At 34.7% G+C, this 57,671-nt stretch carries 39 protein-coding genes and 1 tRNA gene (2 of these 40 cut by a window edge); 32 read left to right on the top strand and 8 right to left on the bottom strand.

Annotation, left to right across the window (positions count from 1 at the left end; all coding sequences use genetic code 11):
• Nucleotides 1–807: the 5' portion of a metallophosphoesterase gene (locus IEV50_RS04255; RefSeq protein WP_188412006.1), read on the bottom strand. 420 nt of this gene lie to the left of the window's left edge; only the first 807 of its 1,227 coding nucleotides appear in the window; its start codon is at nt 805–807; its stop codon lies off the left edge, out of view.
• 293 nt (nt 808–1,100) lie between these two features.
• Here IEV50_RS04255 and IEV50_RS04250 point away from each other — a divergent pair, with 293 nt between their 5' ends.
• The 12 genes from IEV50_RS04250 to IEV50_RS04195 all read left to right on the top strand — a co-directional run bounded on the left by IEV50_RS04250 (nt 1,101) and on the right by IEV50_RS04195 (nt 17,139).
• Nucleotides 1,101–1,547, top strand: coding sequence for an RrF2 family transcriptional regulator (locus tag IEV50_RS04250; protein WP_188412005.1), 447 nt, complete (start codon nt 1,101–1,103; stop codon nt 1,545–1,547).
• A gap of 244 nt (nt 1,548–1,791) precedes the next feature.
• Entirely contained in the window at nt 1,792–3,882 is a 2,091-nt protein-coding gene (locus IEV50_RS04245; protein ID WP_188412004.1) for a ferredoxin-like domain-containing protein, read from the top strand.
• Nucleotides 3,883–4,150: 268 nt separating this feature from the next.
• Complete coding sequence (cobA, locus tag IEV50_RS04240; protein WP_188412003.1) at nt 4,151–4,921, top strand: uroporphyrinogen-III C-methyltransferase; 771 nt, start codon at nt 4,151–4,153, stop codon at nt 4,919–4,921.
• Nucleotides 4,905–6,416 carry a TSUP family transporter gene (locus IEV50_RS04235; protein ID WP_188412002.1) on the top strand — a complete coding sequence of 504 codons (1,512 nt, stop codon included), beginning with the start codon at nt 4,905–4,907 and terminating at the stop codon, nt 6,414–6,416. Before cobA (IEV50_RS04240) ends, IEV50_RS04235 begins: the two co-directional genes overlap by 17 nt.
• Nucleotides 6,417–7,145, top strand: a complete 729-nt coding sequence (locus IEV50_RS04230; RefSeq protein WP_188412001.1) for a phosphoadenylyl-sulfate reductase — start codon at nt 6,417–6,419, stop codon at nt 7,143–7,145.
• Between the two features lie 348 nt (nt 7,146–7,493).
• On the top strand, nt 7,494–8,399 hold the full coding sequence (gene cysD / locus IEV50_RS04225; protein ID WP_188412000.1) for a sulfate adenylyltransferase subunit CysD: 906 nt from the start codon (nt 7,494–7,496) through the stop codon (nt 8,397–8,399).
• A gap of 173 nt (nt 8,400–8,572) precedes the next feature.
• Nucleotides 8,573–9,823, top strand: coding sequence for a sulfate adenylyltransferase subunit 1 (locus tag IEV50_RS04220; RefSeq protein WP_188411999.1), 1,251 nt, complete (start codon nt 8,573–8,575; stop codon nt 9,821–9,823).
• A 298-nt stretch (nt 9,824–10,121) separates the two neighbouring features.
• Nucleotides 10,122–10,586 carry a hypothetical protein gene (locus IEV50_RS04215; protein ID WP_188411998.1) on the top strand — a complete coding sequence of 155 codons (465 nt, stop codon included), beginning with the start codon at nt 10,122–10,124 and terminating at the stop codon, nt 10,584–10,586.
• 317 nt (nt 10,587–10,903) lie between these two features.
• Nucleotides 10,904–11,698 carry a uroporphyrinogen-III C-methyltransferase gene (gene cobA / locus IEV50_RS04210; protein ID WP_188411997.1) on the top strand — a complete coding sequence of 265 codons (795 nt, stop codon included), beginning with the start codon at nt 10,904–10,906 and terminating at the stop codon, nt 11,696–11,698.
• Between the two features lie 501 nt (nt 11,699–12,199).
• Nucleotides 12,200–13,612, top strand: coding sequence for a glycogen synthase (locus tag IEV50_RS04205; protein ID WP_188411996.1), 1,413 nt, complete (start codon nt 12,200–12,202; stop codon nt 13,610–13,612).
• 7 nt (nt 13,613–13,619) lie between these two features.
• Complete coding sequence (locus IEV50_RS04200) at nt 13,620–14,888, top strand: glucose-1-phosphate adenylyltransferase (RefSeq protein ID WP_188411995.1); 1,269 nt, start codon at nt 13,620–13,622, stop codon at nt 14,886–14,888.
• 466 nt (nt 14,889–15,354) lie between these two features.
• A complete protein-coding gene (locus IEV50_RS04195; protein WP_188411994.1) occupies nt 15,355–17,139 on the top strand; it encodes a glycoside hydrolase family 15 protein in 1,785 nt (594 codons plus the stop codon).
• Between the two features lie 276 nt (nt 17,140–17,415).
• Here the strand turns inward: IEV50_RS04195 and IEV50_RS04190 are convergent, their stop codons facing one another.
• The 3 genes from IEV50_RS04190 to IEV50_RS04180 all read right to left on the bottom strand — a co-directional run bounded on the left by IEV50_RS04190 (nt 17,416) and on the right by IEV50_RS04180 (nt 22,540).
• Nucleotides 17,416–19,596, bottom strand: a complete 2,181-nt coding sequence (locus IEV50_RS04190) for a bifunctional alpha,alpha-trehalose-phosphate synthase (UDP-forming)/trehalose-phosphatase (protein ID WP_188411993.1) — start codon at nt 19,594–19,596, stop codon at nt 17,416–17,418.
• Nucleotides 19,597–19,744: 148 nt separating this feature from the next.
• On the bottom strand, nt 19,745–21,103 hold the full coding sequence (locus tag IEV50_RS04185; RefSeq protein WP_188411992.1) for a sensor histidine kinase: 1,359 nt from the start codon (nt 21,101–21,103) through the stop codon (nt 19,745–19,747).
• A gap of 66 nt (nt 21,104–21,169) precedes the next feature.
• Nucleotides 21,170–22,540, bottom strand: a complete 1,371-nt coding sequence (locus tag IEV50_RS04180) for a sigma-54-dependent transcriptional regulator (protein ID WP_188411991.1) — start codon at nt 22,538–22,540, stop codon at nt 21,170–21,172.
• Nucleotides 22,541–22,944: 404 nt separating this feature from the next.
• Here IEV50_RS04180 and IEV50_RS04175 point away from each other — a divergent pair, with 404 nt between their 5' ends.
• The 18 genes from IEV50_RS04175 to IEV50_RS04090 all read left to right on the top strand — a co-directional run bounded on the left by IEV50_RS04175 (nt 22,945) and on the right by IEV50_RS04090 (nt 52,088).
• Nucleotides 22,945–24,189 (top strand): efflux RND transporter periplasmic adaptor subunit, encoded by a 1,245-nt coding sequence (locus IEV50_RS04175; RefSeq protein ID WP_188411990.1) that lies wholly within the window; start codon nt 22,945–22,947, stop codon nt 24,187–24,189.
• Between the two features lie 199 nt (nt 24,190–24,388).
• Nucleotides 24,389–25,087, top strand: coding sequence for an ABC transporter ATP-binding protein (locus IEV50_RS04170; protein ID WP_188411989.1), 699 nt, complete (start codon nt 24,389–24,391; stop codon nt 25,085–25,087).
• 206 nt (nt 25,088–25,293) lie between these two features.
• Nucleotides 25,294–27,645: an ABC transporter permease gene (locus tag IEV50_RS04165; protein ID WP_188411988.1), complete on the top strand. Its 2,352-nt coding sequence runs from the start codon at nt 25,294–25,296 to the stop codon at nt 27,643–27,645.
• 133 nt (nt 27,646–27,778) lie between these two features.
• Nucleotides 27,779–30,148, top strand: a complete 2,370-nt coding sequence (locus tag IEV50_RS04160) for an ABC transporter permease (RefSeq protein ID WP_188411987.1) — start codon at nt 27,779–27,781, stop codon at nt 30,146–30,148.
• 102 nt (nt 30,149–30,250) lie between these two features.
• Nucleotides 30,251–32,626 (top strand): ABC transporter permease, encoded by a 2,376-nt coding sequence (locus IEV50_RS04155; RefSeq protein WP_188411986.1) that lies wholly within the window; start codon nt 30,251–30,253, stop codon nt 32,624–32,626.
• Nucleotides 32,627–32,696: 70 nt separating this feature from the next.
• Complete coding sequence (locus IEV50_RS04150; protein WP_188411985.1) at nt 32,697–35,078, top strand: ABC transporter permease; 2,382 nt, start codon at nt 32,697–32,699, stop codon at nt 35,076–35,078.
• A 56-nt stretch (nt 35,079–35,134) separates the two neighbouring features.
• Entirely contained in the window at nt 35,135–37,507 is a 2,373-nt protein-coding gene (locus IEV50_RS04145) for an ABC transporter permease (protein WP_188411984.1), read from the top strand.
• Between the two features lie 73 nt (nt 37,508–37,580).
• Nucleotides 37,581–39,971 (top strand): ABC transporter permease, encoded by a 2,391-nt coding sequence (locus IEV50_RS04140; protein WP_188411983.1) that lies wholly within the window; start codon nt 37,581–37,583, stop codon nt 39,969–39,971.
• Nucleotides 39,972–40,110: 139 nt separating this feature from the next.
• On the top strand, nt 40,111–42,537 hold the full coding sequence (locus IEV50_RS04135) for an ABC transporter permease (protein WP_188411982.1): 2,427 nt from the start codon (nt 40,111–40,113) through the stop codon (nt 42,535–42,537).
• 157 nt (nt 42,538–42,694) lie between these two features.
• Complete coding sequence (locus tag IEV50_RS04130) at nt 42,695–43,399, top strand: ABC transporter ATP-binding protein (RefSeq protein ID WP_188411981.1); 705 nt, start codon at nt 42,695–42,697, stop codon at nt 43,397–43,399.
• Between the two features lie 95 nt (nt 43,400–43,494).
• A complete protein-coding gene (locus IEV50_RS04125) occupies nt 43,495–45,906 on the top strand; it encodes an ABC transporter permease (protein WP_188411980.1) in 2,412 nt (803 codons plus the stop codon).
• Between the two features lie 97 nt (nt 45,907–46,003).
• The gene (locus IEV50_RS04120; protein ID WP_188411979.1) at nt 46,004–46,801 is read left to right on the top strand and encodes a helical backbone metal receptor; all 798 of its coding nucleotides are present in this window, start codon (nt 46,004–46,006) and stop codon (nt 46,799–46,801) included.
• 114 nt (nt 46,802–46,915) lie between these two features.
• A complete protein-coding gene (locus IEV50_RS04115) occupies nt 46,916–47,167 on the top strand; it encodes a hypothetical protein (RefSeq protein ID WP_188411978.1) in 252 nt (83 codons plus the stop codon).
• Between the two features lie 139 nt (nt 47,168–47,306).
• Nucleotides 47,307–47,388, top strand: a tRNA-Leu gene (locus IEV50_RS04110).
• Between the two features lie 126 nt (nt 47,389–47,514).
• A complete protein-coding gene (gene tig, locus IEV50_RS04105; RefSeq protein WP_188411977.1) occupies nt 47,515–48,864 on the top strand; it encodes a trigger factor in 1,350 nt (449 codons plus the stop codon).
• Between the two features lie 349 nt (nt 48,865–49,213).
• Entirely contained in the window at nt 49,214–49,921 is a 708-nt protein-coding gene (gene clpP / locus IEV50_RS04100; protein ID WP_123204354.1) for an ATP-dependent Clp endopeptidase proteolytic subunit ClpP, read from the top strand.
• The gene (gene clpX, locus IEV50_RS04095; RefSeq protein ID WP_188411976.1) at nt 49,905–51,143 is read left to right on the top strand and encodes an ATP-dependent Clp protease ATP-binding subunit ClpX; all 1,239 of its coding nucleotides are present in this window, start codon (nt 49,905–49,907) and stop codon (nt 51,141–51,143) included. The genes clpP and clpX overlap by 17 nt, the downstream gene beginning before the upstream one ends.
• A gap of 81 nt (nt 51,144–51,224) precedes the next feature.
• Nucleotides 51,225–52,088, top strand: a complete 864-nt coding sequence (locus IEV50_RS04090; protein WP_188411975.1) for an AMP nucleosidase — start codon at nt 51,225–51,227, stop codon at nt 52,086–52,088.
• A gap of 97 nt (nt 52,089–52,185) precedes the next feature.
• On the opposite strand, the gene IEV50_RS04085 is transcribed toward IEV50_RS04090, so the two are convergent.
• Together IEV50_RS04085 and IEV50_RS04080 are read right to left on the bottom strand one after the other, a co-directional pair.
• Nucleotides 52,186–52,854 (bottom strand): ATP-binding cassette domain-containing protein, encoded by a 669-nt coding sequence (locus IEV50_RS04085; protein WP_188411974.1) that lies wholly within the window; start codon nt 52,852–52,854, stop codon nt 52,186–52,188.
• Nucleotides 52,855–53,250: 396 nt separating this feature from the next.
• Nucleotides 53,251–54,111 carry a sigma-70 family RNA polymerase sigma factor gene (locus tag IEV50_RS04080; RefSeq protein ID WP_116251301.1) on the bottom strand — a complete coding sequence of 287 codons (861 nt, stop codon included), beginning with the start codon at nt 54,109–54,111 and terminating at the stop codon, nt 53,251–53,253.
• 276 nt (nt 54,112–54,387) lie between these two features.
• On the opposite strand from IEV50_RS04080, the gene IEV50_RS04075 reads away from it, so the two are divergent.
• Both IEV50_RS04075 and IEV50_RS04070 read left to right on the top strand, forming a co-directional pair.
• Nucleotides 54,388–54,900, top strand: coding sequence for a hypothetical protein (locus tag IEV50_RS04075; RefSeq protein ID WP_188411973.1), 513 nt, complete (start codon nt 54,388–54,390; stop codon nt 54,898–54,900).
• 261 nt (nt 54,901–55,161) lie between these two features.
• Nucleotides 55,162–55,368, top strand: a complete 207-nt coding sequence (locus tag IEV50_RS04070; RefSeq protein WP_188411972.1) for a helix-turn-helix domain-containing protein — start codon at nt 55,162–55,164, stop codon at nt 55,366–55,368.
• A 398-nt stretch (nt 55,369–55,766) separates the two neighbouring features.
• Here IEV50_RS04070 and sucC read toward each other — a convergent pair whose 3' ends face one another.
• Nucleotides 55,767–56,966, bottom strand: a complete 1,200-nt coding sequence (gene sucC / locus IEV50_RS04065; RefSeq protein ID WP_188411971.1) for an ADP-forming succinate--CoA ligase subunit beta — start codon at nt 56,964–56,966, stop codon at nt 55,767–55,769.
• 257 nt (nt 56,967–57,223) lie between these two features.
• Nucleotides 57,224–57,671, bottom strand: partial view of a hypothetical protein gene (locus IEV50_RS04060; protein WP_188411970.1) — the 3' portion only. 254 nt of this gene lie beyond the right edge of the window; the window shows 448 of its 702 coding nt (coding positions 255–702); its start codon lies beyond the right edge, outside the window; the stop codon is at nt 57,224–57,226.

Genomic DNA, 57,671 nt, shown 5'->3' with positions numbered 1-57,671 from the left:
TAATAATTTAAATCCTAAATCAGCATGATAATTTTTTAATTGTTGTAAGTTTCTAATTTTTTCAACTTCTGTAGGCCACTTAACGTAGTCACCATAATCATGGTTGCCTAAAACTGAAAACTGTCCAAATGGTGATTTAATTTGAGAGAAATGCCCGATATAAGGTACAATTTCGGAAGAAGCATTGTTAACTAAATCTCCTGTGAAAACAAATAAATCACTTTTTTGAGCATTAATTAAATCAATACCTTTTTGTACCGCCTTTGGATTAGTAAAACTTCCTGCGTGTACATCTGATATCTGAGTAAGGGTAAAACCATCAAAACTCTCAGGTAAATCATCAAAATATATTGTATGTTTTATTACCCTGTATGCGTATTTTCCATGAGTAATTCCATAAATAAATAAAATAACCGTTAAACAAAACATAATTAGTGCAAAGTCTACCCAATAAGTACTTCTTACTAACCAATTAAATCCTTCGGGCTGAAAATTAGATATTATTCCTAAAATTAAACGATAGATATCGCCAATTAAAAGAAATATGGCAAAAATTAGTTCTGCAACAAATACAATTAAAAATAAATGACTGGCAATTTGAAAATATTTATCCATACCACCGCTTCCTTGAACCCTTTGTATGGCTAAAATTAGCAAAGCGATTATAATCGTTATAAATGTCCAGAATACTGGCGGTAAAATTTTTGAGCTAATTATTGTTGTTAATCCTGATAAAATATATGCATTAAGAAACATAAATAATGCAGCAACGATTATGATTGGTAAAAGGTTGAATCTTCTTTTCATTAATTAAATTATAATACTTTTTGTAAAAGTATGTTTAATAGAGAGATAAAAAACATGGAAGTTTTATGAAGGGTTTTTTTGACTATTTTCTGATTATTGATTTATTTTCTTTTTTGAGAACTTAATCATAAATTTTCTTAAATGATCAAATACAAATGGATCGGCTAGAAAACCTTTCATGTAGGCATTAAAAAATTTGCATTAAAATTTTCCAACTATATTGCTGTAAGGTTTAGTTAACCTGTTAAAGCCTTATTTTATATATTACATTCTTTTATTAGCTTTGTATGAATATGCTATCAAAAAAGACTAAGTACGCCATTAAAGCACTCGTTGCGCTTGGCAAAAATGTAGAAAAACCGCCTATGCAGATCTCAAAAATTGCAGAGGAGGAGCATATTCCTAAAAAATTTCTCGAACAAATTCTTTTAGATTTAAGAAATGCTGGCTTTTTATATAGTAAAAAAGGTGCCGGTGGAGGTTATAGTCTAAATAAAAAGCCTGAAGAAATTCTATTGGTTCAGGTAATGCGTGTTACTGATGGGCCGATTGCAATGGTTCCATGTGCAAGTTTAAATTTTTATCATAAATGTGATGAATGTGTGGACGAAAAAACCTGTGGTATAAGAAGTGCATTTATCGATGTTAGAGATGCTACTCTTAAAGTTTTAAGCGAAACTAGCATTGCCGATGTTATTGGTCGTGAAGATACTTTGAAGCTGGGTATCGAAAGAATTTAATAGATTTCCTTTTAAATTCTTTAATTGAATATAATAATTTTTAATAAAAATTACTACTATTCCTATATACTTTATATATTTGGCAGATGAACTTCATTTTTATATTTATCCAAATTTGTAGCCGAATGATTTACTATTGTTGCAAAACAACTTAGAAGAGGATATTGAATAATTTATAAGTATAAAATATTTAATGCTTTTCGGTAATAGAAGGGCATTTTTAGAATAAAGCTAACAACACAATATGCAAAGTTTCAGAACAGAACTCGAAAACAATATTGTCGAGCAGGACATTATCGATTTAGAGCATAAAATTAAAGCTTTTCGCGATGGAACCATTCACGACGAGAAATTTAGAAGTTTACGCTTAGCCCGTGGTGTTTACGGACAAAGACAACCAGGTGTGCAAATGATTCGCATTAAACTGCCATTTGGAAAGGTAACTTTTAAACAATTATTGCGCATTGCTGATATCGCAGATGAGTATGGAAGTGGAAATTTGCACTTGACCACCCGTCAGGATATTCAGTTGCATTATGTAAGTTTAGACAGAACTCCAGAGCTTTGGGCAAAACTAGAGCAAGATGATATTACGCTTCGTGAGGCTTGCGGAAATACAGTTCGTAACGTAACGGCATCGCCAAATTCTGGTATTGATAAAGATGAACCTTTTGATGTTTCGCCTTATGCACATGCCGTTTTCAAATACTTTTTGCGTAACCCAATTTGCCAGGAAATGGGCAGAAAGATTAAAATTTCTTTTTCATCAAGCGATAAGGATACGGCTTTTAGTTACATACACGATTTAGGTTTTATTCCAAAAATTAACGAGAATGGCGAACGTGGCTTTAAGGTTTTATTTGCTGGTGGTTTAGGTGCTCAGCCATTTTTAGCGAGTCCTATTCATGATTTTTTACCTGAAAATCAATTAATTCCTTTTACCGAATCTGTTTTGCGTGTTTTCGACCGTTATGGCGAACGTACCAATAGAAACAAAGCCCGACTAAAATATTTGGTTCAGAAATTAGGTTTAGAAGAGGTTTTACGTTTGGTGGCTGAAGAGCGCATTGCGAACAAAGTAAAAACTTTTGTAATCGACAGAGATACCGTTCCTCAACCGACGTTACCTTTGGAGCAAGAATATGCAGAGGTTGAAATACTGAACGAAATGCATTATAAACACTGGTTTGCAACAAACGTTGTCGAACAGAAGCAGGATGATTTTTATTCCGTTTACGTAAAGGTTCAGGTTGGTGATATTAAAACCGATAAAGCTCGTGCTTTTGTCGATGCCATTAAACCTTACGTTGCCGATGAAATCAGAATTACACAAAACCAAGGTTTGCTTTTGAAGTTTGTTCGTAAGGAAGCTCTGCCGTCATTATATGTTTCATTAAATAAAATAGGCTTTACAACAGCTGGTTTTGATAGTTTAGCAGATATAACAACTTGCCCTGGAACAGATACTTGTAATTTAGGAATCTCAAATTCAATGACTTTAGCCGAAGTTTTGGAAGATGTGATTTACACTGATTTTCCTGAGTTTATTTACGAGAAAAACATCAAGATAAAAATCAGTGGTTGTATGAATTCTTGCGGACAACATGGTTTAGCTGAAATTGGTTTTCACGGAAGTTCGGTAAAAGCAGATGGGAAAGTTGTTCCGGCAGTTCAGGTTATGCTTGGCGGCGGAACAGTTGGAAACGGTGTTGGTAGAGTTGCAGAACGCGTAATTAAAGTGCCATCCAAAAGGGCAACGAGTGTTTTGCACTTCATTCTAAATGATTTCAAAGAAAATAATAAAGAGAATGAAAACTTCCATCAATATTATGATAGAAAAGGTAAAGACCATTTTTATCAACTTTTAAAACCACTTGCAGATTTAACCAACCTACAGCAAGAAGAATTTGTAGATTGGGGCCATGTGGAGCAATTTGCGACTGCCATTGGTGTTGGCGAATGCGCCGGAGTTGTGATTGATTTAGTAGCGACTCTACTTTTAGAGGCTGATGAGAAATTTGGTTGGGCTAAACAAAATTTAGATAAAGGCACTTACGCTGATGCGATTTACCACACGTATAGCACTTTCGTTAGCGCTGCAAAATCCTTGCTTTTAGATAAAAGCATAAATAGTAGCACACAGGTTGGCATAATCAGGGAGTTTGATAATCATATAGAAACTGGCGAATTTAACTTACCGACAAATTTTTCAGATTTGGTTCTTCAAATCAATAAAAACGAGCCAACAGCAGAATTCGCAGCAAAATATTTTAATGAAGCTGAAGCATTTTTAAATCAGATTAAGGAAAAAAGGAATGAGAGAATTAGACATTGATAGAATGAGTGATTGTTAGGTAGAAATGATAGAATGAGTGTTGGAGTGAATTATAGAATGAGGATTTTTAAAGCAGAAATGATAGAATGAGTGTTTGAGTGAATTATAGAATGAGGATTTTTAAAGCAGAAATGATAGAATGAATGTTTGAGAGAATTATAGAATGTTTGGGAATCGCTATAAAAAACATTCACTCATTCAAAATTCAATAATTAGGAATCTCTATAAAAAACATTCACTCATCCAATCATTCAATAATTAAAAAACTATGGTTAATCAAAATAAAGAATCAAGAATAACCCTTTTAGGTGCTGGTCCGGGCGACCCGGATTTACTTACCTTAAAAGGTGTTAAAGCTTTACAAACTGCAGATGTTGTGTTATATGATGCTTTAACGAATGAGGCATTATTGGAACATGCTCCTGCTGAAGCCATTAAAGTTTACGTTGGAAAACGTTCTGGCGAGCATTCATATCCGCAAGAAACCATCAACAAATTAATGATTGATTATGCCTTAAACTACGGTCATGTGGTGCGCCTAAAAGGGGGCGATCCATTTGTATTTGGCAGAGGATATGAAGAGTTGGATTATGCAGCATCTTATAGTATTCCGGTAGATGTAATACCAGGTATTTCCAGTTCAATCGGTGTTCCAGCTTTGCAACAAATTCCGGTAACACATCGCGGTTTGAGCGAAAGTTTCTGGGTAATTACAGGTACAACTACTTCTGGCGAAGTTTCTAATGATATTTATCAGGCGGCAGAATCGAATGCTACAGTTTTAGTGTTGATGGGGCTGAAAAAACTATCTAAAATTATCGAAATCTTTAAAGCAGCGGGCCGACACAATTTGCCGGCAGCAGTAATTCAAAATGGTTCATCAGCAGATGAAAAGCTAGTTGTTGGCTTGGTTGAAACTATTGAAAGTTTGGTTAGGCAAGAAAACGTTAAAGCACCAGCACTTTTAATATTTGGTGAGGTCGTTTCTTTACATCCATCATTTAAGAATTTAGTAAAACAATATGCAAGTATTGCCTAACCAATCCAGTAGTGAAGAAACTTTCTCTGAAGAAGAGAAAGGTAATCAGCTTTTTCCAGTTTTTGTAAAGCTGAATAAGTTGCGTACATTATTAATTGGTGCAGGAAATATTGGTTTGGAAAAACTAACGGCAATTGTTAATAACAGCCATCAGGCTAAAATTACCATTGTTGCTGAAATCGTTTCTACGGAGATTTATGCACTTATTGCAAACTATCCTCAAATAAAAGTGAAGCAGAAAAGTTTTGATGTCTCCGATTTGGAAGATATCGATATTGTTTTTGCCGCAACCAATAACAATATTTTAAACGAAGAAATCAGGGTAGTTACATATGAAAAAGGTTTGCTCATTAATGTAGCCGATAAACCTGATTTGTGCGATTTCTATTTAGGTTCTATCGTACAGAAAGGTGATTTGAAAATTGCAATTTCTACAAACGGTAAATCGCCAACCATCGCAAAGCGATTAAAGCAGATTTTGAACGAAGGAATTCCGGCAGAACTGGATGAAACTTTGCAAAACATGAATGCCTTGCGCCAAACCTTAAATGGCGATTTTTCTGCAAAAGTTAAAAAGCTTAATAAGGTTACCAAAAGCTTAATTAATCCGCGTAAAAGCTTTGCAGAACGAAATATTAAATGGTTAATTTGGATTGCAGCAGTTTTGCTTATTAGCACTATTGGTTTCTCTTTATGGAATACCGAACCTGAATTTCAGACTTTTTTAATTAACATCGACCCATTATTTTACTGGTTTTTAGGTGCAGGATTTGTATTCGCATTAATAGATGGCGCAATTGGGATGTCGTATGGCGTTACTACTGCATCTTTCTCATTGGCGATGGGTTTACCACCTGCATCAGCAAGTATGGCTATCCATATTTCGGAAGTAATGAGTAATGGAATTGCAGGTTGGATGCACTACCGAATGGGTAACGTAAATTGGAAATTATTCAAGATTTTAATTATTCCAGCAATTATAGGCGCAGTTTTAGGTGCCTATATTTTATCTTCATTAGAACATTACAGTGCTTATGTTAAGCCTGTAGTAGCAGTTTATACGCTGTTTTTGGGGGCTGTAATTTTGATGAAGGCATTCAACATCAAAAGAAAAAAAGCACACGAGAAGATTAAAAAAATTGGCTTACTTGGTTTTGTTGGTGGTTTTATCGATGCCGCTTTCGGTGGTGGCTGGGGCTCAATCGTATTATCAAGTTTAATTGCAGGTGGTCGCCATCCACTATTTTCTTTGGGAACAGTAAAAATTAGTAGGTTTTTTATTGCAACCTTAAGTTCTTTAACATTTTTTACGATGTTAGGAGGCAAACATTGGGAAGCTGTTTTAGGCTTAATAATTGGTAGTGCTATAGCTTCTCCAATTGCGGCAAGAGTTTCCAACAAAATTTCTGCAAAAACCATTATGGTTGCCGTTGGAATTATCGTAATGATTGTAAGTTTGCGCAGTGTAATTATGTTTATTTTAAAATTAATTTAGATGGTGAATTTAGCAGAAATACAGGCAGAATTATCTGGATTAAATGTGGTAGATAAACTTAAATATTTAGCAGAAAAGTACGCCGATAACATTATCTTTTCTACGAGTTTTGGTTGGGAAGACCAAGCCATTACGCATTTAATTTTCGACAATAATATTCCAATTAAGGTATTTACACTGGAAACTGGTCGGCTTTTTCCAGAAACATATTATGTTTGGAACCGTACTTTGGAAGTTTATAACCAACCGATTTATGCTTATTATCCTCAGAACGAATTATTGCAGGATATGGTGAATATTAAAGGGCCAAATAGTTTTTACGAATCAGTAGAAAATAGAAAGGAATGCTGTTATATCCGTAAAATTGAACCCTTAAAAAGGGCGTTAAAAGGGAACGAAATTTGGGTAACGGGAATTAGGGCTGATCAGAGCGCAAACCGTGAAGATATGCATGATTTAGAGTGGGATGAAGGAAATCAGTTGGTTAAATTCCATCCGATTTTCAACTGGACTTTAGATGATGTGAAAAATTACATTAATGATAATAACATTGTTTACAACACTTTACATGATAAAGGTTTCCCTAGTATTGGTTGTGCACCGTGTACAAGAGCAGTAAAAACTGGCGAAGATTTCAGAGCCGGAAGATGGTGGTGGGAAGACCAAAGTAAAAAAGAGTGTGGTTTGCATACTACAGAAGTTGAGGAAGGAAAGGTTGAAGGTGCATAAAGACCAAAGTTGAAAGACTAAAGACCAAAGCGAGATGCATAGGCACTTTATAATTCCCCTCTTTTAGAGGGGTGCCAGCAGGGCTGGGTGTTTTTAGAAAATAAAACCTCAACTTTTGAAAGGAAGAATTATAACGCGGACAATCCTATCCTTCTCCTTGAAGATAGGGAATGAACGGGAGAGGGCTTTAACCTTAAGGGTAGAGGGAATGCAGAACATAAGATAAAGCTTACACTTTGATTGGGTGAGGTAAACAACAACAAATGATATAAAAATTGGATATTTGAAAGAATAGACTATCGAAAGTCAATTTTTTCATTCAAAATTCAATCAATCAAAACTTAATAAATGAGTACATATAATTTTGATTATTTAGATGAACTAGAGGCCGAGGCAATTCACATTTTGCGTGAAGTGGCTGGTCAGTTTGAAAAACCTGCCTTATTATTTTCGGGTGGTAAGGATTCAATTACTTTGGTTCGTTTGGCAGAGAAAGCCTTTCGCCCTGGGAAATTTCCTTTTCCATTGGTACACATTGATACAGGTCATAATTTCGAAGAAACCATTACCTATCGCGATAAAATGGTAGAAAGAATCGGAGAGCGATTAATTATTGGCTCCGTTCAAGAATCTATTGACCAAGGAAAAGTGGTTGAGCAGAAAGGTAAAAATGCCAGCAGAAATGCTTTGCAAACGATTACACTTTTAGATACCATTGCAAAATACGAATTTGATGCTTGTATTGGTGGTGCCCGAAGAGATGAGGAAAAAGCCAGAGCAAAAGAACGCATATTTTCTGTTCGTGACGAATTTGGGCAGTGGGATCCCAAACGCCAACGCCCTGAACTTTGGAACATTTATAACGGAAAAATTCATAAAGGAGAAAATGTTCGTGTATTCCCAATCAGCAACTGGACGGAGTTGGATGTTTGGAATTACATCCGCAGAGAAAATATCGAATTACCAAGTATTTATTTCTCACATGAGCGTGAAGTGATTACCAGAAATGGTCAATTAATGGCAGCTTCACCATTTTTGAACATGGATAATGAAGATGTGGTGTTTCGTAAGCAAGTTCGTTTCCGTACCGTTGGTGATATGTCTTGCACGGCCGCAGTAGAATCTGAAGCCACTTTAATTGACGATATTATTTCTGAAATCAGCGAATCAAAAATCTCAGAGCGTGGTGCACGTATGGATGATAAAGTTTCTGAGGCCGCAATGGAGGATAGGAAAAAGGGAGGATATTTTTAGGGGAGTAGCAAGTAGTTAGTATAAAATAGCGATTATCAAGTATCAAGACTTGATGTTAAATCCTACAATACTTCCTTCTAAACTTAAAAATGTAATGCTAAGTATAATTATCAAAGTTGAATGACTGCAATTTGTCTTGATACTTGATGCTTTTATCTTAATACTATAACAACATGAACATATTAAAATTTTTCACAGCAGGCAGCGTAGATGATGGTAAGAGTACCTTAATCGGCCGTTTGCTATACGATACAGATTCCATTTTAGCCGACCAGTTAGAAGCCTTACAAAACTCTAACCGTAAAAATGATGATGGAACGATAGATTTGGCAATATTAACAGATGGTTTAAGAGCGGAGCGAGAGCAAGGTATTACTATTGATGTAGCTTACAAATACTTCCAAACGGAAAAACGTAAATTTATTATTGCAGATACCCCTGGGCATATTCAGTACACTAGAAACATGGTTACCGGTGCATCTACGGCAAATTTGGCTATCATTTTAGTTGATGCAAGAAATGGCGTTGTAGAGCAAACTATTCGACATTCTTACTTGGTTTCTTTGTTGGGCATCAAGCATATTGTAGTTTGTATCAATAAAATGGATATGGTTGATTATAGCGAAGAAGTTTATAATTCAATCATCGATAGATACAAAATTTTGGCACAACAACTAAAACTTGTAGATGTAAATTATATTCCGGTTAGTGCACTAAAAGGTGATAATATCGTTCAAAACTCTGAGCGTATGAATTGGTACAATGGTGAAAGTTTACTTCACTTTTTAGAAAAAGTTGATACTGATAATTTAGATAAATCTCAGTTGGCTCGCATGCCTGTGCAATGGGTTATTCGCCCTCAAACAGAAGAGCTTCATGACTACCGTGGTTATGCTGGTCGTGTATTAAGTGGAACTTTTAACCTTAATGATAAGATTACGATTCTACCATCAGGTGCAAGTTCGACTATCGAAAAAATTGAGTTTTTCGATCGATCGCCAAATACAGCTCATGCTGGCCAATCGGTTACCATTCATTTGAAAGATGACGTAGACATCAGTCGTGGTGATACAATTGTAAATGCATCCGCTTTGCCACAGGAATCAAAATTAATCGAGGTAGATTTATGCTGGATGGATGGACGTGCTTTGGATACCTCGATAATGTATTTAATTCAGCATAATAGTAAAGTAACAAAATGTAAAATCAATGAAATTTTGTATAAAATTGATATTAATACTTTAGAAAAGCATCCTGCAGATGAATTCAAATTAAATGACATTGGTCGAGTGATTATAAAAACAGCAGATCCTTTGGCTTTTGATTTATATGATGATAACCGTTCAAATGGTTCGGCTATTTTAATTGATAGTCGGACGAATTTAACAGTTGGAGCGCTTATGTTTAGGGCGGCAGTTGAATAAAGTAAAATGTTAGATGTGTGATGGACGATGTTTTTGGCCAAATTCTAAAGAACCATAACCAAATATCATAATGAAAACTCTAAAATTAGAGGGAAAGTAATTTCAGCGGGGCATCGGTAATGATAGCCCCGTTTTTCATTTTCTACATTATTTTGATAGTATTGTTTCTAAAATTGGATTTACATCTGGCTTAGCCAACGTTGTAAGTCCTCGTTCTACTGTAATTTTACTTATGGAATTCATTAAAACATTTCATCGTATTTCTATATTTACATTTAAAGGACATAAAATTTAAATCATGAAGAATAAAATTATTAGCCTCGCTTTTGCAGCAATTCCACTTATTTATGCTTGTAATTCATCGGATAAGAAAGCAGATACCACCAAAGCAGATTCTGTTTTGAATGAGAAATGCTACGCTGCATCTTTTGAAAAAGATAGTGCAGCCATGATTGTAAAAACAATGGCATCGGGTAAAGTTACGGGTTCGTTGCTGATAAAATATAGTGAAAAGCCGCAAAACAATGGCAAAATTGATGGCAAGTTTCATGGCGATACGCTTTTAGTAGATTACCGATTTAATACCGGTGTTGATACAACTAAAGCATTTACAAATCCGCTGGCATTTTTAAAGAAAGATGGAAAATTGATAATGGGGGTTGCGCAAATAGAAACTACTTTAGGTCGGTCGTATTTTGTAAAAGGCAAACCGATTAATTATGATGCTGGGAAATTTACCTTTAGTGAGGTTCCCTGTAAGTAATTTTTTGGCAAAATGATTAATTCCTAATTCTATTGGGAATCCTAATGCGTTTTTGCGTTCGCATTAAAATTTTTACCTTAGTATGAAGAAGATTAAATGAACAGTCTTAGTGTTTCGCTAAGACTGTTTATTTATTTGGTCTTTCAATTCAATAATGGTTTTCATTGTGTTCGAAGTGAGATGCTAAAATAAATCAAAATTACGAGGCGGTGAGGAGTTTTTTGTAGTAATTTATTTTAAAATAAATTACTACAATTTCTATAGACTTTGTATATTTGAATAATTAATAAAAATTATCACGAACTAAATTTTCAGTCATGATTTTAAGTAAAGTAGAAAAAGCGAACATACAACCAAGAATTACGCTAATAGGAGCAGGTCCAGGCGACCCGGATTTATTTAGTTTAAAAGGTGTTAAAGCATTAAAAACAGCCGATGTTGTTTTGTATGATGCAAATGTGAACGAAGCTTTACTTTGTCATGCTCCAGATGGTATTCCAAAGGTTTATGTGGGCAAACGTACTGATGATGAGGATTTTTCTCAAGATGGAGTGAATAAGCTAATTATAGATTATGCTTTAAATTATGGTCATGTGGTGCGTTTGAAAAGTGGAGATCCATTTTTCTTCGCTAAAGGTTATGAAGAAATTGATGCTGCAGAATCTTACAGCATCCCTACAGAAATTATTCCAGGCATTTCCAGTGCAACTGGTGCGCCGAGTTTGCAAAAAATCCCAATGATTTATAAAGATCTTAGTGAAAGCTTTTGGGCGGTAAGCGGAACAAATTCGAAAGGTGAAATTTCTGAAGATTTATATATTGCCGCTAAAACTAAAGCAACTATTGTAGTGCTTAATGGAATTGAAAAGGTAAAAGAGATTGCATCAATTTTTCAAGGCGAAAATAAAGGTTTACTACCTGTAGCGGTTATTCAAAATGGTTCTTCTCCTGATGAAAAAATTGCTATTGGTATTGTAGATACGATTGCAGAAGTTGTTGAAGATAAAAAAATACAAGCTCCTGCACTTTTGGTATTTGGAGATGTGGTTTCACTGCACCCGCAGTTCCAGCCAATCAGAGATTTTTATGAAATAATTGCTGAAGAATATTAGAGCCTGTTTAAAATTTATCTAATAATTTGTTTATGCTTTTTTTCGGGCACAACATCGATCAATAATTCGAGATAGGCTAGCTATCTCTGCAACATTTGCCTTGTTTCGCTCAAAAAATAAGCAATAAACATTTTTCAAAATATAATTTAAATTGGCTCTTAAAGGGTTAAACTAAATTATATTTGTTTTGTTGTTTAAACCGCTGACGAAAGTTTAGCGGTTTTTTGCGTTTAGCAAGAGAATACTTTGTAGCTAGGCCTGATTGAAACAGCAGCCACCAATTTTTCTATTGGTGCTACAGTGTAAGGCAGGCTGTAATAGGGCAAAAAGTGATGAACTTTCACTTTCAAAAAAAAATTTCCAACCAAACTTATCGACTTTCCAATTCAGCGGAAATCTTTTACATCTACGGGAAAACATACCCCTAAAAATAATTTTTCTAATATTTCCAAATCAGAAAACAATTACTAACTTAACAGAGTTATCTACACCAAATATTTAATGGAAATTTTACATATAAGTGCCGAATGTTATCCTGTTGCGAAAGTTGGCGGTTTAGCTGACGTAGTAGGAGCCTTACCAAAATATCAAAATAAAATCGGTCATATCGCTAAGGTGGTGGTGCCTGCGTATGAAACTAAGTTTGTTCGTGAGAATGAGTTTGATGTTGCTTATGACGCATGGGCTAATTATGGAAATAACCACTTTCAATTTCGTGTTTTAAAAGAGAAAACTAATAAACTTGGTTTTGACTTATACATCATTCACATTCAGGGTTTAACGGATAGACCAAATGTATACGGGTACCAAGACGATACGGAAAGATTTGTGGCTTTCCAAATTGCCGTTTTAGATTGGATTGTACAGTGGGAGCATCGTCCTGATGTAATTCACTGCCATGACCACCACACGGGTTTAATTCCATTTATGGTTTCCAACTCAATAAAATATACTCCAATCCGCACAGTTCCTACGGTTTTAACCATTCATAATGCACAGTATCAAGGCCAGTTTGGTTGGGAAAAGTTATACTACATTCCTGCTTTCGATTTATGGAAAGGCGGACTTTTAGGTTGGGATGATGCCATAAATCCGCTCGCTTCTGCCATAAAATGTGCCTGGAAAGTAACTACAGTTTCGCCGAGTTATTTAGGCGAAATGATGGGCAACGCTCGCGGATTAGAAAGCTTACTCCGACAAGAAAGTTGGAAATCAGTTGGGATTTTAAACGGAATTGATACTGAAGTTTGGGACCCAGAAACAGACCCAATGCTTGTAAAAAGTTACAATTTAAAAACAATAGAAGCAGGAAAATTAGCAAACAAAAAGGCGTTGTGCGATGTTTTTCAATTAGATTCTTCTAAACCACTTTTTACTTTTATAGGTAGGTTAGTTGATGAAAAAGGCGCTGATTTGCTTCCCGATATCTTTAATACTGCATTACAACAACATGGCGATAATATCAATGTGTTGGTTTTAGGTTCTGGTGATAATTGGGTAGAGGGTAGATTAAATCAATTGAAAGATATTTTTAGAGGAAAGTACAATGCTTATATTGGCTACAATGAGCAGGTTTCGCATGAAATGTATGCAGCTGCAGATTTTCTTTTAATGCCGTCAAGAGTAGAACCCTGTGGTTTAAACCAACTTTATGCGCTCAGATACGGAACCGTTCCTATTGTTCGTAGAGTTGGTGGTTTAAAAGATACCGTTATTGATATTGGCGATGGTGGTTTTGGAATATGCCACGACCAAACCAGCATTTGGGATGTTACCCAAGCCATAAATCGTGCTGTTGAATTACATAAAAATAAAAAAGCTTTCAAAGCTGTGCGTAAAACGATGATGAAAATTGATCATTCGTGGGATAAAGCAGCATTGAATTACATAGAATTATACCAAATATTAAAATAAGCTTAACATGACTGACAAAGTTTTAGGCGTTATCCTTGGCGGTGGCCAAGGCTCTAGATTATCGCCATTAACACAAACACGCTCAAAACCTGCTGTTCCAATTGCAGGAAAGTATCGGTTAGTAGACATCCCAATTTCTAACTGCCTTAATTCTGGCATCCACCGTATGTTTGTGTTAACACAGTTTAATTCAGCATCCCTAAACAAGCACATTAAAAATACTTATCACTTTAGCCATTTTAGTACTGCTTTTGTAGATATTTTAGCAGCTGAGCAAACGGTACAAAATGCCGGTTGGTTTCAGGGAACGGCAGATGCAGTTCGTCAATGCATGCACCATATTGTTTCGCATGAGTTTGATTACATCTTAATTTTATCTGGCGACCAGTTGTACCAGATGGATTTTAAAGACATGATTGAAAAACACATCGAGGCTAATGCAGAAATTACCATTGCAACAATCCCGGTAACAGCCAAAGATGCTACTGATTTCGGTATCTTAAAAGCAGATGAAGAAAACATGATTACTTCTTTTATCGAAAAACCAAAAACAGGTTTGGAAGATTGGGTTTCTGATACTGGTGCTGAAATGCAAGGTGAAGGACGTAACTTCTTAGCATCGATGGGTATTTATGTTTTCAATCGTGAGTATCTAATCAATATTTTGAATGAGAACGAAGAGGAAAAAGATTTTGGTAAAGAAATTTTACCAAGGGCTATCGAACAAAGCAGAGTTTTAAGCTATCAGTACGAAGGTTACTGGACTGATATTGGTAATATTTCATCGTTTTTTGAAGCTAATTTAGGCTTAACTGATGAAATTCCGAAGTTTAATATGTTTGATAGTAACCACACTATTTTTACTCGGGCAAGAATGCTGCCGCCATCAAAAATTTCTGGTACAACCTTAGAAAAGGCAATTATTGCAGAGGGTTGCATTATACAAGCAAGTAGAATTGAACACGCTGTATTAGGTATTCGTGCCCGTATTGGCAAGCATACCGTAGTTACCAATACCTATGTAATGGGAAGCGATCGTTATCAAACTCTTGAAGAAATTCAATCTGAAACCAGTAAAGGAAATTCACTAATTGGAATCGGAGACCGTTGCTACATTAACAATGCTATAATCGATAAAAATTGCCGAATTGGTAACGATGTAAAAATCAATGGCGGTACACATTTGGAAGATGGAGATTTTGAACTATATGCCGTTAAAGATGGTATTGTTGTAATTAAAAAGGGCGCTGTTTTACCAAGTGGAACAGTAATTTAAAATAAATTTATCATTAACTAAGCCAGTTTCGTTATCGAAGCTGGCTTTTTTGTGATGAAATTTTTGTGATCAACATTAGTAAATTTAAACGTTTTTTGGAAGTCAATGTTCAGCATTTCATTGCCGATTGCAGCCCTGCTTTTCGTTGCAAGCCTTCGCTGCGCTAAGGGCTTTTCACTTCAATCAGGCTTAATAACAAGGGATAGTTTATACCAATGATATTATATTAAAAGATAGATTTTATATGGGTTAGAACCATCTACCTTCGTTTCCCGCTCTTCAAGGAGAAGGCTTAATGAATTAACCCAAGCTTTGAGCTTTCATAAGGTGAGGTTTTTAACTTCAATCAGGCCTATTTAACAAAGGTCTTTTTCCTGGGCAATGCTTTAAAATTCATTAAAAATAGATTTTTGCCAACATTTTTGATACAGGCTTGTTAGTGTAGTAAATAAATTAAAAATAGCTTATGTCCGAAAAACATCTGTATCAAACAGGAATTATAGGGAACTGTGCATTTATAGCACACGTAAATAAAAACACAGATGTATCTTGGCTTTGCTGGCCACGTTTTGATAGTTCTTTTATTTTTGGTAGTCTGTTGGATAATAAAAAGGGTGGAGAATTTTCAATTCTTCCTCAAGGCAAATTTTCATCAAATCAATACTACATCGAAAATACAAATGTATTAAGAACCGAAATTACAGCAGAAGATGGTAGATATCGCATTACCGATTTTGCACCTCGTTTTCGCCTTTACGAAAGATATTTTAAACCTTTAATGTTCATCAGAAAAATTGAACCGCTAGAAGGTAATCCAAGAATAACAATCAAATGTGAACCTGTTTGCGATTACGGAAAGGAAGAAATGCGAGCCACCAGGGGGAGTAATCATATAGATTATGCTGGCTGCGATGAAAATATTAGATTAAGTACGAATGTATCTACAAACTATATTTTAGATGAAAAGGCTTTTGTTTTAAATGAGGCAAAATACCTTATTATGACTTATGGACATAATTTAGAGGCTCCTGTAGTAAGTACTGCCGAAAATTTTCTTAGGGAAACAATAGGGTATTGGCGTTTGTGGATTAAACATTCATCTATCGCAGGATTTTACCAACCATTTGTAATTCGTTCGGCTTTGGTTTTAAAAATCCACCAATATGAAGATACAGGCGCATTTATCGCGGCGAGTACAACGAGTTTGCCAGAATCTCCAGGAAGTACCAGAAACTGGGATTATCGTTATTGTTGGTTGCGAGATTCTCATTATGTGCTAACCTCATTAAACCACATCGGTCATTTTGAAGAAATGGAGAAATATTTTAATTATCTATCTGATATTTCTCATAATGAAGATACGCGTTATCAACCACTTTATGGCATTGCAGGTGAACGTGAAATCACAGAAAAAACTTTAGACCATTTGGAAGGTTACAAAGGCGAACAGCCTGTAAGAATTGGTAACCAAGCCTATGAGCATATCCAAAATGATATTTATGGTCAGGTTCTGATATCGATGCTGCCACTATATACCGATCATCGTTTTGTATTCTCTGAGCGTAGTGATTCAGTAAAATGGATTGAAAGTGTTTTATCAAAAATTGAAAGAACAATTGATGAAAAGGATGCTGGAATTTGGGAATTTAGAAACATGGCCAATGTACATTGTTACAGTAATTTGTTTCAATGGGCAGGTGCTCAGGCAGCTTTAAAAATGGCTAAAACAATTGGTAATCAGGATTTTGAAAATAGAGCTCAAGTTTTAATTGATAAAGCTGCGGCGCACATTGAGGCTTGTTACGACCCAGAGAGAAAAGTTTATACGAATGCAGTTGGTAGCTCGCATTTAGATGCAAGTACTTTACAATTGATTATGATGAATTACCTCGACCCATCATCGGATAGAGCTAAAGACCATTTAATTGCCCTTGAAAAAGAACTGAAAACAGAAGATGGCCTGTTTTATCGCTACATTCATGCCGATGATTTTGGAAAGCCGAAAACGACCTTTCTAATTTGTGCTTTTTGGTATGTAGAGGCTCTTGCTTGCGTTGGCAGAACTGATGAGGCAATTCAAGAGTTTGAAAATATTATTAAATATTGTAATCACTTACTGCTTTTTAGTGAGGATGTTGATGCCAAAACCGGAAGCCAGTGGGGTAATTTCCCGCAAGCGTATAGCCATGTTGGCTTGATGAATGCGGCATATCGAATAGCGATAAAATTGGATAGACCGATTTTTTTATAATTAATATGAGCCTATTATTTTGTAAAAGCTGATAGGTTTCTAAATTTATCTCCCACAGATTTAAGAAAATTTGCGCAGAATAAATCATTGACAATTATTTATACGTTTTGTCATCCTTGTCGAAGTATTTAATTGTGGGTCTTCGACAAGTTCAGACTGATAGATAATTTTATATACGTTTTGTTATTCTGAGCTTGTCGAAGTACTTTACTGTGTATCTTTGACAAGCTTATACTGACGACCATATTTTTAAAGATGATTAGAATTGGAGTATTATTATTTAACTACTGAATCTGCCAAACTCCATAGTAATTTCCTTACTTCTTTAAAATCATTCAGGTAATATTTTGCCTCTGAAATATTGTTTCCAACTTTAATGGTAAAAGCATCGTTTGGTAAAGCTTTAAAAATATCCTCATCTGTATGGTCATCGCCTAAGGCTAAAATAAAATCAGGATTCTTATCGTAAAGCCAGTTTAGCGCTGCTTTCCCCTTATTTACTTCCATGTTTTTAAATTCAATAACCTTATTTCCCGGCATAAGTTGCAAACCTTTATCAGCAGCCAAAATTTTTAAATGACTTATAATTTCATTTGCCCGCAAATCGCCTAACCCTTGCTCTGCTTTGCGATAATGCCAAACTAATGAATAACTTTTTTCTTCGATAAAGGAACCAGGGGTTCTGTCTGTGTAGGTTTCCAAAATGGATTTCATTTCTTGTTTCCATTGGTCGGTAAGTAAGGGCAAACAATTCCATTTACCACCATAGGCTTTTTGCCAGGCACCATGTTCAGCAATTAAATCAACCTTTAAATGCCCAAACCAACTTTCAAGCGTTTCATTCCTTCTTCCGCTTATAATTACCACTTTGTTCGAATCATCCTTAGTTAGTTTTTCAAGCAAACTGTAAAGTTCGTCGTCTGGCGATGCATCATCAATATTTCCTGCGAAATCTACCAGTGTTCCATCATAATCAAGAAATAGAACACGACTGGATGTTTTATGGTATCGTTCAATAATATTTTCGTTTATTAAATTAACCGCATGTTTTGCTAGTAATGAGTTTTGAGAATTTTTCACTTCGTTAAGTCTTAAAATAAAATTATTAACCCAATGTTTAACATTGAATTTTTCTACTACTTCTCGCATGGCTTTCATGCGTGTTTCCTGTTCTTCTAAAGGCATTTTTAAGGCCACAACAATAGCCTCCATTATATCTCCCAGGTTATTTGGGTTTACAATTACTGCATCAGTTAATTCTTTAGATGCGCCAGCCATTTCACTTAGAATGAGCACACCATCATTGTTGTTTCTGCTTGCCACATATTCTTTACTCACTAAATTCATACCATCACGCATTGGCGTAACCAGGCAAATATCTGCGGTTGCATACAGTGCAGACAAAACTTCGATTGGAAACGAGCGGTAGAAATAATTAATTGGAATCCAGTTTACTGAACGATATCGGGCATTTAAGTTACCTACAAATTGGTCTATCTGCTCCCTTAAATCACGGTACTGCGGAACGGTATCTCTCGATGGAACCACAATCATATACAACTCAAATTTGCCAATATATTCCGGGTGAATCTGTAGTAGTAGTTCAATTGCTTTCAGTCGTTCTAGAATTCCTTTGCTATAATCCAATCTATCAATAGATAAAATTACTTTCATATTTTCTTTCCCTGTTCTGAAATCTTCAATCTCTTTCTGAACTTCATCTTTTGAAGTAAGGTTAGAAAATTTATCAAAATCTATTCCCATTGGGAAAGCCTCTACAACGATTTGCCTATCGTTACTGCTTAATATATTTGCTGATGAATTTACAGGCAACAGTCTTGTTGTAGTGCTTAAGAAATGACGAACATCATCGTATGTATGGAAACCAATTAAGTCGGCACCCAACATGCCATTTAATAATTCATCACGCCAGGGTATTAACCTGAATATTTCATAAGATGGGAAGGGGATATGCTGGAAAAAGCCAATGGTTGATTGCTGAAGTTTGTTACGTAAAATGCCTGGTAAAAGTAGTAGTTGGTAATCTTGAATCCATATTTTATCTTTTTGAGAAAGTACTTTTAACGCTGCTTTTGCAAACTTTTCATTTACCGATTTGTAGCAATCCCAATAGCTTTGTTCGTAATGTGCATAGGTAACGAGGTAGTGGAAAACCGGCCACAAAACTTCATTAGAAAAGCCCTCGTAATAAAGATTGATTTCATCTTGAGTTAGAAAAACTGGATAGAGGTTAAGTTTGGCAAGTTTATCTATTACCTCTTGTTGTCTTTCTTCAGGAACTTCAATTCCTGACCAGCCAATCCAGATGGAGTTGCCATTTTTGTACACATCTCCCAGACCAGTTGCAAGGCCGCCCTCGCTTGGAATAAAGGTGTACTCATTATTGTTTTCGATGATTTTAACGGGTAGTCGGTTCGAAATTATAACTGTTTTCATGCTTGTATTTGATGTATCCACATAAATAAAAGCGCTTTAAACAGTTTTTGTTTGAATTTTGTTTTAAAAGCACATTGAAATGATTTTATACAAAGCAAAAAAACTACTGAAATTAAACGTTAACATTCAAACTTATCTAAAGTAAAAACTACACATAATTAAATAATAAAGAGAAAGTTGTTTGCTCATTTGGTACAGAGATTACTTCAATACTACCGCGATGCATTTTCATAATATTCCTGCTGATGGTTAAGCCGATACCCGAACCATTTTTGCGGGTGGTGTAAAATGGAACGAAAATTTTCTCCAAATCGGAAGATTCAATTCCCTTTCCATTATCGGTTACATCGATATAAAGTTTAGTATGCTCTAATCGATAATTCACCGAAATATGGGGGCTTTCTTTTTCTTCTACAGAATAAATACTGTTGGTAATAAGGTTGATTAAAACCTGTTCAATCAGTTTTAAATCAAGCTGCACCGTTATTTTAGAAGAAGTCTGTTCTACATCCAAAACCACATTTTTAACCTTGGCAAATGGTTGCATCAATACTTTAATGTGCTTTAATATTTCGCCAATAGTATGCGATTCTAAGTTTGGTGTTGGCAATTCGGCAATTAGGCGATAATCTTTCACGAAATCTAGCAATCCTGATGAACGTCGTTTAATGGTTTGAAGTGCTGTTTTTAAATCCTCCATTTCATCACTATTTAAATTCTGTTTATCACTAACCATGCTGTTAATCGTATCAGATAATGAACTGATGGGGGTGATGGAATTTAATATCTCATGAGAAATAACACCAATTAACCGATTCCAAGCCTCCGTTTCTTTTTGCTCAATCTCATCTTTAATGTTCTGAAAACTGATGATGGTATAATTTTTTCCATAAAGGTTTAGCGGAATAACTTCTGTAGAAAGTTGTATAAGTTTATCCTGAATTTTAAGTTCGAGAAATCTTTTTCCGCCAGCAGATATTTGGTCAATTTCAGTAGAAAAATCAGGTAAATGTTGTTTTAAACGATGCCAGTACTTATAAGCCGGAACCCCCAATAAATTTGATGCCGCCTGATTAAAAAATGCTATTTCCTCATTATGCTGTTCTGTTTTTGTATTATTCACAACGATTACTCCAACGGGAACTTGCTCTAAAATGGTTTTAATCAGCTGAAACATTGCCTCTTGTTCTAATCTTATCTGCTTATGCACTTGAAGAATATCGCCAAACGAATCGTAAAGTTCGGGGAAACTGCCTTTTGTTGCTTTGTTTTTAAAATTTAGAGTATGATCTCGAGTTTTTACAGCCAAAATAAAGCGCTTAATATCAGAACGAATTTCATTAATGTAATAATAAAGCGAAATAATCGAACCTAATAAAATTAAGCTTACACCAATAATGGTAAACCAAAGTTGGGTGTTTTGGATTAAGTAAAATAGGAGGTAGGCTAGCAAATTGATAACCAGCAACCGAAAAATTAAACGAAAAGTAAAGCGTTTGTAGAACATGTTTATAAGCTAAAAGCTTAAAGTGAAAAGTCCAAAGCTTTCTGCTTTAGTCTTTCTGCTTTGAGCTTAAATTCCAAATTTCTCGATTCTCCTGTATAAGGCGGCCCGGGTTAAACCTAGCTCTGCGGCTGCCTTTGATATATTTCCTTTGTGCTTGTCGATGGCTTTTTGCACCATCATTTTTTCCATATCGCCAAGTGCCATTTCATCGGGCATTGATGTATTTTGTGCAAATCGCTGCGGACTCAACTGCAAATCTTCTTCTGTAATTTCTTTACCATCGCTCATAATAACTGCACGTTCTAAAACATGCTGTAGCTCGCGAACGTTGCCTGGCCATTTATAATTCAAAAGCATATCTTCGGCTTTAGCGCTCAAACTTCGGTTTTCTTTGTGATATTTTGAACTAAAAACCTGCATAAAATGATTGGCTAATAGCAAAATATCTGTTCCACGTTTTCGTAAAGGTGGTAATAAAAGTTCGACTGTGTTGATTCGGAACAGCAAATCCTGCCTGAATGTATTTTTATCCACCATTTCGTTCAATGGCATATTTGTGGCCGTAATTAAACGAACATTAATTTTTCTTTCCCGGCTTTCACCCAATCGCGTAACCGTTCGGTTTTGTAAAACACTTAATAGTTTTGCTTGTAGTGGTAATGTTAAATTTCCAATTTCATCTAAGAAAATTGTTCCACCATCGGCCAGTTCAAATCGGCCAGGTTTATCCTCTTTTGCATCGGTAAATGCACCTTTTGCATAGCCAAAAAGCTCACTTTCAAAAAGATTTTCATTTAATGAGCCTAAGTCAACATGCATAAAAACCTGATTTTGACGCTGCGAATTTCCATGAATTTCGTAAGCAAAAACCTGTTTTCCAGTTCCGTTTTCGCCTAATATTAGCACATTGGCATCAGTTGGCGCAACTTTTAATAAGGTGTTTTGTAGCTGTTTAATTCCCTCTGCTTTGCCTACAATGTTTTCGAAGCCTCGAGTCATATCTTTTTGCAGAGATGAGTGGATTTTTTCCAGTTTTTTTACCTTTCTATTCGATTCGCGAAGTTTAGATGCGGTAGAAATGGTTGCAAAAAGTTTTTCGTTTTCCCATGGTTTTAGTATGAAATCTGTCGCTCCTTTTTTAATCGCTTTAACAGCAAGTTCAACATTACCAAAGGCCGTCATTAGAATTACCACATAATCTTTATCGATTGATAAAATGTGTTCTAACCAATAAATTCCCTCTCTGCCGTCGCTTGCACCTTTTTGATAGTTCATATCCAAAAGGATAATATCAACTTCGTTTTTACTCAACAGTACGTTAATTTCTTTAGGCGATTTGCAGGTAATTACTTGCTTAACCTGCTGTTTTAAAAACAATCTGGCACTTAAAAGAATATCGTCATCATCATCGATGATTAAAACTGTTGCATCTAACATATATTTTTTTATAAATTAACTTCACCCTATAAAAAGTGGTGGTATTTGTTATTGTGTTCTATCTTAAATTTATAGCCTCACTCTATCAATGGTAGCGTTTATTGTTTTTATGTGCAATCCCTTTCCTTAAAGAGAGGGAAATTACGTTTAGTGGTTTAAACCTAAATCTTTAACCTCTATGCTTTCTCTACTCTTTGCCCCATCTCTTTAAGGAGAGGGGATGAAGGGGTAAGGTTCTTTCACCAAAAATAATCAAACTGTCCGCTCTCGCACATCAACTGTTCGATAACGAACATAAAATTTTTTATATAATACTTAAATAATTGATTTTAAATTGTTTAAGTATACATCAAGCTTTTGGCACAAGCTTGGTTATTAATCAAACCGAACAGTACAACCAAACAATGGATAAAAAAATAGAGAAGAAAAGATTTAGCACCAAAACCTTAATTATAATGGGGGGGGCAATTGTTTTTGTAGCAGTTGTGATTTATGGCTATACTTTATCACTTAAGAAAACATATAGTGCCGATGCTGACAAATTAACCATTAGCAAAGTTGAATACGGTGATTTTGAAGATGTAGTTTTATTAAATGCCAGCGTTGTTCCATTAACTTCAGTAATTGTGAGTTCATCAGAAGGTGGAACAGTTGCGGAAATATTTACCGAAAATGGCGCATCCGTTGTTAAAGGTACACCATTGTTAAGAATTTCTAACTCAAATGCAATGTTAAGTTATACTTCAAGTCAAACTGCTGCGACGGAGCAGATTAATCAATTGCGTAAATCGAGATTGGATTTGGAACAAAATCAAAGAGTTTTAAATCAGGATGTTTTAGATGTTGAAAATAGCCTAAGAACTGCTACTCGCCAATATCGTTTAGATAGTACATTACTCACCAAGAAAGTAATTACCCAACAGGAGTTTAATAAGTCAAGTCAGGATTACGAATATTATCAAGGCAAACTTAAAATCGTTCGACAGGCGATTAAACAAGAGAACCAAAGCAGAAAGATGCAATTATCTCAAATTGACCAATCCATGAGGCAAATGAACGAAAGTTTGGAAATGATTCGAAAAAATATAGAAAACATGACCCTCAAAGCACCAGTTTCGGGCAAGCTTTCTTCTTACGACCCGGTAATTGGTAAATCTTATAATTCTAATGAAATGATTGGTAAAATCGATGTATTGCAAGGTTACAAATTGCAGGCAGGCGTTGATGAATATTACATTAATCGCGTTAAAGAAGGGCAAACGGCCAGTTGCGAATTTAATGGCAAAACTTACAATTTAACGGTTAGCAAGGTTATACCAGAGGTTACTGCTGGTCAGTTCCAAGTAGAAATGGTTTTTAAAGCACCAGCACCTGAAGGCTTACGTCGTGGTTTATCCTTACAAACTAAACTAACTCTATCTGATAACAGCAAGTCATTGCTTTTGGCTCAGGGACAGTTTTTTCAAAGTACAGGCGGTTCGTGGGTGTTTGTGGTAAATAATGGCAAAGCAACTAAGAAAAACGTCAAAATTGGAAGAAAAAATTACCTGTATTATGAGATATTGGATGGTTTGCAAAAAGGCGATGAAGTTATCACATCTTCTTACGACCAATTTAATCAATATGACCAGGTGGAGATAAGTAAGTAAGGTGAAAGGTGAAAGGTGAAAGGTGAAAGGTGAAAGGTGAAAGGTGAAAGGTGAAAGGTGAAAGGTGAAAGGTGAAAGGTGAAAGGTGAAAGGTGAAAGGTGTTAAAAAAAAATAGGGATACAAATTAGCAAAAATATATCAGGTCTTGATACTCGATACTAAATACTTGATACTAAAAAAATCGATACTAAAAAAGCTATGATAAAAATAGAAAATCTGGAAAAAATTTATAAAACTGAAGAAGTAGAAACTACAGCGCTAAATGGCATCAATTTTCATGTAAAAGAAGGCGAATTCGTTTCCATCATGGGTCCTTCGGGTTGTGGAAAATCTACTTTGTTAAATGTTATGGGCTTATTAGATAAACCCGAAAGTGGAAGTTATAAGTTTATAGATACAGAACTTTTGACTTTGAATGACAGAGAACGTTCTAATTTCCGTAAAAGAAACATGGGATTTGTTTTCCAGAATTTCAATTTAATTGATGAACTTACTGTTTTCGAAAACATCGAATTGCCGTTGATTTATAACAAAATTCCGGCATCGGAGCGCAAAACGCTTGTTAACGAAATCATAGAAAGAATGAATATTGTAAACCGTAGTGGTCACTTCCCACAACAATTATCGGGTGGACAACAACAACGTGTTGCCGTTGCCAGAGCTTTGGTTACTAAACCGAAATTGGTTTTGGCCGATGAGCCTACTGGTAATTTGGATAGCTCGCATGGTAATGAAGTAATGGAACTGCTTTGCGAGTTAAACGAAACGGGAACCACGATTGTAATGGTGACGCACTCCAGCCACGATGCAAGTTTTTCTAACAGAATTATCAACCTGAAAGATGGTCATGTGGTTTCAGAAAAGATAAATAAGAGAAGAAACGAGGAACTGATATAGAAAGAGGTTTAAGGTAAAAGGTTTGAGGCGTAAGGTAAGCGCCAAAACCCTACAACCATTAGAAAAATAGTTTTAGTTAATGATAAGCCAACCGAATCTTCCCGGATGGGAAGATTCGGAAAAGGCACTTAAAAAAGCTGAAAGACTAAAGCTGAAAGACCAAAGCAACTTGTAAGGTCTTGATACTAAATACTTGATACTAAAATATGTTCAAACTCAACCTAAAAATCGCTTTGCGAAACCTTTGGAGAAATAAAGGTTATACAATATTAAATATTTTTGGACTTGCTGTAGGATTGGCCGGTTTCATTATGATTTTGCTTTTTGCAAATTATGAAAGAAGTTATGATACCTGGAATCCCCAAGCGGCAGAAATATACCGAGTTTCTATAAGATGGGCACCTGGCGAGGAGGAATATTCTTCAAGTCCTGCCGAACTTGCCCCTGCTTTAAAAGAGACATTGCCAGAGATAGAGGGCTACGGTCGGTTTTATGTTTGGGATATGTACCAAAGATTGATTAGCAATGGTAAAAATGAGGTTTATTTTGATCATTTTATAGGTGTAGATAGTACTTGGTTTAACCTGTTTCCGTATAAATTTATTTACGGTGAGGCAAATACTTCACTTTTGTCAAAAGATCAAATTGTATTAAGCAGTAAAACCAGTGAAAAAATTTTTGGCAAGGTAAATCCTGTTGGTAAAAGTGTTGTGATTAATACCAATAAAACTTACATTGTTAGTGGCGTTTATCGCGAGCCAAATACACCGGAGCACATGGATAACGATGGTTTCTTGAAAAAATCTTCTGCTGGAGATGGGTGGGGCAATGGAAATTTCTACACTTATCTGAAAGTGATAAAGGGGACTGATAAAGCGCAGTTTGAAAAGAAACTTAACCAGGCATTTCTTAAATTACCCATCCTTAAAGAGCAGAGTTGGCTAAAAAGTGCTCAGATTTATCTTACACCAGTAAGTTCAATTTATCTGCACGCTACAGCATCACAAGATCCAGCAAAAAGGGGAAATCCGGCTATTGTTACAATTTTAGTTTTGTTTTCAACACTATTGCTAATCATTGCCTGCATTAATTTTACTAATTTTTCTGTAGCAAAATCTGCTAAACGTGCAAAAGAAACAGGAGTACGTAAGGTTTTGGGAGCCGGACGAAGCAATCTTATTTCCTATTTTTTAACAGAAACTACCATCCAATGTATTTGTGCTTTATTAATTGCTTTTGCACTTTCAGAAGCATTTATGCCGGTTTTAAATAATCTAATGAATACCAATTTATCGCTTTTCAATTATGTTCGACCAGTGCAGTTAATTGTACAGATTTCGTCAGTTATGTTATTGGTTATTGTATTGTCTGGTGGTTATGCCGCTTTCTTTTTATCTAATTACGAGCCTGTAAAAGTCTTAAAAGGCAATTTTTCTCGAAGTGTAGGAAGTTTGTGGATGCGTAAAACATTGATCTCTATTCAATTTGTTGTGGCAATTGTGTTTATGGTTGCCTTAATTATCATTAAACAACAAGTTAACTATATTAAAAACCAGGATATTGGTTTTAAAAAGGATCATGTAATGGTATTTAAAATTAGAAAGGGCGACAGTAGAAAGAATTTTGCACAGTTAAAACAGCGATTGCTCAAAATAGATGGCGTAAAAGAAATAAGCAGGGTTAATTATTATCCCGGTGTTAAAGCAATGCAGGTTGTTGGTAGAGAATTTGAAGGAAAAAGTGTACAGAATCTAAGTATGGTTACGGTAGATTTTGATTATTTTGAAGTAATAGGTATGCCCGCTAAAGCAGGTAGAACATTCTTAAATCAATATACCACAGATAGTATAGGTATTGTTGTAAATGAATCTGCTGTTAAAAAATATGGTTTACAAAAGCTGGTGGGAAGTAAATGGATTGATAACAGAACCATAATTGGCGTAGTTAAAGATCATGTTCAAAAAGGAATGGAAACTGCGGCAGAACCTACTGCATTTGTTATTGAAGGTCGAAATACCAATGTAGCAGATAATGTGATCTTAAAAGTTGATGATAAAAATATAGCTCAAGTGGTTAGTGGTATTCAAAAAACATGGGAATCTATTGAACCGTTTCCATTTCAATATACTTGGCTAGATCAGAGTTTTGCAAACGTATACATACAATACGTAAGGTTAGATAAGTTATTTAACATTTTCACTTATGTTACGCTTTCTATAGCGATGCTTGGCCTTTTTGCATTGGCATCTTTTTCCGTTCAGGAACGTACCAAAGAAATTGGTGTAAGAAAAGTACTGGGGGCAGAAACAGGCGATATCCTAAAAATGTTAAATAGGAGCTTCTTGTCATTAATAATTATCGCCAATTTAATTGCGATTCCTATCGGTTATATCTTGTCAAGTAATTGGTTATCTGGATTTGCTTACCGTACGTCAATTACCATTTGGCCATTTGTTGTGGCTATGCTTATCTCAGTTATAGTTACCATTATTACAGTAAGCTTGCAAGCGTATAAAACGGCAAAAGCAAACCCTGTAGATGCTTTGAAATACGAATAATAGCCCACCCAAGCTCCCTGCATGGGAGGAGTTGTACGACGCTTTACTTACGCAAAAAAAATGATAGTAGGAATGAAAATAATTAATCACAAACTAAAAGTCCTTCCTTCTGGGGAGGATTTAGGAGGGGCTTATGTTTAAATTGAACCTAAAAATCGCTTTGCGAAACCTTTGGAAGAACAAGGGGTTTTCACTGATAAATATTGGTGGTTTAGCCATTGGCTTAGCCAGCTGTATGGTTTTGCTCTTGTACGTAGCTTATGAGTGGAGCTATGATAAGCAATTTAAGAACAGTGATAAAACCTATGTAGTATATCAAAATTCTGCTGCAAACGGTAAGATTTTTAGTTTTGCTTGGACCCCAAATGTTATGGCTGATGAAGTTGCAGCTAATATTCCAGGTGTGAAATATGCAGCACATGCCAGTTATCCAAGTCGGAAGTTAATTACAGTTGGCGACAATAAGATAAGTGCTAATCTAAATTTTGCGGATCCAAAATTTTTGAAAATATTCGATTACAAATTTATGAAAGGTAACCCAGAACGAGCGCTGAGAGATGTAAATACCATAATCCTTACAGAGTCTTTGGCGAAAAAACTTTTTGGAAATGAAGACCCAATAAACAAAACCATTAAGCTTGAGAACCAAGACGTTCTCAAAGTTGAAGCTGTAATTGAAGATGTGCCTGCAAATAACAGCATCACTTTTGAATGCCTAGCACCTTGGGCACTTTTTATTAAACGAGAAGCCTGGGCGAAAGATCCAAATTGGGGAAATAATATGTGCTTAACCGTTGTTCAACTTAAAGATAATGAGTTTTTGGATGGTGCAAATACCGATATGAAAGGCATTTACAAACGCAATCAACAAGGTAATAATGCCGAGGCACTTTTGTTTCCATTGACCAAATGGCATTTGTACGATGATTTTCAAAACGGAAAATCGGTTGGTGGCAAAATAGAGCAGCTTAAAATATTCTTATTGCTAGCCTTTTGTATCCTTTTAATTGCCTGTGTAAATTTTATGAATTTATCTACTGCCCGCTCCGAGCGTAGAGCAAAAGAAGTTGGTATACGCAAGGCGATAGGCTCAACAAGAAAATCTTTAATTGGGCAGTTCTTTCTAGAATCAGTTTTTATTACTCTGCTTTCAGGTGTTTTTGCTTTTATTCTAGTTGAAGTAAGCTTGCCGTATTTTAATAATTTATTGAATATAAAACTGCAAATTGATTACAACAGCGTCACTTTCTGGGGTACATTTTTAGGCTTAATAATTTTTACGGGATTAATGGCCGGAAGTTATCCTGCATTATACCTGTCGTCCTTCGAACCAATTAAAGTACTAAAAGGATTAAAAATTAAATCAGATTCTTCAGTATCCATTAGAAAGGTTTTGGTAGTAGTTCAATTTGTTTTTGCGGCTTGTTTAATTATCTGTACAGCCGTAATTTATCAGCAACTTTCTTATGTCAAAAATAAGCCAATAGGTTACAATAAATCAAACCTAGTTCAAATTGCGGTTCAGGGTAAAATGGGTAACAGAAGTAAGTTAGAATTACTAAAAACTCAAATGTTAAAATCAGGTGCAGCAACAGGAGTAACATTTTTTAGCAAAGACATTACCGAAAATGGAAATAATACTACAGATGTGCATTGGCAAGGCAAAACGAAAGGCGAATCTATTTTATTCAACAATAGAGGAATTGGCAATGATTTTATCGAAACCATCGGAACAGAATTAACAGCTGGAAGGACACTTGAAACAGTATCAAAAAAAGATAGCAATAGCATTATGCTAAATGAGGCCGCCGTGAAGATGATGAATCTCAAGAATCCCATTGGTGCTAAAATTCGATATTGGGATGTAGAAAAGATAAATGTTGGTGTGGTTAAAGATTTTGTTGTAGAAAGTGCTTATCAAAAAGTTGCTCCAATGATATTTTATCCGAGTTACATGGATGATGTTCAGGTGATTATTGTCCGTTTAAATCCCAATCAAAATATTAGTTCTTCACTCGAAAGTATAGATAACTTAATCAAACAAATAGAGCCAGATTACCCGGTTAACCGCAAATTTGTTGATGAATCTTTTGAAGTCAAATTCCAAAATGAAAAACTTCTAGGTACACTATCTAACTGGTTTGGTGGTTTTGCCATCTTTATTTCTTGCCTGGGTTTATTGGGCTTAGCACTTTTCATGGCAGAGCAACGCAAAAAGGAAATCAGCATCCGTAAAGTTTTGGGTGCAAGCACAGCAAATATTCTTACGCTTTTAAATAAAGATTTTATAAAACTGGTGGCGATTGCCAATCTCATCGCATTTCCGTTGGCTTATATCATCATTAATAAATGGCTATCCGCTTTCGAATACCGCGTTTCGATTTCGGCTTTGCCATTTATTATCGCCATCGGATTATCGGTTTTGATTGCCGTTTTAACGGTTAGTGTTCAGTCGTTAAAAGTGGCAAAAGCAAATCCTGTTGATGCACTTAAATATGAATAAAAAGCTGAAAGCTTGAAGACCAAAGCTTAAAGCGATTTGCAAGGGGCTTTAGTCTTTCTGCTTTTCGCTTTCAGCTCTTGATACTAAATACTTGATACTACCATGTTCAAATTAAACTTAAAAATCGCTTTGCGAAACCTTTGGAAAAACAGAGGGATTACAGCTATTAATGTTGGTGGTTTGGCTATTGCATTAGCTGCTTTTATTTTGGTAACGATGTATTTTACCTACGAAACTAGTTTTGATAAGTCGAACCCGAATTATGAAAATATTTACGTTGTAGGCAGAATTTATCCAGAATTTAAAACCAACTACACATCGCCGCCTTTCGCAAAAGCCATCAAGCAAAATTTTCCTGAAGTTGAATTAGCAGGAATTACTAAAGGTGGCTTTTTTGAATTGGTTATTAAAAAAGATAAAAACACAGTTTTTGCCAAAAACTTTATGCAGGCAGATTATAATGCTGCAAAGATTCTCAATCTTAAACCAAATAATGGATTAGAAAAACCTGCCGGAGATGTTGAAGGGCTTTCTTATTTAAGTAGTGAAAATATGAAAGCTCTATTTCCAAATAAGAAAGACAATAAACCTGAAATGGTGGGTATTGGGGCTAGCAACTCTGGTATAACAAGTAGAATCGACGGAGGGATAAAAAAAGATTTGCATTCGAACATAATTTTTGATGGAATTTCTATCCGAAATGAATTAGGAAAAGGAGAGAATTATGGATACAATAACTATACGACATATATTCAGGTAAAACCAGGAGCTGATATTGGCAATCTCGAACAAAAAATAACCAATTTGTATAGAGCTGAACTTTTAAAAGGCGAAACCGATAAAAAAACAATAGAAGAAATCAAAAACGTATCTACATTTTTAGACCCACTTTCTAATCTACATTTAAGGCCAAAAGCAGGTAACGATGCGCCTTACAAAATATTAATTGCCCTATCCGTTTTGGGAACTTTGATTTTGGTTATCGCTTGCATCAATTTTACAAATTTGAGTATAGCTCAAGCTACTAAAAGAGCTAAGGAAGTTGGCGTTAAAAAAGTAATGGGTGCTTATCGTTTCCAGTTAACATCGCAGTTTTTGGTCGAAATTTTTATGCAATGCTTTTCTGCAACAATTTTGGCTTTAATTTTAGCGGAATTAATTTTGCCCAATTTCAATAACCTTTTTCAACTTAATTTATCTATTTGGCATATTGATAACCCTTTATTTTGGCAGTTGCCTTTAGTTTTATTGTCAATTACATTAATTGCAGGTATTTATCCGGCGATGGTTTTATCTGGTTTTAAACCCTCACTTGTACTAAAGGGCAACTTTTCTACAAGTAAGCAAAGCTCCTGGTTACGTAATGGTCTGTTAGTTTTTCAATTTAGCGTAGCTGTTATTTTCATTATTGGATTATTCATTATCAATTCTCAATTGAAATATATGCGGAGCCAGGATTTAGGTTTTACGGCTAATCAAGTGGTTTACATAAAAAATATTATGCTTTTTAATAAGCCAGAGGTTTTTGAACCAGTAAGAGAGAGGTTTTTAAAAATTCCTGGTGTTAAGCTCGCAACAGTAGCTACAGATGTACCTAATGGAGCTGAAAATGGAAGTAATGGATACACCACCAATGGTTTACAAGCAAACATTGATTTTGTTGATGTGGACTTCGATTATTTTGAAACCCTTGATATTAAGTTAAAGGATGGTCGTTTTTTTTCATCTTCATTTAAAACAGATACAGCGAATGCAGCTGTAATAAATGAAAGTGCTGTAGCAAAGTATGGATTGAAAAATCCCGTAGGGAAAACGATTAGGGGCTGCAATATAGATTATAAAATAGTTGGTGTTGCTAAGGATTTTAAAGCTCAAGGTTTTGAAAGTGCCATTCAGCCAACCATTTATGCGATTAAAAATCCATGTGGAAATTACAAAACGCAAATCATGCTAAAAATAGAGGAAAATAAAATGGCTGATGCATTAATTGCTTTGAAAGCACAATGGCCAGAAATAAACCCTAAAGATGGCGAAGATTTTCGTTATGAATTTTTGGATGAGCTTTATGGTAAGCTTTTTAAGAAACAAGAGCAATTACAATCGGTATTTTTTGCTGCGGCTTTGCTCACCATTTTCATTGCTGTTTTAGGTTTGTTTGCATTTGCTAAATACATTACCAACGGCAGAATTAAAGAAATCGCCGTTCGTAAAATACTGGGGGCTAGTGATGTTCAGATTTTTAAACTGATTAACCGTTCGTTTTTTATAATGGTTATCGTTGCCAATCTTATTTCCTGGCCGGTAGCTTACATCCTTACAAAGAAATGGCTGGAAACTTTTGCATACCGGATTGATTTACCGCTGTTACCGTTCGTTAGTAGTGCATTAATTACCATTACATTAACTGTAATAACCGTAAGCATTCAGGCAAAAAAGGCCGTTAAAGCTAATCCAGTTGATGCACTTAAATATGAATAAGCTTAAAGCGTTGGGAAATTCTTGATACCTGATACTTACTACTTGATACTAAATACTTGATACTAAGAAAATGTTCAAATTAAACTTAAAAATCGCTTGGCGAAACCTTTGGAAGAACAAAGGATTTACGTTGATTAACATTGGCGGTCTGGCCATTGGTATGGCATGCTGTTTAATGTTGTTACTGTACGTAAACTACGAGTGGAGCTACGATAAACAATTTAAAAATCTTGATAAAATATACTTCGCAAAGTTAAAATTAAAATTCAATGGAGAACTGGCGACAACAGGTGCCGTTCCCTATAAATTGGCTAAATCAGTTTTAGAAGAGATTCCGGGTATAGAAAATGCCGCAAGAATATCCATGGGGAATGGTCAAAAATTATTCAGTCATAACGAAACTAAATTTAAACTCCATTCAATTTTCGTAGATAAATCCTTTATTAAAATATTGAGTTATAAATTTCTTTATGGTAATTCGGCAACAGCGCTTAATGAGCCTGGATCTGTTTTAATTACATCAGCAACAGCGAAAAAGTTGTTTGGAAGTGAAAATGTTGTTGGCCAAAGTATCAAATGGGATAATCAGAAAGAACTTAAAATATCGGCGGTGGTTGCGGATTTGCCAAAAAATCAAACTATACAATTTGATATTTTGCAGCCTTGGACTTTTTTGGAACAAATAGATCCAGAAATTCCGATTACTGGCTGGGGAAGTATAGATTGTGCTACAATATTCCAATTAAAGGATAATGTTGTGCTAAATGATGTCAACAAAAAATTGAAGAATTTCATAGTTACTAAAAAACCCGACATAAAGCCTTATGTATACGAACCATTCCTTTTTCCTTTAAGTAAATCACATTTGTGGGATGAATTTAAAAATGGAGAAGTTATTTGGGGCAGAATAGACCAGGTTAGGTTATTTGCATTTTTGGGTCTTTGTGTGCTGCTCATAGCATGCATTAATTACATGAACTTATCTACGGCCAGGTCGGAAAAAAGAGCGAGAGAAGTAGGGGTTAGAAAAGCGTTAGGCTCCTCAAGGAATTCTCTAATGGGGCAGTTTATTTTGGAGTCTATTATCTTATCGTTTGTGGCAGTGCTAATTGCATTTGTATTGTTAGAGGTTTTTCTACCTTATTTTAATAATTTACTAGATATCAAAATCCTAATCAACTATGGCTCCTACACCTTTTGGGGTGTTTTGGTAAGTTTAGCACTCATTACAGGTTTTTTAGCAGGTAGTTATCCGGCATTTTACCTATCATCTTTTATTCCTGTAAAAGTTTTGAAGGGTTTTAAAGGTAGTTCCGGTTCACTAAGCATTCGGAGGGTGTTGGTTATTCTTCAGTTTAGCCTTTCAATTTGCATGATTATATCTGCTATTGTGGTATATAGCCAAATTCAATACCTCAAAAATAAGCCCTTGGGTTTTAATCAAAATAACCTGGTTCAACTGGATTTAGAAGGTGAATTAAGAAGTCATTCGCGACTTGAAGCATTTAAAAATAATTTATTAAAAAATGGTGCAGTGGTTTCTGCCTCAGAATTTGCTAGCGATTTTACTGGAGGTGGTTCCATTACTGGTGATGTAGTTTGGCCCGGTAAGGCGGCGAATGATAATTCGATTATAAGTTACAGAAGCACGGGCTTTGACTATACCAATACCATAGGAGCCAAGGTTATTGCCGGTAGAGATTTGTCAGCTAAATTCCCTGCAGATACAGTTACTTCAGTTTTATTAAATGAAACTGCTGTAAAGCGTATGAGTTTAAAAAACCCTGTTGGAACAATTTTATCCTGGGGTAATAACCCAGGTTTAAAAGTGGTGGGTATCGTACAGGATTATTTTAATGAAAGCTTAGGGATGGTCGTTGAACCTACTATCTTTTATTATAATGTTAAACAGAGTTCAATTTTATTACTGCGGTTAAACCCAAACCAATCTTTAGGCAGTTCAATCCAAGCTATAAAAGATATCAGTCAGCAATTTAATCCGGCCTATCCGCCTCAACTTACTTTTGTAAATGATGGTATGAAAGAGAAGTTGCAAAGTGAAAAATTATTAAGTGTACTATCTAATCTATTCGGTGGCTTTGCCATCTTTATTTCTTGTTTGGGTTTACTTGGTTTGGCTCTTTATATGGCCGAACAAAGAAGTAAGGAAATCAGTATTCGTAAAGTTTTAGGGGCTAATTTATCTGATATCTTAGTACTGCTAAACAGGGATTTTATGAAATTGGTTATTATTTCAAATGTCGTTGCAATTCCTGTAGCCTACCTGTTGGTTAACCATTGGCTTCAGAAGTACGATTATAAAATTACTATAACTATTTGGCCTTTTTTAATAGCGCTTTTGGCCTCAGTTATTATTGCCGTGTTAACGGTAAGCTTGCAAACTTTTAAAGTAGCTAAAGCAAATGCGGTTGATGCACTTAAATATGAATAAGCTTAAAGCGTTGGGAAATTCTTGATACCTGATACTTACTACTTGATACTACGAAAATGTTCAAATTAAACTTAAAAATCGCTTTGCGAAACCTTTGGAAGAACAAAACTTCCTCTTTCATTAATGTAATTGGTTTAGCTATTGGTTTAGCAGCTTGCTTAATGTTGCTATTGTACGTTTCTTACGAATGGAATTTCGATAAACAGGCGAAAAAATCAAAAGATGTGTATATTGTTATGACGCACATAACCGACGATTTTGGGAAAGATATTTTTACTTTTGATGGTACCCCAACTTCGCTTTCTTCAACAATTAGTTCTGGGATACCAGAAATTGAATTTGTATCGAGAGTAAGTTATGATCAAAATCTTTTAATAGCAAACGGAGAAAATAGTTTTAAGAAAACAGCAAAATTCGCTGATGCTGATTTTATTAAAATGTATGATTTTGAATTTCTTTCAGGAGACGAGAAAACAGCTCTACTAAAACCAGGTTCTGTTATTCTCACCCAAAGCATGGCGCAAACTTTATTTGGAACTACACAGGTAATAGATCGAACCGTTCGTTTCCAAGATAAAACTGATTTAAAAATTACTGGGGTTGTAAAAGATGCACCAAGTAATAGTTCTAATAAATTCGATTACCTATTGCCATGGTCTGAATATGGAAAAGTAGATAAAGCTGCCGATGATTTGAGTTGGGGAAATTATAGTTTTAATACACTTGTTAGACTTACGGAAAACGCCAATATTCTAGATGTAGATAATAAAATGGATAGGCTCGTAAAAGGTAAAGCCAAATGGAACCACTCTCCATTTTTTCTATTTCCATTAAGTAAATTACATTTATTTGGCAAATTTGAAAACGGAAAAAGCGTTGGTGGAGATATAGATCAGATTTGGCTTTTTATGGGCTTGGCATTTGGAATTCTACTAATTGCCTGTATCAATTTCATGAATATGGCTACGGCTAAATCAGAAAAGAGAGCTAAAGAAGTTGGAATAAAAAAGACGATTGGCGCTACCCGCAAATCCTTAATACTTCAATTTCTAACAGAATCTATGGTATTAACTCTTTTGAGTATATTTATTGCCATTATTTTGGTTGAGGGTGCTCTTCCAACTTTTGGTAACTTGCTCAACATTTCCTTAAATATATCTTTTGTTGAAATCAAAAGTTGGTTGGCAATTTTAGGGATAGTTTTTTTTACAGGATTAATTGCAGGGAGCTACCCTGCGTTTTATTTATCGTCATTTAATCCCATTCAAACATTAAAGCGTAAAATTAAAAGCCGAGGGTTTCTATCTATCAATTTGCGACAAGTTTTAATAATAGGCCAGTTTTGTTTTGCCATCATGCTCATTATCTCTACAATTGTTATATACAAACAAATTCAATTTATAAAAGATAAGCCTGTCGGTATTGATGTTAATGCCTTGGTTGATATGCCTTTGGAAGGTGAATTAAAAGAAAAATTTGATTTATTAAAAACTAATCTACTGAATTCTGGTGCCGTTTCATCCGTCGCTCAATCATCAATAAGCCTGCTCCACCATGGTAGAAATTTTAGTGGTTTAGAATGGCAGGGAATGTCGAAAGCACAAAATTCTATTTTATTCAATCAGGTGGGGACAGCTTACGATTTTATAAAAACATCTGGACTAAAGCTGATCAGTGGAAGAGATTTTTCTCCTCAATATTCTTCCGATACGGTTTCTGTATTAATTAGTTCAGCTGCGGCAAAAATTATGGAATTAAAGAATCCAATTGGCTCCGTTCTGAAATTTAATAAAACAGATGTTACTGTGATTGGAGTTTTTGAAGATTATGCATGGGATTCTCCTTATAATGCCAACAACCCAATGATTGTTTATTTTAATAAGGACAACAGTGAAAACGTAACGATGAGGTTGAATCCCAAGCAAAGTTTGCAAGAAAATGTTTCCGTTATTGAAAAAATCACGAAAGAAATCAATCCCGCTTATCCTGTTCAATTGAACTTTGTAAGTTCATCTTATGATAAATTGCTACGAAAAGAAAAAACTTTAGGTATTCTTTCTAATCTTTTCGGCGGACTAGCAATTTTCGTATCCTGCTTGGGTCTTTTTGGACTAGTAGCTTACAGTGCCGAGCAGCGTACAAAAGAATTCGGTGTGCGTAAAGTGCTTGGTGCATCGGTAGCAAGTTTAATGCAATTGTTGTCGCTTTCTTTTATTAAAATGATTGGCGTTGCCATTGTAATCGCTATTCCAATAAGTTATTATGCTATGGGAAAATGGTTAAATAATTTTGAATTCCATACCGAGATAACTTGGTGGATTATGCCATTAGCCGCAATCAGTACATTATTAATGGCTTTAATTACCGTAAGTTTTCAAGCTTACAAAACTGCTAAAGCAAACCCTGTTGATGCGCTTAAATATGAATAAAGCTGAAAGCCTAAAGACCAAAGCAAAAAGCTGATGTCTTGATACTCGATACTAAATACTTGATACTACGAAAATGTTCAAACTCAACCTAAAAATCGCCTGGCGAAACCTTTGGAAAAACAAGGGTTACACATTCATTAATATTCTAGGGCTTTCCATAGGGATGGCCAGTTGTATTCTGATTTTTATTTTTATCCGCTATCAAATGAGTTTTGATGAGGGTTTTAAAAATGAAAATAGAATTTACAGGGTTGTTTCAAGCTGGGCATATAACGATGGCAATCAATTTTTTTCTCAAGGCGTACCCTTACCACTAACACCTGCAATGAGAAATGATTTCTCTCCTTACATCGAAAAAATTTCGGCAATAGAAAACAGTGTTGGGTTAATAAAAATTAACAATGTTGCTGGAAAAGAGCAGTTAAAGGCGATAGAAAATGTATTTTACGTAGAACCTGATTTCTTCGAGATATTTAATTACAATTGGTTATCTGGAAATTACGCATCATTAAAGAATCCGAATAGTGTTGTGCTTTCAAAAGAGATGGCGGAAAAGTTTTTTGGCAATTGGAAAAATGCGTTAGGTAAAAATATAAATTATGAGGGTAATTTAAACTATACGGTAACAGGCATAATTGATGATGTGGCAGAAAACAATTCGGTGCCATTAAAAATAATGCTTTCTTACAAATCATTTAAAGATAGAAATCTAGAAAAATGGGGTTCTGTTGGCTCCAATTCAGAAAGCTATTTCAAATTAAAGCCTAATGTTAATATCGAAACCCTTAATGGTCCTTTAAAATCATTTCTTAAAAAATATTATACGGAGAAAGCACCTGGTAAAGAGGGACACATATTCCAACCATTGAGCGATATTCATTACAACGATAAATTTGGCAATTTTTCGGGCAGGATTATGCCCATTAAACAGCTTTATGGATTAGGTGTAATTGGTTTTTTCCTAATAATAACGGCATCAATAAACTTTATCAACCTCGCCACTGCGCAAGCAATAAGTCGCTCAAAAGAAGTTGGCGTTCGTAAAGTGATGGGTAGCCAGAGAAGCCAGCTGGTTACTCAGTTTTTAACTGAAACTTTAACTATTGTACTCATTTCAGTGTTAATAGGGAGTGTTTTAACAGAAATTGCTTTGCCGGGAATGCAGAGTCTGTTCGATGCTAAAATATCGTTCAGTATTTTTCAGCACCCAATTATTTTAGTTTTTATGCTTTTGCTTGTCGTATTTGTCAGTTTACTTGCAGGCTTTTATCCGGCAATCGTAATGTCGGGCTTTAACCCGGCGCTGGCCATAAAAAACAAGATTTCTGCAAATACTGGTGGTTTAGGTTTAAGAAAAATTTTAGTTGTGGTTCAGTTTACCATTACAGTAACACTGATTATCGGAACTTTGGTTATTCTTCAGCAAATGAAGTATATCCGAGAGCAACCTCTGGGCTTTAACCCAACGGCAATTGCAATGGTCGATTTACTTAACGATAGCCTTAAAACACAACGTTTCGCTACTTTTAAAACTCAATTAAAACAAGTTCCTGGCATTAAAGAAGTAAGCTTTTGTCGCACAGCACCATCTTCTCAAAATAATAACGGAAGTACTTTTTCATACAATGGAGGTAAAGACGCGGATTTTCAGGTAAATACAAAAAATGCTGATGAAGATTATTTAAAAACTTTCGATTTAAAACTCGTCGCAGGAAGAAACCTGGTAAAATCAGATACTACGAACGAGTATATGGTAAATGAAACCTTACTGAAAAAATTGAACATTAGAAATCCAAATGAGGCCATTGGCAAAATGATTTCAATGGGCGACATGAAAGCACCAATCGTTGGCGTTATACAAGATTTTAAGAACAAAAGTTTACATGAAACTATCGACCCGATTTTAATTGGTTCATTAAAACCCAGGTACTTTTATGCAGCCATAAAATTAAACTCAAAGCAGATAACGGGTACTATGAAAGTAGTTGAAGAAATCTGGCAGAATACTTTTCCTGAATCGGTTTACAATCAATCATTTTTGGATGATCAGATTAATGCTTACTACCAGGGTGAAAAAATTATGGGTACACTGTTTAAAGTTTTCGCAGGTGTAATTATCTTCATTTCCTTCATCGGTTTATTCGGGTTAATTTCTTTCGTAGCCACACAAAGAACCAAAGAAGTTGCCATCAGAAAGGTTCTTGGCGCTTCAACCATCGAATTGGTAAAAATGCTTAATGGTTCTTTCTTAGTAATGGTTTTTATAGCCAATCTAGTTGCCTGGCCATTGGCTTATTTGTTCGTTTCAAAATGGCTTAATGGTTTTGCCTATAGAATTGAAATTAGCATTTGGCCATTCGCTTTAGCGATGCTAATTTCAATGGCCATCACTTTGATAACAGTCTCCATTCGCTCTTACAAAGCTGCGGTTGCCAATACAATTGATGCACTTAAATATGAATAAAGCGGAAAGCTCAAAGACTAAAGCGAAAAGCCGGTATTTTGATACTTGATACTGACTACTGATATAAGTTGAAAGACTAAAAACCAAAGCAAAAAGCTGATGTCTTGATACTCGATACTAAATACTTGATACTACGAAAATGTTCAAACTAAACTTAAAAATCGCCTGGCGAAACCTTTGGAAAAACAAGGTTTATGCAGCCATTAACATTGGTGGATTAGCACTTGGATTAACGGCCTTTGTATTAATGCTTTTATATATCAATCATGAAGAAAGCTATGATACCTGGTCCCCGGATTTGAAGAACGTTTATCAAATCAGAGAGAAACATGATTTCTTTACACCCGATAATAAGGAGCATTGGAATGAAATATCGAACAGCAGAATAGCTAATTTGATAAGGACTAAGTTGCCTCAGGCGTTTGCCGTAACCAAAGTAGATAATGATTGGGATTTTAGCAGTGTTTACTCTTTAAAAATTGATAATGCCAACCCGGTTGTCATTAACAAAATCAAAGATTCTGATAGTAGTTTCTTTCATGTATTTCCATATCATTTCTTACAAGGAAGTGCAGATAAGGCATTAGAAAATAAGAATACAATTGTTTTAAAAGAAAGCCTGGCAATTAAGCTGTTCGGAACAACAAAAGTATTGGGGAAAACGGTTAATGTAGTGAGGTGGAGAAGTGATAAAGGTTCTCCATTAACAATTACGGGCATTGTTGCCGACCCTAAAACGCCGCAAAGTTTAAGTTTTAATGCCATTACCAGAACGGGAGATAAAGATAAAGATCCCGAAAATCCAACAAATAATAATTACTGCTTTCTTTACGCAAAACTGAATAAATTAAGTGATACACTTGTAATAAATCAAACTTTACAGAAGTTATATATCGACCTTAAAAAAAATCTTTTAGGTGGACAGAAGCAGCGTTATAACGACCTTTATAAGGATGGTAAATTACCCGGTTTAAAATTAATTCCGATAGAAACAGTACATTCAACACCGCCATATAAAATGAATTGGTTTGAAAAATTGAAACCTGTTATCGCTATTTCTGCTTTTCTACTCTTAATCTCTGTCATAAACTTTATTAATCTTGCAACAGCACAATCAGTACAAAGAGCTAAAGAAGTTGGTGTAAAAAAAGTATTAGGTTGTTACAAAAGGCAACTAACCTGGCAATTCTTAATCGAATCGGCGTTACAAAGCATCATTTCACTCTTTCTTTGCATTATCTTAATTGAAGTTGTTTTACCAGCATTTAATAGTCAATTTAATGTAGATTTAAGTTTTTGGCATAATGCACAATTACTTACAATGATTGCCCAATTGGCAGGATTATTTGTTTTAGTAACCTTGCTCGCAGGTTTATATCCGGCCTGGGTTTTATCAAATTATAACCCGGTTTCTGTACTAAAAGGCAATTATGAAAATGTATTACGAGGCATTGCTTTGCGTAATGTTTTGGTGGTGTTTCAGTTTGTAATTTCTGTTACGTTTATTATTTCAATCGGCATTATGCAAATGCAATCGCGGTTTATGAGTAATAAAGATTTAGGATTTGAGAGAGGGAATCTGATAAACATAAAATCAAATTACGAGGATAATTTTGCTGAGCGATTGAAGAAAATTCCGGGCATAGAGTACGTGGCTACTACAACTCAGGTAATGGGAAATACGTTTAATGTGCCTGAAGAGGTAAAATATAAAGGAAATTCTATAAATCTAAATACAGTTACTGTTACCATGGATGCTCTGCCTGCATTAGGTGTCAAAGTAATTCAAGGAAGAATTTTTTCTAAAGAATTTAAGCAGGACACCGTTAATACAGTTGTTTTAAACGAAGCAGCAGCCAATTTATTTGGTAAAAATATTATTGGTCAAACCTATGGGAAAGTAGATTGGGAGGGTAAAACAAATATTTTTCAAATCGTTGGTATAATTAAAAACTATCATAATGAAGGTTTCGATAAATCGGTTCTGCCAACAGTTTACAAAGTAACAAGCCTAGGTGGAACATCGAATACTAATAATTTGTTAGTTCGCTTCAATACTTCACAATACAAAGATTTAATTAATAAAATTGAAAAGCAATGGAAAGTATTGTATCCGAATTTTCCGATGGAATATACCTCTTTGGATGATGTATTTTCGAAAAGCTTAGAAGATAACGATCGATTTATGAATATGATAATCCTCTTTAGTATCGTTTCCGTTTCCTTATCGCTTTTAGGTTTATTTGCACTTTCTACTTTTGTGGCCAAACGCAGAACAAAAGAAATTGCGGTTAGAAAGGTACTTGGTGCTTCGAATATTCAAATTGTGAACCTGTTAAATAAATCTTTTTTGATATTGGTTATTGTTGCGAATTTAATAAGCTGGCCAATAGCATACATTATAATAAAAAAGTGGCTCGACGGCTTTGCTTATCGGATAGATATGCCAGTTTTTCCTTTCTTTATTGCTACATTAATTTCCATAATTATAGCAGTTTTAACGGTAAGTATCCAAGCAAGAAAAGCAGCCGTTACCAATCCTGTTAATGCACTCAAATATGAATAAAGCTTAAAGACCAAAGCAAAAAGCGAGTGTCTTGATACTCGATACTAACTAATTGATACTGATATAAGCTAAAAGAATAAAGCGATTTCCTAATATCTTGATACTTGGTACTAACTACTTGATATTAAAGACTCGATACTAAATACTTGATACTAAAATGATAGAACTTAAAAACATCGAAAAATATTATTCGAGCAAAGGCATTAAACATTATGTTTTGCGCCATGTAACCACAACCATTAAACAGGGCGAATTTGTTTCGATTATGGGGCCATCAGGCTCAGGAAAATCTACCTTGCTGAATATTTTAGGCATGCTGGAAGAACCTACTTATGGCACTTTTGAATTTTTGGGCGAAGATGTAACTAGCCTTAATGAACGTAAGCGAATTGAACTTTACCGCAATCACATCGGCTTTGTATTTCAGGCTTATCATTTAATTGATGAAATGACAGTTTACGAAAATATAGAAGCACCATTACTTTACAAAAAGGTTGGCAGTTCGGAAAGAGCAAGTAGAATTGCCAATTTATTGGATAAGTTTAATATTGTAGCAAAGAAAGATTTGTTTCCAAATCAGCTTTCTGGTGGGCAACAGCAATTGGTTGGTATTGCAAGAGCCTTAGCTACACAACCCTCAATTATTTTGGCTGATGAACCAACCGGAAATTTGCAATCGGCACAAGCAGAAGAAATCATGCAACTTTTTCAAAAACTAAATAAAGAAGAAGGGATAACAATAATCCAGGTTACACATTCAGAAAAAAATGCTACCTATGGTAATCGAATTTTAAATATTCAGGATGGCGTGATAAAGGAAGATAGCCCAACCCAAGCTCCCCAGATGGGAGGAGTAGTATAGTTTTATGCCATGAAATAAACAATGATAGTTGCAGCAATTAAATTTTTAATCACAAAAACAAAGCCCTTCCTTCTGGGGAGGGTTGGGAGGGGCTTATGTTCAAACTAAATTTAAAAATCGCTTGGCGTAATTTGTTTAAAAACAAAGTTTATGCAGCTATTAACATTGGTGGCTTGGCTATTGGTTTAACAGCTTTTGTGCTGTTGATTTTATTCGTTAATCACGAAACCAGCTACGATAAATGGAGCCCGGATTTAAAGAATATTTATCAATTAAGAGAATATCATGATTATTCTACACCAGATAATCAGCCACATTGGATGCAAGTTAACGATTCAAGAATGGCCGCTTTGGTTCGAGATAAGATTCCTCAGTTTAAATATGTAACAAGGATAGATCAAGATTGGGGTGATGGTTTTTCAGTAAAATTAGCGAATGCAGATCCAGCTATTGTTGATCATTTTAGAGATACTGATTCATTATTCTTTAAAGTTTTTCCTTATCAATTTTTGCAAGGTGATAGGTTTACGGCTATAAATAAACCAAATACAATTGTTTTAAAGCAAAGCTTAGCCGTCAAATTATTTGGTACAGTAAAGGTTTTAAACAAAACTATTAAGCTATTAATGTGGCGTGATGATCCAGGGACTTTAATGACCATTACTGGTGTAGTTGCAGATGTTAATATGCCAGAAAGCGTAAAATTTAATGCGATAATCCACACAGGCAACATAGACAAAGACCCTGAACAAATTAATAATTTTAGGCACTGTGAAATCTATGCTTCCGCTAGCGGGAAAATAGATATCACACAAGTGAATAGAACACTGCACAAGATTTATGTCGATTATAAAAAAGCATCTTTCGTTAAAAGAAAAATTACTTATGCCGATTATTATAAAAATGGTAAAAAGCCAGGTTTAAAGATTATACCGTTGCAGAAAGTTTATGCAACTCCATCATTTGATGTAAGCTGGGTTGATAGAATAAAACCGATTGTTGCAATCTCTATTTTTCTGTTATTGGTGTCTGTGATCAACTTTGTTAATTTAGCAACTGCACAATCTGTTCAAAGAGCTAAGGAAGTAGGCGTTAAAAAAGTATTAGGTGCTTACAAAAAGCAATTGGTTACACAGTTTTTGCTTGAATCTGCTTTGCAAACATTAGCTGCCTTATTTATTTGCATTATTTTAGTAGAAGTTTTACTGCCAGTTTTCAGTAATCATTTCGATGTTAAATTAAGCTTTTGGCGAAGTGAGCAACTTTTAAACATAAGTTTTCAATTATTAGGATTGTTCGTTTTAATTACATTTATGGCTGGGTTTTATCCAGCTTGGATATTGTCTAAATACAATCCTGTTAAAGTGTTAAAAGGGAATTACGAAAGTGGTTTTAAAGGCATCGCCATGCGTAATGGATTAGTTGTGCTTCAATTTATTATTGCGGTTACTTTAATTATAGGTATCGGCGTAATGTACCAACAAACCAATTTTGTAGCCAATAAAGATTTAGGTTTTAATAGAGATAAACTGGTAAATATTTCTACATATTACAGAGATGGGGATTTAATTGGCGAACGAATTAAGAAAATTACTGGTGTAAAATATGTGGCTACAACCACGCAACTTATGGGTAATACTTTTAATGTACCCAGTGAAATTACATACAATAATCAAGAACATAGTGTAAATACCGTTACCGTAACTATGGATGCTTTGCCAGCTTTAGGCGTGCAGGTATTAAGTGGTCGGATTTTCTCGCTAGAATATAAAAAAGATACCGTTAATACTGCGGTTTTAAATGAAACAGCGGCTAAATTATTAGGTAAAAACTTAGTAGGTAAGCAGTTTAAAGAAGGTGAAAATTCATTTCAGATTGTAGGTGTAATTAAAGATTATAATAATGAAGGTTTCGATAAAGCTGTTTTGCCAACCGTTTATAGGGTTACGCATTTAGGCGGAATGGCTAGTACCAATAATTTACTGGTCAGATTTGATAGTGATAATTATAAACCTGCTTTAATGGCAGTAGAGGCAGAATGGAAAAAGATTTATCCAGATTTTCCAATGATTTATACTTCAGTAGAAGATGCTTTTCAAAAATCGATGGAAGCGACACATAAACAGATGCAAATAATCGTTTTGTTCAGCGTTATATCGGTGGTACTTTCCTTATTGGGTTTATTCGCCTTATCTACCTTTATGGCAAAACGCAGAACTAAAGAAATTGCAATACGAAAAATATTGGGCGCATCAAATCTCGAAATCATCAATATGCTTAACCGTTCATTTTTAATTTTAGTGATTTTAGCCAATTTAATCAGCTGGCCAATTGCTTTTATCATCACCAAAAAATGGCTCGGAGGTTTTGCTTACCGCATAGATATGCCTTTTTGGCCTTTTGCAATCGCAACCATCACTTCGGTAATTATTGCGGTATTTACTGTGAGCTTGCAAGCCAGAAAAGCTGCAGTAAATAATCCGGTAGATGCTTTGAAATACGAATAAAAAAAAAGGAGGGAAGGCAGAAGGTAATCAGGTAGAAGGATTAAATCACCAGACCTTCAACCTTTCTACCCTCAGTCTTAAACCTTATCTTTGCTACATGCAAAAGTCTTTTATCGATCAAATGGGACGGGAAGTTAAATTCAATTTCCCACCAAAAAGAATTATTTCTCTTGTGCCATCTCAAACAGAGTTATTATTCGATTTGGGTCTGGATAAAGAAATTATCGGATTAACGAAGTTTTGTATTCATCCGATAGAGAAATTTGCTGAAAGAACCAAAGTTGGAGGAACAAAAAAACTAAACATTGAATTAATTAAAGATTTAAAGCCCGATTTAATTATTGGTAATAAAGAAGAAAATACGCAAAGTGATATAGAAGAATTGGCCGAAAATTGTCCGGTATGGATGAGCGATATATTCACATTAGATGATGCCATGAAAACCATAACCGAAATAGGAGAATTGGTTGATCGGTCGCCTGAAGCATCGTATCTTAATCACTTAATTGCAGCAGGTTTTACCGATTTAAAAACTTTAGCCATTCAAAATAGCATCGATAAGCGGGTTGCTTACCTAATTTGGCGCAAACCCTATATGGCTGTAGGTAAAAATACTTTTATTGATAATGTTCTAGTAACCAATGGTATGACTAATGTAATTAATCAGGAGCGTTATCCTGAAGTTACCTTAGCAGAACTGGAAACGACAAACTGTGAACTGATTCTCCTTTCATCAGAACCTTACCCTTTTAAAGAAAAACATATTGAAGAAATACAAATGGCAATCCCCGACGTTAAAGTGATGCTCGTTGATGGAGAAATGTTTAGTTGGTACGGTAGCCGATTAGTAAAAGCAGTTCAATATTTTTTCGAGTTTCAGAAAGAACTTTATTAGTTTTTGTTGGTTTTGATTTTGTAGATTGTACAATATATTAAATCATCTCAATATAATGCTATGAAAAAATTAATCATATTAAGTTTCCTGTCCATCATGTTATCTGCGTGCAATATGATGAGAAAGATACCTGATGGCGATCCCATTACCCTTACTGGTATGATTTCAAAGATTGGTATGACAACCTTTCAGTATGGTACACATACGATAACAACAAATGGGAAATTATATGCACTAAAAAGCTCATCACTCGTGCTGGATACTTATATTGATAAGCAGGCAATTGTTAAGGGCGTAAAAGTTTCTGGCTATCCTTTAGAGGGTGGACCTGAACTTGTAGAAGTTATTACCGTAGTTATGAATTAAAAGAAATTAAACTTGAAATCTTTCTCGTTTAAAATTAACTACTTAGCTTTTTGATTGAAAATAATTAAGAAAATATTTTATTTCCTTTTTGATAATTCATTCTAATTTCTATCTTTGCAATCCAAAATAAATCCTAATTGCGGATGTGGCGTAATTGGTAGCCGCACCAGACTTAGGATCTGGCGCTTCACGGCGTGGGGGTTCGAGTCCCTTCATCCGCACTATAAATGAAGCCGTTTCGATTTCAAATCGGAACGGTTTTATTTTTTATTGATTTGATTAAAAAATATAAATCGATATGGGTTTGAGCCTGTCTCATTCTCATGTCTCAATACTCATAGCTAAAAATGAATATTACACAGGAAAAAACCGGCAACTTAAATGCTGTTGTAAAAATCAAAATCGCACCTGCAGATTATACTGGCAAAGTTGATAAAGCAATTAAAGAGCAAGCTAAAAAAGCGCAATTACCTGGTTTCCGTAAAGGAATGGTGCCGGCATCGCACATTAAAAGAATGTACGGTAAAAGTATTTTAGTAGAAGAGGTTAATAATTTGTTAAATGATACTTTAACAAATTATATTGCTGAGCAGAAATTGGAAATTTTAGGTCAACCTTTACCTAAAATGGACGATTCAAGAGATTTCAAATGGGATAATACAGATGATTTTGAATTTGATTACGAATTGGGTTTAGCACCTGCATTTGAAGTTAACATTTCATCGAAAGATAAATTTACTCAATATGTTGTTAAAGCAGATACAGAAACTTTAGAAAGTCGTATAAAAAATATCCGTCGTAGCTATGGTAAAATGTCAAACCCAGAGGTTTCTGCTGATGATGACGTTTTATACACCGAGTTAACTCAACTTTCTCCTGATGGTTCTATTTTTGAAGAAGGCATTACAAGTACTGCAACAATTCGTTTAGATCAGATTAAAGACAAAAAAATTCTTAAATCGTTAATTGGTCTAAAGAAAGATGACGAAGTAACTATCGATATTCAAAAAGCATTAGAAGATGCAGCGGTAATTGCCAAAGCATTAAATATTTCTGAGGAAGATGCTTCTGAATTAAAATCAAATTTTAAATTGTCAGTTAAAAATGTTAACCGTTTGGAGGAAGCAGATTTAAACCAAGAGTTTTTTGATAAATTATTTGGCGAAGGTACTGTAACTGACGAAGTTGGATTCAGAGAAAAAATTACTGAAGAAGTAGAAAGTATGTTTAAGCAAGATGCTGAGCGTCAATTATCAAATGATATTTATGAGCAGCTTTTACAAAAGCATAACTTCGAATTGCCAGATGAATTTTTACGTCGCTGGTTAAAAGCAACTAACGAAAAATTAACCGATGAAGAATTGGCTGAAGGTTATGATGATTTCGCTAAAAACCTTAAATGGACTTTAATCGAAAACAAAATCATTAAAGATAACAGCATCGAGATTAAATATGAAGATGTAGTTCAGGCGGCTAAAGCAAAGTTAGATGCTCAATTCAGAATGTACAGCCCAAGTCCGCTTCCTGAAGATCAACTGGCTCAATATGCAGTTCAGTTTTTGCAGGAGAAAGAAAATGCTAACCGTACTTTTGAAGAAGTAAAAGCTTTAAAAACTTTCGAACAAATCAAAACGATTGTTACTTTAGAAGATAAAGCAATTGATTACGACAAGTTTATTGCTTTAGACAAGAAGTAGAATCAAATTTGGCTGACCAAATGTCAGTCTCCACAATATAATAAAACAAGAGCAACTCAAAGGGTTGCTCTTGTTTTATATAAACTTTCTAATAAACTTTAAACTATTTTTTTTGTTAATTTGCTGGTTTATGGCCTATTACGCGTTTTGTTAATAGTGATATTCTCAATTTGTTTTATCTTTAAAAAGCAAGATTTTTATTTCTATCACAGATTTGCTTCACATTAGTATATATTTAAATAAATTGGCATGGAAATTAACCAACAATAGAAAATAATAGTTAGAATTACAGTCGATTGGTTTTAAACATTCAGCTTTAAATGCCAAACGCTTAACCCTAATCAAAGATATGAACATAGATTCACAAGAATTCAGGAAATTTGCCGTTAAACATCAGGGTATTGGCGGTTTACATGTAGATAAATTTATTGCACAGGCTAATTTGTCGCCACAATCGATGACGCCTTATATTATAGAAGAACGGCAGTTGAACGTTGCTCAAATGGATGTTTTTTCGAGATTAATGATGGATCGTATTATCTTTTTAGGTGATGCAATTTATGATCAGAATGCTAATATTATTCAAGCTCAATTGTTGTTTTTACAATCAACAGATGCGGATAGAGACATTCAGATTTATATTAATTCTCCAGGAGGTTCGGTATATGCTGGTTTGGGTATTTATGATACAATGCAATATATCCAGCCCGATGTTGCAACAATTTGTACTGGTATGGCCGCATCAATGGGTGCAGTTTTATTGGTTGCAGGTGCAAAAGGTAAACGCTCAGCTTTACCACACTCAAGAGTAATGATTCACCAACCATCCGGAGGCGCACAAGGTGTTGCATCGGATATGGAAATCAACTTAAGAGAAATGTTAAAATTGAAAAAAGAACTTTACGATATTATTTCAGAGCACTCTGGTCAAACTTACGATTGGGTAGAGAAAGCATCAGATCGCGATTACTGGATGAGTTCAGAAGAAGCAAAAGGTTTTGGTATGATTGATGAAGTTTTATCGAGAAACTCAAAAAAAGATGGCGAAACAAAATAAAGAATCACGTTGCTCATTCTGCCATTCCGGTAAGCATGAAACTTTAATGTTAATTGAAGGTATGGATGCATTTATCTGCGATAAATGTATTACTCAAGCCAATCAATTGCTTGCTCAGGAATTGGGTACAAAAAATAGTAAAGGCATTCAATCTTCGCTTAACTTATTAAAACCATTAGAAATTAAGCAACATCTAGATCAATACGTTATCGGTCAGGATGATGCTAAAAAAGTTTTATCGGTAGCAGTTTACAATCATTACAAACGCTTAAATCAAAAAATCGATAAAGATGAGATAGAGATTGAGAAATCAAATATCATGTTGGTTGGCGAAACAGGAACAGGTAAAACACTTTTGGCTAAAACCATTGCTAAAATTTTGCATGTACCTTTTTGTATTTGTGATGCAACTGTTTTAACGGAGGCTGGTTACGTAGGTGAGGATGTTGAAAGTATTTTAACACGCTTATTGCAAGCTGCCGACTATGATGTTGCATCTGCAGAACGTGGCATTGTTTACATTGATGAGGTTGACAAAGTGGCTCGCAAAAGCGATAACCCATCGATTACACGTGATGTATCTGGTGAAGGTGTTCAGCAGGCCTTGTTGAAGATTTTAGAAGGAACTATTGTTAACGTACCACCACAAGGAGGAAGAAAACATCCTGATCAGAAAATGATTCCGGTTAATACAAACAATATATTGTTTATATGTGGTGGAGCATTTGATGGTATTGAACGTAAAATTGCAAATCGTTTGCGCACACAGGTAGTTGGTTACAAGGTGAAAAAAGATGAAGCTATTTTAGATCTAAAAAATCTTTATAAATATATCACGCCTCAAGATTTAAAATCATTTGGATTAATCCCTGAATTAATTGGACGTATCCCTGTACTTTCGCATTTAAATCCTTTGGATAAGGAATCTTTGAGAAATATACTAACAGCGCCTAAAAATTCATTGATTAAGCAATATGAAAAGCTTTTTGCTTATGAAGATGTTAAACTAGTTTTTGAAGATGATGTTTTAGATTTTATTGTTGATAAAGCAATGGAATATAAGTTAGGTGCTCGTGGTTTACGCTCAATTTGTGAAGCGATTATGCTTGATGCAATGTTTGATACGCCGACGCAGAAGGATGTGAAGGAGTTGCACATTAATCTCGATTACGCGATAGAGAAATTTGAGAAGGCCGACTTTAAGAAGTTACAAGCTGCATAAAAAATCAAATCCTTTCGCTAAAACGAGAGGATTTTTTGTAAATACGCTTAGCGCTTGGCGCTCGGCGCTAAAACTATTGATATGAATGAAGAAAAAGACGTAAAAAAAGACGAAAAGATTGTAGAGAAAGCGAAGAAAATAAAAGAAGTTGAAACCCCTGTAAAATCAGGGCTAAAATCAAAAGATGAAATTGTTAAAAATTGGTTACCTCGTTATACTGGAAGATCATTAGACCAATTTGGTGATTATATTTTGCTTACTAACTTCAGTAAATATTTAACAATGTTTTCTGAGTGGAATGATAATGCGCCAATTATGGGTCTTGATAAACCAATGCAGAGTGTAACAGCTAATGGCATTACCCTAATTAATTTCGGCATGGGTAGTCCGCTTGCAGCAACCATGATGGATTTACTTACAGCCATAATGCCGAAAGCAGTTTTGTTTTTAGGAAAATGTGGTGGTTTAAAAAAGAAAAATCAATTGGGAGATTTAATTTTGCCTATCGCAGCAATAAGAGGAGAAGGAACATCAAACGATTATCTGCCTGCAGAAGTACCTGCGCTACCTGCTTTTGCCTTGCAGAAAGCAATTTCTACAACCATTCGCGATCATGGTAGAGACTACTGGACAGGAACTTGTTACACAACCAACAGAAGAGTTTGGGAACATGACAAAGAATTTAAACGGTACTTAAAAACTTTACGGGCAATGGCTGTTGATATGGAAACTGCAACAATTTTTACAACTGCTTTTGCAAATAAAATTCCTGCAGGTGCATTGCTTTTGGTTTCCGATCAGCCAATGATTCCTGAAGGCGTTAAAACTGCTGAAAGTGATAGTAGCGTTACCGAAAAATATGTTGAAACACATTTGAGAATTGGAATTGATTCACTAAAGCAGTTAATTAATAACGGTTTAACTGTTAAACATTTGTTGTTCTAATTTACGCCGTTCTTACTGAGAACGACGGAGCAATCTTTATGCTATAAAAAGTATTTGTATTAACAGATCAGCATAGGCTGGTCTGTTAATACAAATTTTAATTTTTATAATCAGGCAAATAGCCATGCAATATTAAATCATCAGTATTTTGTATTTGATAATTGCAGCCATTGTGAAGGAGTATAATCCTATCAGAGACATCAAGTATTGATCTGTAATAATGATCCGTTATTAGGAAGCCTTTAATTGGCTTTAGGTTTTTGATGTGTTGTTTTAGCTCATCAACTAATAACGGTGCTAATTGAGAAAAGGGTTCATCTAAAAGGATAAATTCCGCATCACTGTAAATAATTATCAATGCTTCTAATAACCTGCTTTCACCACCAGAAAATTCCCTGAATTTCTTGTTTAAATTATCGGCGATAAACTTAATTTTAAGTAACTCTTTTTTGTAGGTATTGCAGAATATTTCAATTGCGACCGCAACAGTTAATTTATTGGGTATAAAATTATCCTGAGGGAGATATGAAATATTACTTGATAAATAACCTTTTGAAATTAGCTCATTATCAAGCTTTAAATATTTATAATCTGCTTTGATGGATCCAAATATAATTTTTAATAAGGTTGATTTTCCACTACCATTTCTGCCTAATAAACCAACGACTTCGCCAACTTTACAATTGATGAAAACACCATTTAATATTGCTTGTTGATTAAACTTGTGGGCAACACTGTCAATAGAAAGTTCCTGCATATTAAACATAAAGTTATAGTCAAAATTAGAATTACAATATCGTAAAGAATAATATTGCCTAATATTTTACGGAAACCTAGTCCCATATTTTTGTAGAAATAGAGATGTTTTTTCAGGAAAAAGCGTTCGATAACAATCGAAAAAGCCCATCCAATTGGTTTCATAAATATTGCCATTACATAAGGTGCAGGCTTTTCGAAACCATCGATTACGAAAAATATGCTAATAACTAAACTCAGCAAAATATTCCATAGCATGATTGGTTTATAAACCAGCATAGATTTTTTGAGGAGGATAATCGACATTTTTAAATATATAGAAAAAACTTAAAATGCATTAAACAAAAAAAGAACCTACTAATTGTCGATTCTTTAAATATTACGGATATCACGAAAGTAATAAAAATTAGCCCAAATATGATTTTAAGATTTTGCTTCTTGAAGTATGACGTAAGCGTTGAAGTGCTTTATCCTTAATTTGTCTCACACGCTCGCGGGTTAAATTAAATTTTTCTCCAATTTCTTCTAAAGAAAGCGGATGATTAGAGCCTAAACCGAAGAATAAAACGATAATTTCTCTTTCTCTTTCTGTTAAAGTAGATAAAGAACGTTTAATCTCTTCTGATAATGACTCGTTAATTAATGAACTATCAGTATTTGGCTCATGATTTTCCAATACATCCAACAACGTATTTTCTTCGCCCTGAACAAATGGTGCATCCATAGAAACATGACGACCAGAGTTACTCAAGGTGTCAGATATTTTATCAACTGTAGTTTCTAAAATCTCCGCCAATTCTTCAGGAGAAGGCTCACGTTCGTATTCTTGCTCTAATTTGGAGAAAGCCTTGCTGATTTTGCTTAATGAACCAACCTGGTTTAAAGGTAAGCGTACAATACGACTTTGCTCAGCGATAGCTTGCAAAATAGATTGACGAATCCACCAAACCGCATAAGAAATGAATTTGAAACCTTTTGTTTCATCAAAACGTTTCGCGGCTTTAATTAAACCTAAGTTTCCTTCGTTAATTAAATCACCTAAAGTTAAACCTTGATTTTGATACTGTTTTGCTACAGAAACAACGAAACGTAGATTGGTTTTAGTCAATCGCTCTAATGCAGCCTGATCGCCTTCACGAATTTTCCTTGCTAAAATTACTTCCTCTTCTGCTGTTATTAAATCTACTTTACCAATTTCATGTAAGTATTTATCTAAAGATTGACTTTCACGGTTGGTAATGGATTGCGTTATCTTGAGTTGTCTCATTTATACGTATTGTGTGCTCTTAAATTATTTGAGTGTGCAAAGCTACGAAATTGTACCGCAATTTGAAAGGATAAAATGCTGAAAATGTAGGTGTTTGCACAAGTATTATACAGTTTTACTTACAACAAAAATCATTCCAATAAAGTTTTTGACATATTTTCTTTTTAATAATGGTTTATAGCTGTTAATCAAAATATATTTATTGAATTACAATAAATATATTTTGATTTGTAATAAAAAATATTTTATGTTTGTGTTGCAAATAATTAAATAAATATGACTTTTATAAAATATCTGCTTTGGAAGTTAAAAAACACAAGTTCCAATTATTGGTTGCTTTTAGGATTGCGAATCTTTGTAAGATTATTGGGGGTTACAACAATGTTTTATTTTTTGGATGTCTTAAGGTTCCCAATTGATAGTGGCACAAAATATCTTTATACCTTCATCTCAACACTATTCTATTTATTGTTTTTTATTTTTTTAGATTGGTATCTGAAAGTGTTCTCAAACGAAGAACTAAAAGATAAAGGGGTAAAATGGCTAAATATTTTAAAGTGGATGCCTTTGCTTTTTTGCTTTTCACTTGTTTACTTAACTGTTCAATCGAATAGTTTTTCCTGGCCTGAAAATGCATCATCTAAAATTATTTACAGCTATTCAAAAGTTTGGCCTGCCATTTTTGTTCCAAACTTAAGCTTTATCATTATTACAACATTAGTATTCTACAGTTCTGCAATTTTAAATAGGAATATGGAATTGAAACAAGAAAATGATTTAACGATATAAATATGGAACTTAAAAAAGCTAATAAAATGAAAGTCTCTTTAAAGATTTATACTGCAATTTTTGGATTGTTAACATACCTAATAATAAATATATCAAATATGATTTCTTAATGATTGTTAATTTTTTTAAAATATATGGCTCTTTTCCACGCTTAATTTTGCCTGGTTTACTTATTTAATTTTTATCAGATAGTTTTGCTTCGGGGTATTTTATAAAACAAGAAAACGATTTAACCATTTAACTTTATACCTGAATCATTCAATGCCCATAATTATAAATTTAGATGTAATGCTTGCCCGTCGCAAAATGTCGCTTACCGAATTAAGTGAGCGTGTGGGGATTACGATGTCTAATTTATCTATTTTAAAAACGGGTAAAGCAAAGGCAATCCGTTTAGAAACTCTAGAGGCAATTTGCAAAGTCTTAGATTGTCAGCCTGGCGATATCCTTGAATTTCGGGGAGAGTAACTTACGAAGTCTAAAAGGGCTGAAGCGTGGGAAGGACTTCGTAAGTTTAGCGATGATTTTTTTGCCGAAGCACGACAAACCCATGTTAATAAACATGATAGAACGGAAAGCCCACAGCGCAGCGAGGACTTGAAGAGATAGCAGGACTATCGTCTGCTATTAACACTGAACCCCTTACATTTCAAAAAAAATGACCACTTAAGGCACCTTAGTCCATTTAGGTCAAATTGTTATTAGATTTAGATTTATCGGGTTTTCTGGTAATGATAGTTTAAAGAACACCACTTCATGCGGACACCCCTCTAAAAGAGGGGAATAAAAAAAACCTTCCAGTTAAACTGAAAGGTTTTTATACTTTATGATATGCTTTAAGCTTTAATCTTTCTGCTTTAAGCTTATTATACTTGACCAGCCAAAACTTTAGTCACTAAGTCAGCAGCCTCTTTTAAAGCGATTGCTGAGTAAACTTTAAGTCCTGATTCATCAATTAATTTTTTAGCTTCAACAGCATTTGTGCCTTGCAAGCGACAAATAATTGGAACTGGAATATCGCCAATTTCCTGGTAAGCATCTATTACACCTTGCGCAACACGGTCGCAACGAACAATACCACCGAAAATATTAATTAATATAGCTTTAACATTTTTATCCTTCAAAATAATATTGAAAGCAGCTTTAACCGTTTGAGCATTTGCAGTTCCACCCACGTCTAAAAAGTTAGCAGGCTCGCCACCGGCAAGTTTAATAATATCCATGGTAGCCATTGCTAAACCAGCACCATTAACCATACAACCAACGTTACCATCAAGGTTAACAAAGTTTAAGTTACTTGCACTTGCCTCAACTTCCATTGGGTCTTCTTCCATTGTATCACGCATTGCCGCATAATCAGGATGACGGAACAAGGCATTTTCATCTAAATCAACCTTAGCATCAACAGCAATAATTTTATCATCACTTGTTTTTAATACCGGGTTAATTTCAAACATTGCAGAATCAGTTGCATCGTAAGCCTTATATAAAGCGGTTATAAACTTAACCATTTCTTTATGTGCCACACCGCTTAAGCCCAATTTAAAAGCAATTTTACGAGCCTGGAAACCTTGTAAGCCAACTTTAGGATCAATATCTTCTTTGAAGATTAAGTGTGGTGTATGTTCAGCAACTTCTTCAATATCCATACCGCCTTCGGTACTATACATTATAATATTACGGCCAGCAGCACGATCCAACAATACCGAAACATAAAATTCTTTAGTTTCTGAAGCACCTGGATAATAAACATCCTGAGCAACTAAAATCTTACTCACTAATTTACCTTCTGGTCCGGTTTGAGGGGTAACCAATTGCATACCAATAATATCGGTTGCACGTTGTTTAACTTCCTCTAAGTTTTTTGCCAATTTTACGCCGCCACCTTTACCGCGACCACCTGCATGGATTTGCGCTTTAATTACAACCCAATCAGAATTGTAATCAATTTTCAGTTGCTTAGCAGCCTCAACAGCTTGCTCCGGAGTATCGGCAACAATTCCTTCTTGAACGTTAACACCGAAACTTTTTAATATTTGTTTACCCTGGTATTCGTGAATATTCATTTGCTACAAAATTTGCCCAAAGCTACAATTTCAAACCCTTTAAACAAATAGCAAATGCCGATTTTTTCGAGAAAATGAACGTTTTATGTTAATCGGGAAATACAGCCCCGCTAACGCTGCAATCTTTTTATTTGTAGCGTTGATGATTTTAGAAAGAAAGTTATCAACACTTAAAAACAAATAAAAAGTATTTCCGCTTTTATCGGGTTTATTTTATAAAGATATTAGTTCTTGGCAAACTGGTTCCCTGCATTTGTTTATAAAACTTTTTTTGCTAATTCCGTTACTTCTTTTTTAAATGCTTTATCTAAAATCGGTTTTGCTGCAGTTCCTGATTTTAAATTATAAATGAAATATTCAACCTCGTCTTTCTCATTAAATTCTTTATCTCCGTTATCATCTTTTATCAAATCCATTAAAATTAAATCGTGCTTAACATCAATTTTCCAATTGAGTAAACTGAAATTTTCTGGCGAAAGTTGAATAAATGATTTTCCTTCAAGATTTGAGATAAAAAGTTTTTTAGGGTCTTTTGAAGTTAGTTTTTTATCAGCATCGAAGTCTGAATTAGTAATTTCGTAATAAATAAAGCTATCTGACAATGTAGCAGAATTATTCGGGCCATTTTCAGTATTGCCAATTCTGAAACTATTAATCACCAGTTTATCTTTTGTTAATAATTCACTTTTGCCTGTGTTAACATTG

It is taken from the genome of Pedobacter mendelii (assembly GCF_014635725.1).
Classification (GTDB): Bacteria; Bacteroidota; Bacteroidia; order Sphingobacteriales; family Sphingobacteriaceae; genus Pedobacter; species Pedobacter mendelii.
Note: the sequence above shows the minus strand (reverse complement) of the source record. Positions and strands in the feature narration are given on the sequence as shown.

Excerpts from the sequence above, each read along its gene's own strand:
- tig (WP_188411977.1), top strand. The coding sequence starts at position 47,515 with ATGAATATTACACAGGAAAAAACCGGCAACTTAAATGCTGTTGTAAAA.
- IEV50_RS04175 (WP_188411990.1), top strand. The coding sequence starts at position 22,945 with ATGGATAAAAAAATAGAGAAGAAAAGATTTAGCACCAAAACCTTAATT.
- IEV50_RS04140 (WP_188411983.1), top strand. The coding sequence starts at position 37,581 with ATGTTCAAACTCAACCTAAAAATCGCCTGGCGAAACCTTTGGAAAAAC.
- IEV50_RS04115 (WP_188411978.1), top strand. The coding sequence starts at position 46,916 with ATGATGAGAAAGATACCTGATGGCGATCCCATTACCCTTACTGGTATG.
- IEV50_RS04190 (WP_188411993.1), bottom strand. The coding sequence starts at position 19,596 with ATGAAAACAGTTATAATTTCGAACCGACTACCCGTTAAAATCATCGAA.
- IEV50_RS04165 (WP_188411988.1), top strand. The coding sequence starts at position 25,294 with ATGTTCAAACTCAACCTAAAAATCGCTTTGCGAAACCTTTGGAGAAAT.
- IEV50_RS04215 (WP_188411998.1), top strand. The coding sequence starts at position 10,122 with ATGAAGAATAAAATTATTAGCCTCGCTTTTGCAGCAATTCCACTTATT.
- IEV50_RS04135 (WP_188411982.1), top strand. The coding sequence starts at position 40,111 with ATGTTCAAACTAAACTTAAAAATCGCCTGGCGAAACCTTTGGAAAAAC.
- clpX (WP_188411976.1), top strand. The coding sequence starts at position 49,905 with ATGGCGAAACAAAATAAAGAATCACGTTGCTCATTCTGCCATTCCGGT.
- clpP (WP_123204354.1), top strand. The coding sequence starts at position 49,214 with ATGAACATAGATTCACAAGAATTCAGGAAATTTGCCGTTAAACATCAG.
- IEV50_RS04080 (WP_116251301.1), bottom strand. The coding sequence starts at position 54,111 with ATGAGACAACTCAAGATAACGCAATCCATTACCAACCGTGAAAGTCAA.
- cobA (WP_188412003.1), top strand. The coding sequence starts at position 4,151 with ATGGTTAATCAAAATAAAGAATCAAGAATAACCCTTTTAGGTGCTGGT.
- IEV50_RS04070 (WP_188411972.1), top strand. The coding sequence starts at position 55,162 with ATGCCCATAATTATAAATTTAGATGTAATGCTTGCCCGTCGCAAAATG.
- IEV50_RS04195 (WP_188411994.1), top strand. The coding sequence starts at position 15,355 with ATGTCCGAAAAACATCTGTATCAAACAGGAATTATAGGGAACTGTGCA.
- IEV50_RS04220 (WP_188411999.1), top strand. The coding sequence starts at position 8,573 with ATGAACATATTAAAATTTTTCACAGCAGGCAGCGTAGATGATGGTAAG.
- IEV50_RS04185 (WP_188411992.1), bottom strand. The coding sequence starts at position 21,103 with ATGTTCTACAAACGCTTTACTTTTCGTTTAATTTTTCGGTTGCTGGTT.
- IEV50_RS04180 (WP_188411991.1), bottom strand. The coding sequence starts at position 22,540 with ATGTTAGATGCAACAGTTTTAATCATCGATGATGATGACGATATTCTT.
- IEV50_RS04130 (WP_188411981.1), top strand. The coding sequence starts at position 42,695 with ATGATAGAACTTAAAAACATCGAAAAATATTATTCGAGCAAAGGCATT.
- sucC (WP_188411971.1), bottom strand. The coding sequence starts at position 56,966 with ATGAATATTCACGAATACCAGGGTAAACAAATATTAAAAAGTTTCGGT.
- IEV50_RS04205 (WP_188411996.1), top strand. The coding sequence starts at position 12,200 with ATGGAAATTTTACATATAAGTGCCGAATGTTATCCTGTTGCGAAAGTT.
- IEV50_RS04160 (WP_188411987.1), top strand. The coding sequence starts at position 27,779 with ATGTTTAAATTGAACCTAAAAATCGCTTTGCGAAACCTTTGGAAGAAC.
- IEV50_RS04155 (WP_188411986.1), top strand. The coding sequence starts at position 30,251 with ATGTTCAAATTAAACTTAAAAATCGCTTTGCGAAACCTTTGGAAAAAC.
- IEV50_RS04085 (WP_188411974.1), bottom strand. The coding sequence starts at position 52,854 with ATGTTTAATATGCAGGAACTTTCTATTGACAGTGTTGCCCACAAGTTT.
- IEV50_RS04150 (WP_188411985.1), top strand. The coding sequence starts at position 32,697 with ATGTTCAAATTAAACTTAAAAATCGCTTGGCGAAACCTTTGGAAGAAC.
- IEV50_RS04075 (WP_188411973.1), top strand. The coding sequence starts at position 54,388 with ATGACTTTTATAAAATATCTGCTTTGGAAGTTAAAAAACACAAGTTCC.
- IEV50_RS04170 (WP_188411989.1), top strand. The coding sequence starts at position 24,389 with ATGATAAAAATAGAAAATCTGGAAAAAATTTATAAAACTGAAGAAGTA.
- IEV50_RS04235 (WP_188412002.1), top strand. The coding sequence starts at position 4,905 with ATGCAAGTATTGCCTAACCAATCCAGTAGTGAAGAAACTTTCTCTGAA.
- IEV50_RS04145 (WP_188411984.1), top strand. The coding sequence starts at position 35,135 with ATGTTCAAATTAAACTTAAAAATCGCTTTGCGAAACCTTTGGAAGAAC.
- IEV50_RS04245 (WP_188412004.1), top strand. The coding sequence starts at position 1,792 with ATGCAAAGTTTCAGAACAGAACTCGAAAACAATATTGTCGAGCAGGAC.
- IEV50_RS04200 (WP_188411995.1), top strand. The coding sequence starts at position 13,620 with ATGACTGACAAAGTTTTAGGCGTTATCCTTGGCGGTGGCCAAGGCTCT.
- IEV50_RS04120 (WP_188411979.1), top strand. The coding sequence starts at position 46,004 with ATGCAAAAGTCTTTTATCGATCAAATGGGACGGGAAGTTAAATTCAAT.
- IEV50_RS04250 (WP_188412005.1), top strand. The coding sequence starts at position 1,101 with ATGCTATCAAAAAAGACTAAGTACGCCATTAAAGCACTCGTTGCGCTT.
- cysD (WP_188412000.1), top strand. The coding sequence starts at position 7,494 with ATGAGTACATATAATTTTGATTATTTAGATGAACTAGAGGCCGAGGCA.
- IEV50_RS04090 (WP_188411975.1), top strand. The coding sequence starts at position 51,225 with ATGAATGAAGAAAAAGACGTAAAAAAAGACGAAAAGATTGTAGAGAAA.
- cobA (WP_188411997.1), top strand. The coding sequence starts at position 10,904 with ATGATTTTAAGTAAAGTAGAAAAAGCGAACATACAACCAAGAATTACG.
- IEV50_RS04125 (WP_188411980.1), top strand. The coding sequence starts at position 43,495 with ATGTTCAAACTAAATTTAAAAATCGCTTGGCGTAATTTGTTTAAAAAC.
- IEV50_RS04230 (WP_188412001.1), top strand. The coding sequence starts at position 6,417 with ATGGTGAATTTAGCAGAAATACAGGCAGAATTATCTGGATTAAATGTG.